At 68.6% G+C, this 57,671-nt stretch carries 48 protein-coding genes, 1 pseudogene and 1 riboswitch (2 of these 50 cut by a window edge); of the genes and pseudogenes, 16 read left to right on the plus strand and 33 right to left on the minus strand.

The features are described from left to right. Positions 1–568, plus strand: the 3' end of a protein-coding gene (otnK, locus tag FE263_RS14715) for a 3-oxo-tetronate kinase (RefSeq protein WP_138326790.1). It extends 731 nt beyond the left edge of the window; only the last 568 of its 1,299 coding nucleotides appear in the window; its start codon lies off the left edge, out of view; its stop codon occupies positions 566–568. 129 nt (positions 569–697) lie between these two features. Here the strand turns inward: otnK and FE263_RS14720 are convergent, their stop codons facing one another. Continuing rightward, positions 698–1,213 (minus strand): GNAT family N-acetyltransferase, encoded by a 516-nt coding sequence (locus FE263_RS14720; RefSeq protein ID WP_138326791.1) that lies wholly within the window; start codon positions 1,211–1,213, stop codon positions 698–700. A gap of 4 nt (positions 1,214–1,217) precedes the next feature. Beyond that, positions 1,218–2,330 carry an alkene reductase gene (locus tag FE263_RS14725; RefSeq protein ID WP_138326792.1) on the minus strand — a complete coding sequence of 371 codons (1,113 nt, stop codon included), beginning with the start codon at positions 2,328–2,330 and terminating at the stop codon, positions 1,218–1,220. Between the two features lie 250 nt (positions 2,331–2,580). Between FE263_RS14725 and FE263_RS14730 the strand changes: the two genes are divergently transcribed. The 5 genes from FE263_RS14730 to holA all read left to right on the plus strand — a co-directional run bounded on the left by FE263_RS14730 (position 2,581) and on the right by holA (position 9,952). Continuing rightward, positions 2,581–4,878 carry a BTAD domain-containing putative transcriptional regulator gene (locus FE263_RS14730; RefSeq protein ID WP_138326793.1) on the plus strand — a complete coding sequence of 766 codons (2,298 nt, stop codon included), beginning with the start codon at positions 2,581–2,583 and terminating at the stop codon, positions 4,876–4,878. Between the two features lie 139 nt (positions 4,879–5,017). Further along, positions 5,018–5,524 carry a DUF3576 domain-containing protein gene (locus FE263_RS14735; RefSeq protein ID WP_408886198.1) on the plus strand — a complete coding sequence of 169 codons (507 nt, stop codon included), beginning with the start codon at positions 5,018–5,020 and terminating at the stop codon, positions 5,522–5,524. 7 nt (positions 5,525–5,531) lie between these two features. After that, a complete protein-coding gene (gene leuS / locus FE263_RS14740; protein WP_138326795.1) occupies positions 5,532–8,156 on the plus strand; it encodes a leucine--tRNA ligase in 2,625 nt (874 codons plus the stop codon). Beyond that, the gene (locus FE263_RS14745; RefSeq protein ID WP_138326796.1) at positions 8,153–8,836 is read left to right on the plus strand and encodes a hypothetical protein; all 684 of its coding nucleotides are present in this window, start codon (positions 8,153–8,155) and stop codon (positions 8,834–8,836) included. Before leuS ends, FE263_RS14745 begins: the two co-directional genes overlap by 4 nt. Positions 8,837–8,893: 57 nt before the next feature. After that, positions 8,894–9,952 (plus strand): DNA polymerase III subunit delta, encoded by a 1,059-nt coding sequence (gene holA, locus FE263_RS14750; protein ID WP_138326797.1) that lies wholly within the window; start codon positions 8,894–8,896, stop codon positions 9,950–9,952. A gap of 397 nt (positions 9,953–10,349) precedes the next feature. Here the strand turns inward: holA and FE263_RS14755 are convergent, their stop codons facing one another. Beyond that, positions 10,350–11,423 carry a HoxN/HupN/NixA family nickel/cobalt transporter gene (locus FE263_RS14755; protein ID WP_138326798.1) on the minus strand — a complete coding sequence of 358 codons (1,074 nt, stop codon included), beginning with the start codon at positions 11,421–11,423 and terminating at the stop codon, positions 10,350–10,352. Positions 11,424–11,462: 39 nt separating this feature from the next. Continuing rightward, positions 11,463–11,728, minus strand: a riboswitch (cobalamin riboswitch). Between the two features lie 109 nt (positions 11,729–11,837). Here FE263_RS14755 and FE263_RS14760 point away from each other — a divergent pair. Then, positions 11,838–12,020 (plus strand): hypothetical protein, encoded by a 183-nt coding sequence (locus tag FE263_RS14760; RefSeq protein WP_138326799.1) that lies wholly within the window; start codon positions 11,838–11,840, stop codon positions 12,018–12,020. A gap of 73 nt (positions 12,021–12,093) precedes the next feature. On the opposite strand, the gene FE263_RS14765 is transcribed toward FE263_RS14760, so the two are convergent. The 6 genes from FE263_RS14765 to FE263_RS14790 form a co-directional block, all read right to left on the minus strand. Then, positions 12,094–13,377, minus strand: a complete 1,284-nt coding sequence (locus FE263_RS14765) for an MFS transporter (protein ID WP_138326800.1) — start codon at positions 13,375–13,377, stop codon at positions 12,094–12,096. A 1-nt stretch (position 13,378) separates the two neighbouring features. Continuing rightward, entirely contained in the window at positions 13,379–13,834 is a 456-nt protein-coding gene (locus FE263_RS14770) for a DMT family transporter (protein ID WP_240759640.1), read from the minus strand. Positions 13,835–13,861: 27 nt separating this feature from the next. After that, on the minus strand, positions 13,862–15,127 hold the full coding sequence (locus FE263_RS14775; RefSeq protein ID WP_240759643.1) for an arsenic transporter: 1,266 nt from the start codon (positions 15,125–15,127) through the stop codon (positions 13,862–13,864). Next, complete coding sequence (locus tag FE263_RS14780) at positions 15,124–16,233, minus strand: metallophosphoesterase family protein (RefSeq protein WP_138326801.1); 1,110 nt, start codon at positions 16,231–16,233, stop codon at positions 15,124–15,126. Before FE263_RS14780 ends, FE263_RS14775 begins: the two co-directional genes overlap by 4 nt. Positions 16,234–16,577: 344 nt before the next feature. Continuing rightward, positions 16,578–16,952 carry a response regulator gene (locus FE263_RS14785; RefSeq protein ID WP_138326802.1) on the minus strand — a complete coding sequence of 125 codons (375 nt, stop codon included), beginning with the start codon at positions 16,950–16,952 and terminating at the stop codon, positions 16,578–16,580. A 90-nt stretch (positions 16,953–17,042) separates the two neighbouring features. Then, positions 17,043–18,890, minus strand: coding sequence for a CYTH and CHAD domain-containing protein (locus FE263_RS14790; RefSeq protein ID WP_171034121.1), 1,848 nt, complete (start codon positions 18,888–18,890; stop codon positions 17,043–17,045). 166 nt (positions 18,891–19,056) lie between these two features. On the opposite strand from FE263_RS14790, the gene FE263_RS14795 reads away from it, so the two are divergent. From FE263_RS14795 to lptG, 4 genes are all read left to right on the plus strand, one after another. Further along, positions 19,057–19,332 carry a hypothetical protein gene (locus FE263_RS14795; protein WP_138326804.1) on the plus strand — a complete coding sequence of 92 codons (276 nt, stop codon included), beginning with the start codon at positions 19,057–19,059 and terminating at the stop codon, positions 19,330–19,332. Between the two features lie 79 nt (positions 19,333–19,411). Further along, on the plus strand, positions 19,412–20,827 hold the full coding sequence (locus FE263_RS14800) for a hypothetical protein (protein ID WP_138326805.1): 1,416 nt from the start codon (positions 19,412–19,414) through the stop codon (positions 20,825–20,827). 63 nt (positions 20,828–20,890) lie between these two features. Next, complete coding sequence (gene lptF, locus FE263_RS14805) at positions 20,891–21,967, plus strand: LPS export ABC transporter permease LptF (RefSeq protein WP_138326806.1); 1,077 nt, start codon at positions 20,891–20,893, stop codon at positions 21,965–21,967. A gap of 26 nt (positions 21,968–21,993) precedes the next feature. Then, positions 21,994–23,058 (plus strand): LPS export ABC transporter permease LptG, encoded by a 1,065-nt coding sequence (gene lptG, locus FE263_RS14810; RefSeq protein ID WP_138326807.1) that lies wholly within the window; start codon positions 21,994–21,996, stop codon positions 23,056–23,058. On the opposite strand, the gene FE263_RS14815 is transcribed toward lptG, so the two are convergent. The 4 genes from FE263_RS14815 to FE263_RS14830 form a co-directional block, all read right to left on the minus strand. After that, a complete protein-coding gene (locus FE263_RS14815; protein ID WP_138326808.1) occupies positions 23,031–23,936 on the minus strand; it encodes a CDP-alcohol phosphatidyltransferase family protein in 906 nt (301 codons plus the stop codon). The genes lptG and FE263_RS14815 overlap by 28 nt on opposite strands. A gap of 4 nt (positions 23,937–23,940) precedes the next feature. Further along, positions 23,941–24,657, minus strand: a complete 717-nt coding sequence (locus FE263_RS14820; protein WP_138326809.1) for a phosphocholine cytidylyltransferase family protein — start codon at positions 24,655–24,657, stop codon at positions 23,941–23,943. Then, the gene (locus FE263_RS14825; RefSeq protein WP_138326993.1) at positions 24,654–25,823 is read right to left on the minus strand and encodes an inositol-3-phosphate synthase; all 1,170 of its coding nucleotides are present in this window, start codon (positions 25,821–25,823) and stop codon (positions 24,654–24,656) included. Before FE263_RS14825 ends, FE263_RS14820 begins: the two co-directional genes overlap by 4 nt. A 112-nt stretch (positions 25,824–25,935) precedes the next feature. Then, the gene (locus tag FE263_RS14830) at positions 25,936–26,901 is read right to left on the minus strand and encodes a glycosyltransferase (protein ID WP_138326810.1); all 966 of its coding nucleotides are present in this window, start codon (positions 26,899–26,901) and stop codon (positions 25,936–25,938) included. 168 nt (positions 26,902–27,069) lie between these two features. Here FE263_RS14830 and FE263_RS14835 point away from each other — a divergent pair, with 168 nt between their 5' ends. Both FE263_RS14835 and FE263_RS14840 read left to right on the plus strand, forming a co-directional pair. Beyond that, the gene (locus FE263_RS14835; protein ID WP_276611210.1) at positions 27,070–28,155 is read left to right on the plus strand and encodes a glycosyltransferase; all 1,086 of its coding nucleotides are present in this window, start codon (positions 27,070–27,072) and stop codon (positions 28,153–28,155) included. A gap of 27 nt (positions 28,156–28,182) precedes the next feature. Next, a complete protein-coding gene (locus tag FE263_RS14840) occupies positions 28,183–29,202 on the plus strand; it encodes a radical SAM protein (protein WP_240759646.1) in 1,020 nt (339 codons plus the stop codon). On the opposite strand, the gene FE263_RS14845 is transcribed toward FE263_RS14840, so the two are convergent. Both FE263_RS14845 and FE263_RS14850 read right to left on the minus strand, forming a co-directional pair. Beyond that, positions 29,195–30,628, minus strand: a complete 1,434-nt coding sequence (locus FE263_RS14845) for an oligosaccharide flippase family protein (protein WP_138326812.1) — start codon at positions 30,626–30,628, stop codon at positions 29,195–29,197. The genes FE263_RS14840 and FE263_RS14845 overlap by 8 nt on opposite strands. Positions 30,629–30,635: 7 nt before the next feature. Continuing rightward, on the minus strand, positions 30,636–31,913 hold the full coding sequence (locus tag FE263_RS14850; protein WP_138326813.1) for a glycosyltransferase: 1,278 nt from the start codon (positions 31,911–31,913) through the stop codon (positions 30,636–30,638). A gap of 209 nt (positions 31,914–32,122) precedes the next feature. Here FE263_RS14850 and FE263_RS14855 point away from each other — a divergent pair, with 209 nt between their 5' ends. The 3 genes from FE263_RS14855 (at position 32,123) to FE263_RS14865 (ending at position 37,198) form a co-directional block, all read left to right on the plus strand. Next, positions 32,123–32,320, plus strand: coding sequence for a DUF1192 domain-containing protein (locus tag FE263_RS14855; RefSeq protein WP_138326814.1), 198 nt, complete (start codon positions 32,123–32,125; stop codon positions 32,318–32,320). Between the two features lie 126 nt (positions 32,321–32,446). After that, the gene (locus tag FE263_RS14860) at positions 32,447–32,629 is read left to right on the plus strand and encodes a Flp family type IVb pilin (RefSeq protein ID WP_138326815.1); all 183 of its coding nucleotides are present in this window, start codon (positions 32,447–32,449) and stop codon (positions 32,627–32,629) included. A 207-nt stretch (positions 32,630–32,836) separates the two neighbouring features. Continuing rightward, a complete protein-coding gene (locus FE263_RS14865; protein ID WP_138326816.1) occupies positions 32,837–37,198 on the plus strand; it encodes a chemotaxis protein CheB in 4,362 nt (1,453 codons plus the stop codon). Here FE263_RS14865 and FE263_RS14870 read toward each other — a convergent pair. From FE263_RS14870 to FE263_RS14955, 18 genes and pseudogenes are all read right to left on the minus strand, one after another. Then, positions 37,180–39,228, minus strand: coding sequence for an AsmA family protein (locus FE263_RS14870; RefSeq protein ID WP_240759739.1), 2,049 nt, complete (start codon positions 39,226–39,228; stop codon positions 37,180–37,182). The two genes, FE263_RS14865 and FE263_RS14870, sit on opposite strands and share 19 nt — an antisense overlap. A gap of 125 nt (positions 39,229–39,353) precedes the next feature. Continuing rightward, a complete protein-coding gene (locus FE263_RS14875) occupies positions 39,354–39,833 on the minus strand; it encodes a CBS domain-containing protein (RefSeq protein WP_171034123.1) in 480 nt (159 codons plus the stop codon). Between the two features lie 260 nt (positions 39,834–40,093). Next, positions 40,094–41,518, minus strand: a pseudogene (locus FE263_RS14880) (NADH-quinone oxidoreductase subunit N); the annotation flags it as partial. Continuing rightward, on the minus strand, positions 41,515–43,029 hold the full coding sequence (locus tag FE263_RS14885) for a complex I subunit 4 family protein (RefSeq protein ID WP_138326820.1): 1,515 nt from the start codon (positions 43,027–43,029) through the stop codon (positions 41,515–41,517). The pseudogene FE263_RS14880 and the gene FE263_RS14885, both read right to left, overlap by 4 nt. After that, positions 43,026–44,888 (minus strand): NADH-quinone oxidoreductase subunit L, encoded by a 1,863-nt coding sequence (gene nuoL, locus FE263_RS14890; protein ID WP_138326821.1) that lies wholly within the window; start codon positions 44,886–44,888, stop codon positions 43,026–43,028. Before nuoL ends, FE263_RS14885 begins: the two co-directional genes overlap by 4 nt. A 6-nt stretch (positions 44,889–44,894) precedes the next feature. Further along, positions 44,895–45,203: an NADH-quinone oxidoreductase subunit NuoK gene (gene nuoK, locus FE263_RS14895; protein WP_138326822.1), complete on the minus strand. Its 309-nt coding sequence runs from the start codon at positions 45,201–45,203 to the stop codon at positions 44,895–44,897. 2 nt (positions 45,204–45,205) lie between these two features. Then, positions 45,206–45,706: an NADH-quinone oxidoreductase subunit J gene (nuoJ, locus tag FE263_RS14900; protein WP_138326823.1), complete on the minus strand. Its 501-nt coding sequence runs from the start codon at positions 45,704–45,706 to the stop codon at positions 45,206–45,208. Next, the gene (gene nuoI, locus FE263_RS14905) at positions 45,703–46,215 is read right to left on the minus strand and encodes an NADH-quinone oxidoreductase subunit NuoI (protein ID WP_138326824.1); all 513 of its coding nucleotides are present in this window, start codon (positions 46,213–46,215) and stop codon (positions 45,703–45,705) included. Before nuoI ends, nuoJ begins: the two co-directional genes overlap by 4 nt. A 9-nt stretch (positions 46,216–46,224) precedes the next feature. Continuing rightward, on the minus strand, positions 46,225–47,187 hold the full coding sequence (gene nuoH, locus FE263_RS14910; protein ID WP_138326825.1) for an NADH-quinone oxidoreductase subunit NuoH: 963 nt from the start codon (positions 47,185–47,187) through the stop codon (positions 46,225–46,227). Further along, positions 47,184–49,871 carry an NADH-quinone oxidoreductase subunit NuoG gene (gene nuoG, locus FE263_RS14915; RefSeq protein ID WP_138326826.1) on the minus strand — a complete coding sequence of 896 codons (2,688 nt, stop codon included), beginning with the start codon at positions 49,869–49,871 and terminating at the stop codon, positions 47,184–47,186. The genes nuoH and nuoG overlap by 4 nt, the downstream gene beginning before the upstream one ends. Continuing rightward, complete coding sequence (gene nuoF, locus FE263_RS14920) at positions 49,871–51,160, minus strand: NADH-quinone oxidoreductase subunit NuoF (RefSeq protein WP_138326827.1); 1,290 nt, start codon at positions 51,158–51,160, stop codon at positions 49,871–49,873. Before nuoF ends, nuoG begins: the two co-directional genes overlap by 1 nt. Next, on the minus strand, positions 51,157–51,660 hold the full coding sequence (gene nuoE, locus FE263_RS14925) for an NADH-quinone oxidoreductase subunit NuoE (protein ID WP_138326828.1): 504 nt from the start codon (positions 51,658–51,660) through the stop codon (positions 51,157–51,159). Before nuoE ends, nuoF begins: the two co-directional genes overlap by 4 nt. Beyond that, on the minus strand, positions 51,647–53,413 hold the full coding sequence (gene nuoC, locus FE263_RS14930) for an NADH-quinone oxidoreductase subunit C/D (RefSeq protein ID WP_138326829.1): 1,767 nt from the start codon (positions 53,411–53,413) through the stop codon (positions 51,647–51,649). The genes nuoE and nuoC overlap by 14 nt, the downstream gene beginning before the upstream one ends. 12 nt (positions 53,414–53,425) lie before the next feature. Next, the gene (locus FE263_RS14935) at positions 53,426–54,082 is read right to left on the minus strand and encodes an NADH-quinone oxidoreductase subunit B (protein WP_138326830.1); all 657 of its coding nucleotides are present in this window, start codon (positions 54,080–54,082) and stop codon (positions 53,426–53,428) included. Positions 54,083–54,086: 4 nt separating this feature from the next. Further along, entirely contained in the window at positions 54,087–54,503 is a 417-nt protein-coding gene (locus FE263_RS14940; protein WP_240759655.1) for an NADH-quinone oxidoreductase subunit A, read from the minus strand. A gap of 141 nt (positions 54,504–54,644) precedes the next feature. After that, positions 54,645–55,625 carry a Gfo/Idh/MocA family protein gene (locus FE263_RS14945; RefSeq protein WP_138326832.1) on the minus strand — a complete coding sequence of 327 codons (981 nt, stop codon included), beginning with the start codon at positions 55,623–55,625 and terminating at the stop codon, positions 54,645–54,647. Further along, a complete protein-coding gene (locus FE263_RS14950) occupies positions 55,622–56,599 on the minus strand; it encodes an MDR/zinc-dependent alcohol dehydrogenase-like family protein (protein WP_205880395.1) in 978 nt (325 codons plus the stop codon). The genes FE263_RS14945 and FE263_RS14950 overlap by 4 nt, the downstream gene beginning before the upstream one ends. Positions 56,600–56,670: 71 nt before the next feature. After that, on the minus strand, positions 56,671–57,671 hold the 3' portion of the coding sequence (locus tag FE263_RS14955; protein WP_138326833.1) for a long-chain-fatty-acid--CoA ligase. It continues 703 nt past the right edge of the window; the window shows 1,001 of its 1,704 coding nt (coding positions 704–1,704); its start codon lies off the right edge, out of view; the stop codon is at positions 56,671–56,673.

A 57,671-nucleotide genomic window follows, 5' to 3' on the forward strand; every position in this document is an offset into this window, starting at 1 on the left:
TGCGGTCAGCGCGGTCGGGTCCACCGACCACCGGGATGCGCACGCGGCGATCCTGGCCGGGTCGTGCTCGGCCGCCACGCTACGGCAGATCGAGGTGGCAGAACGCCGGATGCCCTGCCTGAAGCTCGATATCGATGCCCTTCTGGATGGTCCCGCCGAAGCGCAGCGGGCACTGGACTGGGCGACCCAGCGGCTCGCAAAGGGGCCAATACTGATCGCGAGCAGCACGCCGCCGGAAGCGGTGCGCGCCACCCAGGCACGGCACGGCGGTCCGGCCGCGGGCCATGCGGTCGAGCAGGCTCTGGCCGGACTGGCGGAAGGGCTGCTGGCGGCGGGACTCGGGCAGCTGATCGTGGCTGGTGGCGAGACTTCGGGCGCCGTTGTCGACCGGCTCGGCCTGCAGGCCTTCCTGATCGGGCCTGAGATCGCGCCCGGCGTGCCGGTGCTGCAGGCGGTCGGCGCCCGTTCCTCCGGACTGATGCTGGCACTCAAGTCCGGCAATTTCGGCGGCGACGACTTCTTTCTCGAAGCCCTCGCCAAGCTGCGCGATCCGGACGCGTCGAGCTAGGCGGTCGGCGCGTTCACGCCCCGCAATATATTCCGGCATTCGTGGGCAACCTGAACGCGATCAGACCGCACAGCCGTCCGATGCGAGTGGCATCGCCCGCCTTGATGGCGGCGATCTTGGTTGGCCGGGTCACGGACGGTAAGGAACTTCCTTACCGGTTGCGAGGAGCCGCTCAAGGTAGCGCACCGTCTTGCGCCCGTCGTGGATCGCGGCCTGTCCGACCTCGACGAAGCCAAGCCTGTCATGCAGTGCATCCGAAACCGGGTTCGGCGGATCGATATTCACCTCGCAGACCACGCGGTCATGACCCATCCCGGCAGCACGGTCGAACAGGTCGTCGTAGAGCAGCCGCGCCAATCCGCGTCCGCGCGCCTGAGCCGCCACCACCACCCGGTCGACATACACGAACCGCCGGCGGCGCTCGCGGAACCACCGGAAGTTCGGGCTGACGTAGTCGGCGGCCTGATCGAAGGCCAGCAGGAAAGCATCGGCCTCGCCGATCCGCACGGCGTGGAATGCCTGCCCGAGAAGGCGGCCGAACTCTGCCGCAGAAAGCAGCGAGAGTTCGGCGGCATGAGCGTTGTTCAACGCCAGCAGGCAAGCATGCCGATCCGGTTCAATCGGGATTGGCAGCACCGCTGCCACCGGGCTAGCGCTCGATGGTGATCTGGCCGTTCATGCCCGGCCAGTCCGAGTAGCCGACCGAGCCGCCACCGTACCAGTACGATTTCGGCGCGTCCGCGAGCGGCGCCCCGCTACGCAGGCGCCCGACCAGGTCAGGATTGGCGAGGTAGGACCGTCCGAAGCTGAACAGGTCGGCCTTGTCCTCGGCCAGCATCTGCTCGGCCAGCTCGAGCGTGTACTGGTTGTTGGCGATATAGGCCCCGCTGAACCGCCGCCGCAGCGCCGGGAAGTCGACATCGTCCGGTACGTCGCGGGTCTGCTGGGTGACGCCCTCGATGTCGTGGATGTAGAGCAGCCCGACCTTGGACAGGGCGTCGACATAGGCGCCGTAGGTTGCCATCACGGTGCTGTCGAGCGGGGTGCTGCCCGGCTCGGTGGTGGCGGGCGAGATGCGGATACCAACCCGGCCGCCGCCGCCCCAGACCTCGGTCACTGCCTTCACCACCTCGAGCGGAAAGCGCAGCCGGTTCTCGATCGAGCCGCCATAGCGGTCGGTGCGCTGGTTGGTGCTGTCGCGGACGAACTGCTCGAGGAGGTAGTTGTTGGCCGAATGGACCTCGACACCGTCGAAGCCGGCATCCTTCGCGCACTGCGCCGCGTGCCGGTAATCCTCGACGATGGCCAGGATCTCGTCGGTCTCCAGCGCCCGCGGGGTGACGTGGTCCTGCATGCCGTCGTTGGTGAAGGCCTGCCCCTTCGGCTTGAGGGCCGAGGGCGCCACCGGCAGCGCGCCGCCATGCAGGCTTGGATGCGAGATACGCCCGGTGTGCCAGAGCTGCAGGAACATACGGCCGTCGCGCCGATGCACGGCGCGGGTGATGCGCTGCCAGGCCTCGACCTGCTCCGGCGTAAAGATCCCCGGCGTCATCGCATAGCCGCGCGCCTGTGCCGAGATGTTGGTCGCCTCGCTGATGATCAGCCCGCAATCGGCCCGCTGGGCATAGTAGTCGATGGCGAAATCCGGCGGTACGCCGGCCTCGCTGGAGCGGCTACGGGTCAACGGCGCCATCACCACGCGATTCGGCAGGTGCAGGTCGCCGATGGTAACCGGCTGCAGCACCGGACTGTCGTTTGGCATCAGTGTTCCTTGGGATTGAGTGTATCGATATCTCCCGCGGGGAAGCGATCTTGGCCTCGCAAGTTCCAGTCCAGGAAGCCGGCGTTGCGCCAACAGCGAGGTCGTTTCGATATCAAACTTGCTGAAACCGAAACAACGTGATTTCTTACCCGTTAACTTTCTGACAATATGGCACTGTCTGCGGCCATCTGTCGCCACTCGTTCTAAGCAGCCTTGGTGCCCGGCGTCGGTGCCAATCCCGGGATCGCTCATGTCGGATTACACTCGGCCTCGCCTGCCCAAGCCCGATCCCTCGCTGCTCAGACTGCGGTTGATCGGCCCGATGGCGGCACTCACACTCGACAACGAGAGCGTGCTGCCGCCCGGTCGCAAGACCCGTGGCCTGCTGGCGATCCTGGCGATGGCCGGCCGGCGGCCGGTGCTGCGGTCCAAGCTGGCCGAGCTGCTCTGGAGCCGGCGCTCCGAGGAACAGGCGCGGGCGTCGCTGCGGCAGGAGATCCATCGCCTGCTGGAGGCGCTGAACCCGGTCGGCACCTCGCTCATCAGCGTCGAGCGGCATTCGTTGTCGCTGCGCCCGGCGCTTACCAGCGTCGATGCCGAGCGCCTGCTGAACGCGAACGTCAACAACGTGATCAGCCACGCCGGCAGCGGTGCCAACGGAAGCAACGGGGCCGGGGGCGCCAGCTTCGGGGGCGCGCTGCCGACCCTCGACGGCGTGCTGCTCGAGGAACTCAACGGCACCGACCCCGCGCTCGATGCCTGGCTCGAGGGCGAACGCCGGCGGCTGCACGAGCATGTCCTTGAGCTGTACGAGGCGGCACTGCGGCGTCACCTCGACCCGTCCGCCACGGTCGCGACCTGCAGGCAGCTGCTGCTGCTCGACCCGCTGCACGAGACCGCCTGGCGCGGCCTGATCCAGGCGCAGCTGCAGCTTGGCGAGCGAGGTGCGGCGCTGCAGAGTGTCGATCGCTGCCTCGCCCTTTTCAGCGAGCGCGCTTCCGCGCAGCCCGGGCCGGAGCTGAGCCGGCTGGCGAGCGAACTGCGGCAAGGGCGGGCGTCGCCGGGCGGCATCGCCGAACCAGGCGCCGGCACCAGCGGGGATGCGGCCGATGCCGGGCCGGACGAACCGGCTGTTGGGGCGCACGCCGGCAACCGGCGCGGTGCCGAGGATCCCGGGATCGTCTCGATCGCCAATCGCCGCCTGCACGAGCGCGGCATCGCGATCCTCGCCGTGCTGCCGCTGCTGGTGCTCGACGCCGATCTCGACAACCGCATGGTGCAGAGCCTGACCGACGGCATCATCGTCGGGCTGCACGACCTGCCGGTCATCACCGTCGTCAGCGGAACCGCGCTGGCGCAGGCGCTGGCGCATGGCCGCGACGACGCGCTGCTGCGCCGCAGCCTCGGCCTCGACTACGTGCTGGACGGCACCATCTCGCGCGGCCGCACCGGCCTGCGGGTCATCCTGCGCCTGCTCGACCTGCGCCTGAACGGCCACGTGGTCTGGGCCCGCCGCTACGACTGCCGGGACACCCAGGCCCCGGCGGATCCCGGCGACGCAAGCGCACCCGGCAAGCTGGATCTGATCGACCAGGTGGCGGCGCAGGTGACCGCCCAGCTGCCGTGGGAGCTGCTTGTCATCGAAGGCAACCGGGTTGGATCGCGGCCGGCCGCCGAACTCAACCTGAACCAGCTCGCGCTGCGTGCGCTCTGCCTGATCATGCGGCCCGAGCGGGCGCAGAACGAGGCTGCCGGCGAGCTGCTGCGGCGCCTGGCCGGCATCGAGCCCGAGCATCCGCTGGGCTGGTTCGTCGCGGCACTGCGGCACATCTTCCGGTCGGCGCAGCGCTGGGGCGATGCGGCCTCCGAGGCGGCGGCGGCGGCGGCGGCGATCCAGAGCGCGCTGTCGCTGGGCGACGCCTCGCCCGCCACCATCGCCACCGCCGGCTACATCCGGAGCGAGCTGCAGGGCGACCCGGAGGCCGGGCTGGCGCTGATCGAGCGTGCGCTCGCGATGAACGACGGCGTGGCTCTCAGCCTGGCATTCTCCGCCTTCATCCTGGTGCGGTTCGGCCGGCTGGACGAGGCGGCGGAGCACTTCGACCGCTATGCCAGGATCCATCCGCTGCACCCGCTGCACCACATGCTGGACAGCGTCGGCATCACCATCGCGGTGCTGCAGGACCGGCTCCCCGATGCGGTGCAACTGGGCCGGCAGCTGGTCGAGCTGACGCCGTCTTTGCTCTGCCCGGCGATCCCGTGCCTGGCTGCCTATGGCCTGGCGGGGCTGGAGGGCGACGCCGAGCGACTGCTCGCCCGCATCGAGCTGATGAGCCCCGGTCTCAGCATCGACGCGGTGCTGCAGCATCAGGGCTTCCGGCGCGCCGGCGACGCCGAGCGGTTTGCCGCCGGCCTGCGTGCGGGCGGCATGCGGCAATCGCCGCGCTCCGGGTCGGCGGACGATGGCGGAGCTGCCGGCGCGGCGCCGACCGGCCGCGAGCCGCGGCTTTCGTCGCGCAGCGCGGGTGGCGTCCGCCTGGCTACCTGAAGCAGGCGGGGTCGGCTTGGCGACGTGAAGCGGGCAGGGTAGATACGGGTCCCTCGCCCGTCAGGCATGCGGCCGGGTCAGGCCCATGCCGCTCAACCCCTCCGGCGCCCCCGCATGCGCCAAGCGATACAGAGGCTGCATGACCGCCCGTCTTGGATCCGCTACCGCCGCCTTGCTGCTGGCCGCCACCATGGCCGCCTGCTCCAACAACTCGGGCGGCCGTACCGTCGACACCACCGGCGACACCACGGCTCTGAGCGCACCTCGTAACCACCTGCTGGGCGAGGATCGCAGTGCCACCGGCGGCGACCAGGCGCAGGCCGGCGTCAACGCCTTCCTGTGGCGCGGCGCGATCGACACCCTGTCCTTCATGCCGTTCGCCTCGGCCGACCCGGTCGGCGGCATCATCATCACCGATTGGTACAGCCCTCCGACCACGTCCGGCGAGCGCTTCAAGGCGACCGCCTACATTCTCGGCAAGCAGCTGCGCTCGGACGCCATCCGCGTCGCGATCTTCCGGCAGACGCTGCAGGACGGGGCGTGGGTCGACGCGCTGGTGGCGCCGAACACCGCGCCCGACATCACCAGCAAGATCCTCGCGCGGGCGCGCCAGCTGCGTGCGGATGCCGGCCAGAGCGGCAGCTGAGCCGCCGATGTCGGGACCGTCCTCCGGAATCACGCAGGCCGGGCACGAGCAGGACCCGGGCGCCCAGTATGACTTCAGGGCAAGCGAGCCGCACTGGCAGGCGGAATGGACGCGGCGCGGCTGCTTCGACGTCGAGGACGTGCCGCCGGAGGGCCAGCCTACCTACTACGTGCTGGAGATGTTCCCCTATCCGAGCGGCCAGCTCCACATGGGCCATGTCCGCAACTACACGCTGGGCGACGTGGTGGCGCGCTACAGGCGTGCGCGCGGCTACGCGGTGCTGCATCCGATGGGGTGGGACGCCTTCGGGCTGCCGGCGGAGAACGCGGCGCGCGAGCGCGGCGTGCATCCGGCAGCCTGGACCTTCAGCAACATCGCGACCATGCGCGAGACCCTGCAACGGCTCGGCTTCTCGCTGAACTGGGACCGCGAGTTCGCCACCTGCGAGCCGCGCTACTACGGCCACCAGCAGAAGCTGTTCCTCGACATGATGGCCGCTGGGCTCGCCGAGCGTCGCGAGAGCTGGGTGAACTGGGACCCGGTCGACCAGACCGTGCTCGCCAACGAGCAGGTGGTGGACGGGCGCGGCTGGCGCTCCGGTGCCGTGGTCGAGAAGAAGCAGCTCAGCCAGTGGTTCCTGCGCATCACCAGGGAGGCGCCGGCGCTGCTGGAGGCGCTGGACGGACTGGAGCGCTGGCCGGAGCGGGTGCGCACCATGCAGGCGCGCTGGATCGGTCGTTCCGAGGGCGCGCGGGTGCGGTTCCCGCTGATGGCTCCCGAGGCGGGCATCGACCGGCTGGAGGTCTTCACCACACGCCCGGACACGCTGTTCGGCATGTCGTTCCTGGCGATCGCCCCCGAGCATCCGTTGGCCGCCGCGGTGGCGGCGCGCAACGAGGCGGCGGCGGGGTTCGTGGCCGAGTGCCGCAGCCTGGGCACCAGCGAGGAGGCGATCGAGACCGCCGAGAAGCGCGGCTTCGACACCGGCCTGCGTGTCGGGCATCCCTTCATGCCGGGGATCAGCTTCCCGGTCTGGATCGCCAACTTCGTGCTGATGGAATACGGCACCGGCGCGATCTTCGGCTGCCCGTGCGGCGATGCCCGCGACTACGAGTTCGCCCGCAAGTACGACCTGCCGATCCCGCTGGTGGTGGCGCCGCCCGATGGCGTGCCGCCCGGCGACCGCGCCTATGACGGGCCCGGCACCCTGATCGGCTCCGGCTTCCTCGACGGACTCGACACCGAGGCCGGACGCCGTGCCGCGATCGTGCGTCTCGAGGAGATCGATGCCGGGCACGGGGTGGTGAACTGGCGGCTGCGCGACTGGGGCGTGTCGCGGCAGCGCTACTGGGGCTGTCCGATCCCGGTGATCCACTGCGACACCTGCGGCGCGGTGCCGGTACCGGACGACCAGCTGCCGGTGGTGCTGCCGGAGGATGTCCGCTTCGACCTGCCGGGCAATCCGCTCGACCACCATCCGACCTGGAAGCATGTCGACTGCCCGCGCTGCGGATCGCCCGCCCGGCGCGAGACCGACACCTTCGATACCTTCGTCGACAGCTCCTGGTATTTCGCCCGCTTCACCGCGCCGAACGCCGCCACCCCGACCTCGCGCGCGGCGGCGGACCGCTGGCTGCCGGTGGACCAATATGTCGGCGGCATCGAGCACGCCATCCTGCACCTGCTGTACGCCCGGTTCTTCACCCGGGCGATGCACCGGACCGGCCACCTCGGCCTGGACGAGCCGTTCGCCGGCCTGTTCACCCAGGGCATGGTCAACCACGAGAGCTACCGCGACGCGGATGGCACCTGGCTGTACCCGGAGGAGGTCGAGCGCCGCTCGAACGGCGCGGTCCGGCGCGACACCGGCGGCGCGGTCACCATCGGGCGGGTCGAGAAGATGTCGAAGTCGCGCCGCAATACGGTGGCGCCATCGGCGATCATCGAGCGCTACGGCGCCGACACCGCGCGCTGGTTCGTGCTGTCCGACAGCCCGCCCGAGCGCGACATGGAATGGACGGAGGCGGGCGTCGCCGGTGCAGCGCGCTTCGGCCAGCGGCTGTTCCGGCTGGTCGCCACCGTCGCGGCGTCCGGCGATACGCAGGCGGCGGCGCCGGATATCGTCCCGGACGCCGCCGACCGGATGCGCCGGGCCACCCACCGCACCATCGCCAGCGTGACCGAGGCGCTGGACGGCTTCACCTTCAACGTGGCGGTGGCGCGGCTGCACGAACTCACCAACGCGCTGGCCGACGCGGTTCGGGAGACCGCACCGGGCCTTGGCCATGCGCGTGCCGAGGCGGCGCGTACGCTCTGCCTGCTGAGCGCCCCGATGATGCCGCATCTCGCCGAGACGATGCTCGCCCTGCTCGAGCCGGGCGCCGCACTCGCCGCCGAACGGCCGTGGCCAGAGGCCGATCCGGCCTTGCTGGTGGCCCGCCAGGTGACGATCGCGGTGCAGATCATGGGCAAGCTGCGCGGCACCATCGAGACCGCGCCGGACGAGGCCGCCGACCGCGTGCTGGCCCTGGCGGAGGCGGAACCGAACGTGCAGCGGCTTCTGGAAGGCAGGCGCATCGTCAAGCGCATCCATGTCCCCGGCCGGATCGTGAACTTCGTGGTGGCGGGATGAGCGTTCCGCGCCGCCTGATGCTGCTGGCCCTGGTGCCGCTGCTGGCCGGCTGCGGCTTCCACCCGCTGAACCAGCCGCGCGCGGACGCGCATCTGCCGGATATCTTCGTCTCCACCATTCCGGGCCGCGAAGGGCAGCTGCTGCGCCAGGCGATCCAGCAGCGCCTCGCGGGGTCGGACCAGGCCAGCCCCGAGGGCTACACCCTCACGGTCGGCTACGCGCTGAGCGCCGAGGCGATCGACATCCACGGCGACAACACCAGCGGGCGCACCCGCGTGGTCGGGCGCGCCGAATGGACCCTGGCCAGCGTATCTCCGGCGCCCGCGATCCTGGCGACCGGCAGCGCCCGGTCGGTCGACGGCTACAACGTCTTCGAGGCGCAGTATTTCGCCCAGACCCTGGCGGGGGAGAACACCTCCGGCCGCCTCGCCGGCAATCTTGCCGACACCATCCAGCAGCAGCTGGCGGGCTGGTTCGCCGCCCACCCGACCGCCGCCGACCGGGCGGCAGTTGCGGCCAGCGGCGCTCCCGCTCCGGTGCAGGGCTCGGCACCGGCTCCGAAGTCGCAACGCGGCTTCCTCGGTCCGCAGGATGTGCCGGGCAACAGCGACGAGTCGCCGCTGCAGCAGGTCGGTCCGGACGGCCTGCCATCCGGCGCGATCGGCCGCACCTACCAGTGAGGCGGCGCTGTTGGCGCCCGCCACTCTCCCCGTTACCGGCGTGACGGGAAGGCCCGCGTGAAGGTCGACGCGCGGCAGGCGGGACGTGTGTTGGCGGCCCCAGGCGCGATGCGGGCGATCCTGCTGCACGGCGACGACCACGGGCTGATCCGCGAGCGTGCGGCGGAGGCGGTGCGCGCGGTCGCCGGCAGCCTCGACGATCCGTTCCGCGTCGCCATCCTCGACCGCGAGGCGCACGACCGGCTGGAGGAGGAGGCGACCGCCCTCTCCCTGATCGGCGGCCGGCGGGCGGTCTGGGTACGGGAGGCCACCGACGGGCTGCATGCGGCGCTCGGACGCCTGTTGCCGGGCAAGGCCGGTCGTGGTGCGGCTGGCTCGGCGGGCAGGCCGCCCGAGGAGGAAGCGCTGATCGTGATCGAGGCCGGGGCGCTGCCGTCGCGCGCCAAGCTGCGGGCGCTGGTCGAGGCAGCGCCGGAGGCCGCCGCGATCGCCTGCTACCCGGAAGAGGGTCGCGCGCTGGAGGGCTCGATCGCGCGCATGCTGGAGGCCGAGCGGGTCCGTATCGAGCCGGACGCGCTCGCGTGGCTCGCCAGCCGTCTCGGCGCCGATCGGGCCGCCGGACGCGGCGAGGTCGAGAAGCTGGCGCTGTATGCCGAGCCGGGCGGCCGGCTGACGCTCGAGGACGTGCAGGCGGTCACCGGCGATGCCGCAGGCGCCTCCCTGGAGGATGCGGCGTTCGCCGCCACCGCCGGCGACCGCGCCGCTGCCGACCTGGCGATCGAGCGCGCCCTTGCCGAGGGATCGTCGCCGGTGGCACTGGCCCGTGTCCTGTTGTCCCACCTGCATCGCCTGCGCCAGACACGGTTGCTGGCCGATGCCGGCACGGCGCCGTCCGAGGCGATGGCGCGGCTACGCCCGCCGGTGTTCTTCAAGCGCACCGCGCAGTTCGGCCGCGCCCTCGGCCTGTGGTCCGCCGCCGGGCTGTTCGAGGCAGCGGTCGAGACCAGCCGGCTCGAGCTGGCCTGCAAGCAGACCGGCGCACCCGACCAGGTGCTGGCACGCCGGCACATCGCGATGCTGGCCGGACGTGCGGCTGCCGGCCAACGGCGTGCCTGAAGTCCCGCAGGTCTGACGCCTTGCCGAGGCAGGTTCCGCCCGGCTAGAAGGAGCCTGGTTGTCCGCGTAGCTCAGCCGGATAGAGCACAGGATTCCTTGTCACCAACTGGGCGTCGCGAGGGGAAACCGCGCGGCGGATCCGCTCAAAGTCGGGGAAAGCTGTGGCGCGCAGGCGCCGTGCCGATCCCGAGCCAAGCCCCGTGGCGACACGGGGAAGGTGTAGAGACTGGACGGGCGGCACCTAAGGGTTCCGGCCTAGGGTGAAGGGACAGTCCAGACCACGAACGCCGGTCCGGCTTGCCGGGGCGGCGGCGGCGAAAGTCGAAGTGGGATGAATCCTGGGGCCGTGGGTTCGAATCCCGCCGCGGACACCAGACGACCAGATTGCAGGCACGGGTCAATCCGCTGCCGTCGCAGGCGTTGCGACCTCGACCTCGTCGAGCCGCTTCACGCGGTAGACGATGACCGACACCAGCCAGCTGGTCGCGAAGATGCCGATGATCGCGTAGCCGAGCGTGCTGAAATTGTCGTTCAGGTCGCCCATGCGGTCCCAGAACCAGCCCTTGAGGCTCAGCTCGCTGCCGACCAGGCCGAGCGTCTCGATCCCGCCGATCAGCAGCCCGACGATGGCCGACACCACGGTGATGGTCAGGTTGTAGTAGAGCTTCCTGATCGGCTTGACGAAGGCCCAGCCATAGGCGCCGAGCATCAGGATGCCGTCGGTGGTGTCGATCAGGGACATCCCCGCCGAGAACAGCGCGGGGAAGGCCAGGATCGACCAGACCGGCAGGCCGTGGCCGGCCTCGGTGGCGGCGACCGTGAGCAGGCTCACCTCCGTTGCCGTATCGAAGCCGAGACCGAACAGGAACCCTACCAGCAGCATCTGCCAGGAATGATCCACCAGCCGGAACAGCGGCCGCAGCAGGCGCGCGATGAGCCCCCGGTTGTTCAGCAGGATGTTGAAGCTGTCGTCGTCATAGGCACCGCCGCCGCGGACATGGCGCCACGTCCGGTAGACGCCGCGTGCGATGGCGAGGTTCATGACCGCCATCGCCAGCAGGAAGCAGCCGGAGACCAGCGTGCTGACGGTCCCTGCCACGTCGTTGAACGCGCTGAAGCCCGACTGGATCTTCATCACCGTGAAGGCGATCATGGCCGTGCCGATCACCAGCACCGTGGAGTGCCCGATCGAGAAGAAGAACCCCGTCGTCACCGGGCGCTTGCCATCCTGCATCAGCTTGCGGGTGACGTTGTCGATGGCGGCGATATGGTCGGCATCCACCGCGTGGCGAAGGCCGAAGCTGTAGGCTAGCAGCGCGGTTCCGAGCAGGACGGGATGGTGGCGGAAGGCGATCAGCGCATAGGCGGCGGAACCGGCGTTGAAGGCCAGCAGCAGGCCGTAGATGCCGAGGACCTTGCCCCGGACGTTGGTTCCTTCATCACGGAAGATGCTTCGCAGGACCACGAGCATGCGTCGTCTCCGGCCCCCGGGGCACCCCGCCCGGCGACACTGGCTGATGCGACGATGGCAGGTCTCCTGGCTCACGGTTCCACGCCCCGGGGGGCATCGCCGCAGCAGGCCCTGTCTTCCCGAGCCGAAAATGGCTCAGTGACCCGGAAACGGCCCCTGAGGGGGCCGGTCACGGACGGACCGGCAGCTCACCGCTGACAGTTGCGGGGGCAGCCACCGACTTGCTCCCGGACCAAGATCCCGCCGGAGCGCACGGTGTTCCCTTTTCAACCCGCTCGCGCGGGACCATCGACGCTCCGGTCTAGCCGATCCTCCCGGGGGTTGCCACCGATACGGCGAAATCGCCTATGCCAGCGGATTGCGGAGTCTGTTCCTGATATGTTCTCATGGTCGCGGAAGGGTTGGGAGGGGACGATGGACGGCGATACGGACCGCGAGCCGCTAAGTGTCGAGGCCCTGCATGCGGTCCTCACCGCCGCCCTCGAGCGCCAGCGCGGCCAGCGGCGGGCTGCCCTCGACGCAATGACGGCTCGCCTGCTGGCGCGCGAGCTGGAACGCGACGGGTATTGCCTCGCGCGGATCCCGTCGACGGCGTAGCGCGGGACGACCGTGTTTCCCGCCAGGATCCGGTCTCGGACAGGGCTTCAGGTTCACGTCGCCGGCACCAGCGTTACGCGGTCCTTGCCATCGCCGTGCTTTTACCGGCGCGCTCCGGGGCGGTTTCCGGCATGGCGAAGAACAGTGCCGCGAGGGCGAGGCAGGCTGCGGCGCCGAGACCGAGGAATGCCGCCGAGTAACCCAGATGGTCGACCATCAGGCCCGCCGCGAGACCACTGAGCGATGCCCCTACGCCTTGCGCCGTTGCCACCGCGCCCTGTGCGAGGTTGTAGCGACCGGTGCCGCGCATCAGGTCGGCGATGACCAGCGGCGTGATGGCGCCGAAGATGCCGGCGCCGACGCCATCGAGAAGCTGGACGCCGATCAGCCACGGCGCGCTGTTCGAGAAGGTGTAGAGCACGGCACGAACCGGCAGCACCGCGAAGCCGATCAGCAGGATCGGCTTGCGCCCGATCCGGTCCGCCGTATGGCCAACCGCGAGCGCCACCGGCAGCATGATGAACTGCGCGGCGATGATGCAGGACGACATCATGGCGGTAGCCCATTCCGGATGCGCCTGTGCGAGCTTCTGGCCGACCAGCGGCAGCAAGGGCGCATTGGCTAAGTGGAACAGCATCGCGCAGACGCCGAAGATCAGCAGCGGACGGCAGCGCAACAGATCCAGCAGGCCCGACGGCTTGCTGCCCGTGGAGTCTTGTTGTTGCTCCTCGCCGTCCTCCAGGCCCCGCGCGCGGTTCTCGTCGATGGCATCCTTCGGGATCGACAACATCGCCAGCGCGGCGAGCAACGCGAAGACCGGAACCAGCAGGAACACGGCACGCTGCGTGAACAGGTAGCCGACGCCGCCCGCCGCCGCCGCGATCGCGACGTTGCCGGCATGATCGAATGCCGAATTGCGCCCCATCCGCCTGGCGAGCTGCCCGCGCACGAACAGGCCGAGTGTCACCGCCGCCACCGCCGGGCCGAAGACGTCGCCGACCACCGCAACCAGCGTGTTGGCGAGCAGCACCGGCCAGAAACGTGGCCAGACGAAGATCACCAGGGCGCCACAGGCAAGCAGCGCCAGCGCGAGCACGACGGCGCCGCGCTTGCGGCGCGTCGCATCGATGGCGGCGCCGGCGGGCGTCTGGGCAACAATCCCCAGCAGCCCGCTCGCCGTCGTCACCCAGCCGACCTGGGTCTGGCTCCAATGCTGCTGGGTGACCAGGAACACGTTGAGATAGGGGCCGAGCGCACCGCGTACGTCGGCGAGCAGGAAATTCACCGCGTCGAGCGAGCGCGGACGGAACCCCGCCTGCCTCGCCCGGCTGGTCAGGCCGGCGTCCGCGGCAGTCATCTCAGAACATCGCGATCAGGACGATGCCGCCGGTCATCAGCGCACCGCCGAGCACGCGCCACATGTTCAGGCTGTGCTGCTGGATGCCGAACATGCCGAAATGGTCGACGGCCAGGGACATCAGGATATTGGCGGTGATGGTCAGGCCGGCGAACGGGCCGGCGCCGATCTTGTCGACGAACAGCAGGCCGGTGATCACCGCGAAGGAGCCGACCAGGCCGCCGAGCGGCGCCCACCACCGCATCGTGGTCACACCCTCGACGGTCGGCAACGGTCGCGGCATGCACAGGAACAGCACGATCAGCAGCGCCAGGATCGGCAGGAAGGAGACCGTGCTGGCGAGCCACGGATTGGTCAGCGACTTGCGCAGCGCGCCGTTCATCGGTGGCCCCCACGCCTGCAGCGCCCCGGCAATCAGGATGATGGGGTAGAGCCAGGCCGCACTGATGTTCTGCATGATCGGGGTTTCCTGGAAAGCCTTGGTTCAGAGAGCGAAGGCGCCGGCGATTGCGAGGACGAGCGCCGGCGGCATGACCAGCATGCCGAGCTTGAGGAACTGCCAGGCGCTCACGCTCTGGCCTTCGCGCCGCAACGCCGTCAGCCAGAGGATGGTCGCCAGCGAACCGGTGACGGAAAGGTTCGGTCCCAGATCGACACCGATCAGGACGGCGCTGCGCACATGCTCCGGCACATGCGCAAGCTGCACGACACGGCCGGCGACGAGGCCGGCCGGAAGGTTGTTCACAAGGTTGCAGCCGACCGCCAGCACGATGCCCGCGACCCAGGCCGCTTCCGTCGCCGACGCCTGCACCAAGCCGTGCAGCAGGTTCGCGAGTTCCTTGGTGACACCGGTGATTTCCAGCGCTTTCACCAGCACGAACAGCCCGGCAACCAGCGGCAACACACCCCAGGATATCTTCTTCGCAACGTCGATGACGCTGCTTTCCGACCGGGTCAGCACCAGGACCGCCGTCGCCAGCCCGGCGAGCAGTGTCGGCAGGCCGAGCTGGATATCGAAGGCTGACGACACCAGCAGCACGATCGCGGTGCCGACGATGCCGAACGCCGCCATCTTGCCGCTGGCGGAGAGCTGCGGCACCTCGATGTCGGCGGAGATTTCCTGCTTCAGCGCGCGGCGTTGCGTCAGGCGCAGGACGAAATAGGTGGAGAGGATGCTGAGCAGCGACGGCAGCGCGTATTGCGGCAGCCAGTGCAGCAGCGGCGGCATGTGGCTGCCGTAGATGACGAGGTTGGCGGGATTGGAGATCGGCAGCACGAAGCTCGCGGCATTCGCGATGAAGGCGCAGATGAATAGATACGGCAGCGGGTTTTCGGCATCCGCGGCCTTGACCACCGCGGCGACCGCCGGCGTGAGAACGACCGCGGTGGCGTCGTTCGACAGGAAGGTGGTCACCACCGTGCCGACCGTGAAGACCAGGGTATAGAGGCGTGTGGCCGATCCCTTGGCCAACAGGGCGGCGCGTGCGGCGAGCCAGGCGAACAGACCTTCCTGCTGCGCCAGTTCAGACAGCAGCATCATGCCGATCAGGAACAGGTAGACGTCGGTGCCTTCGGCTACTCCCGCGAGGGCGTCGGCAGGGCTGATCAGTCCGAGCAGCACCAGCAGCACGGCACCGGACGCGGCCCAGACGAATTCCGGCCACGAGAACGGCCGGATGATGACGCCCGCGGTGGCGAGGCCGGCAATGATCCAGGTGGCGTATGGAGAAACCAGCAGAGATGCGATCACCACGGACGTCCGTTGCGGTTCGGGCCGAGCTGGGTGCCGAGAACGCCTTTTTCCGGCCAGGCATCGATACGGTCGGCGTCGCTGCCGTCGGCGCGTCGCACAGGTGGCGGCAAGGCCGGATCCGCAGGTTCGACGCGGTCCTCGTCGGTGGCGCCGTTTGCACCGGTGGCGCGCACGGTGATGCCGCGGCAACGCACCGGGAGGTCGCCCTGCCAGAGCGCGACCTGGCCCTCCACCGGGTGCATCGCCCTCCACTCGCCGTCATCCGGACGCATCTCGACGGCGACGACCGGCGTGTCGGAAAACACCTTCGCCCGGACCACGGTGCCGACACGGCCGCGCTCGGTATCCGGAACCAGACGGCGATCGACCGGATGCGTGACGAGGACGAACGGCCAGGCAGCATCCAGCGTCTTGAAGCGCCAGCTCACGCCGCGACCGTCGACGGCGGCGATCGAGAAACCGGACGGCCCTTCCTCGATCTGTCCGGTAGACCGCGTTGCCATGAATACCGTGCCGCCGTCATTGGCGAGCTCGTTGTAGTGGGTGTGGCCCATGTCCACGCAGACGACATGCGGCCTGGCGAGCAGGGCGGAGATCCGCGCGCGTCCTTCCTGCAGGTCCGCCGGATAGGTGTGCATGAACACCACCACATCCTGTCCGGCAGCTTCGGCCTGCTCCACCTCCCGCTCGGCCCAGTCCAGCTGCCTGTCGCCAAGTCGGAAGTCCAGCCCGCCGCTGCCGGCTGAGACAAGATCGAGGAACAGGCAGCGGCGCCCGGCCATCCATACCGCCTTGGGGAGCGCCTCGTGTCCGGGCACCGCGTAGAAGGCGTCCAGCGTGCGCGGCTTGAAGTCGTGGTCGCCGGTGATGACGTGCAGCGGCATGCGCAGGCGCGCAGCCTCCGTTGCAACCAGCCGGAATTGATCGGGCGTGCCGTCATCCGCATTGTCGCCGGGCAGCAGGGCGAAATCGACGCTGCCCTGCGGCAGGCTGTTCGCCAGATCGACGATGGATCCAAGATCCTTGTAGTTCTGCTCCTCGGCGGCGGTGATGTGCAGATCGCCGATATGCAGCCAGGTCAGGACTTCATGACCGCCGGACATTGTGCCTCCTTCGCTCCGGCTGATCCCATTCGCCGTTTCGAACTTATCTGATCGAAGTATTGATGACACACATAGAAAATTACTTGTCGTTCCGAAGCCAGGAACTACCCAAGAATACTTGCTTCTGACCGCTCCCTACCAGACGAAAGCAGTATCAATCGTAACTCCGGTGTAACTCAGGGCTGGACCGCAACAAGATCCGAGCGAGACGCCAGGCACGGGCGAAAGTTCCTGCGCAGGCAGGCATCGCGTCCGGGCGGATGATGTCGGGATGTGGATTGCGCTGCGTGTGGGTATACGGTGCAACGCCCGGACCGCTCGTGAACGCCGGCGCCGCGCCCGGCTTACGGTGCGGCGCCGCCTGCCACCGCGCGAGCGAGCGTCTCTTCCAGATGCGCCAGCGAGAACGGCTTCGACAGGAACCTGAGTGGCGGCTGCAGCCCCGCGAGCCGTCCGAGCAGGCCCTCGGAAAAGCCCGACATGATGACGATGGGCATTCCCGGGACGCGCAGGCGGGCCATCTCCACGAGATCGCCGCCGTCCAGCCAGCCCTGCAGCATCACGTCCGTCAGCAGCACCTGCACCTGATCCGGCTGGTCGAGCAGGCGTGCGGCTTCGGATCCATCCGCCGCGGTCAGCACGTCGTAGCCAAGGCCCGACAGATACTCCGCAGCATTCTCGCGTATCAGCTGGTCATCGTCGACAATCAGAATACGCATCACGAAACGATCTTATCCCGAGGCACCCGTTACGATGCAAGCGGGATGACACGTTTCCATGAGCAGGTCAGCGGCGCCGAGGGTCCGGGATCAGCCTTGTGTCGCGTCGGACTGGTCGGCCTCCGCGCGGAGCGGCCTGGTGAGCCGGGGCCAGAATGGCTGCAGTGCCCGGAAGCGCCGCCACTGTACCGCCAGCGTCTCGAGGTTGAGGACCTCCTCGCGCGCCTGCCATCCGATCACCGCGCCGATCGCCTGGTGCAGGCCCGGGGCGCGGTTGCGGCGTCCGAGTTCATCGAGCAACGGCTGGGTTTCGGCGGCGTCGTGGTCCAGGCCGAGCGCCTCCTGCAGGCGGCCCAGACGCCGCACGAAGCGGTGGGAGTGGTCGGGGGTTGCGAACACCGGCAGGAAGAACTCGGTCGCGTAGCGCAGCTTCTTGAGGGTGATGCGCAGATCGTGGCGCTCGTCTGCGGAGAGCCGGCGGAACTGGCGGCCCTGCCTGAGCGCCTTCCGGTGCAGCCGGGCCAGCATGCCTGCGGCCGGCAGCGCGGCCGGGTCCGACAGCAGCGCCAGGCCGTCGGCGGCGACCTCGTTGCGCCAGCCTCGCCGCGCGATCCAATGGCCCAGGGTGAGCTGGAAGCGGTTGAATCGAGGGGACGCGAGGAGCGCCCGGACCGTCCGGTAGGCGCTGGCCCGCGGCGCCTCGATGGCCTTGCGCAGAGCCTGGAAATCCGGCCCCGCCTGGCCCGGCCGGACGCGTTCCCCTGGGCGGACGTGCTCTGCCGGGTGTACGCGTTCGATAAAGGCGTCGCCCAGCGTGTCGGCAAGGAAGACGTCCCAGCCGCGCGCCGCGCCGAGCTGGTCCGCGGCCCACTTCGCTTCCCCGCCAAGGCTCTGCATGCCAGCCGAGGGCAGATCGCGGCGCAGCAGCGACAGCATCGAGCGCAACCGGCGCAGCGCCACGCGCATCTGGTGCACGCCCTCGGCGGATCCCTCCCGGGCGACCGCCTGGTTGGACTGCAGATGCAGCCGGCACGCATCCAGCACCCCGGCGATCGCCTCGTCGGTGGTAACCGCCGGCGTCAGGCTGGACGGCGCCGCCTTCTGCGCCCGCAGCGCGGTGCCGGTGGCGAGCGCATAGCCGCGCTGGATCATGCTGCCGGCGCCGACTTGCAGCGGCGCCGCATCGAGCAGGCGCAGGCCGATGTCGTGCAGCGCGGACCTGTCGCCGTCGCGCGAGACCAGGGTGATGCGGTCCACCGCTTCGCTGCGATCCTGCGCCTCGATGGTGCCGTCCTCGAAGACGACGTCGATCAGTGCGTCCGGAAGGTCGAGCCGGCGGGTCAGCCGTCGCAGCCGGGCAACGAAGACCGGTACCAGGGGGCCGCGTGCCAGCGCCTCTCGCACGGGTTGCGGCAGCCAGTCGGCTTGCAGGCGGTCCAGGTCGCGCAGGTCCGGCGTCGCCTCCCGCAACTCGGACATCCAGGCCGAAACCTCCGGCCCGGCCCTGTGGCCGGCGCGCGGCGACAGGGTCTGGACGATGCGACGGCCGATCGTCTGGATACGCAACGACACTCCGGCGCGGGAAAGCCGATGCCCGGGAGTATCGAAATAGATCGTCTCGACCCGGCGCGTGGTGCCGGCGTTGCGCGCGAACTGGCTGATCACCGGGGCGGCGCGCAGCGCGGGACCGGCATCGGTTCCGGGTTGCAGCCGCAGGCTGGGCAGCGACGGGCGCGTGGTCGTCGGAATGGGAGGCGGTACGATCTGGCAGGGCAAGGTCGGGCCAGGGGCGACCCCGTCGTCCTGCGCCCGCTCCGGGTTGCCGGCGTCGTCCCCCTCCGCGACGGCAGTTCCGGGCAGCGGACGTGCCGGGACGATCGACAGCCCGGCTGGCTCGGATCGCTCCGCCTGCTCAGCCTTATCGAGGTTGCGCTGCATCGACCGAGTATGCCGCAGGGATCGACGCGCAACAATTCTGTCATTGTCATCGGTCGCCCAATTCCTTCCGACCCGGGTGATTGACACCGGGAGGGACAGGCGGGACATAGCCTGCACGACAGCGATCGCGCATCAGACGGCCCAGCGCCGGGCCCTTAGGAGATCAATGGCCTGGACGCTCCACGTACGCGAGCTGTCGCAACCGGACGATCCCGCCCGCCGCGAGCCGGCTGCACCGCTGACCTGTCGCACCTACGCCGACCTGTTGCTGCAGCTGCGCGTCGAGTGCCAGGCGTCGCCTGACGCGGTCGTCGAGGTCGTGATCCCGGCGAGCGCAGATCCGGATGACATCCGTGCGCTCCGCCGGCGTGGCTATGTGCTGCATTATCGCCGCAACCTGCCGGACCGTGGCAAGGTCGAACGGCGGATCGCCGCCGGTTAGGCGCGAGCGCCCGCAGCCATTGCCGGACCCCGTGGTTCGGCACTCGAGATCCTTCGACAGGGCGCTGCTCGGCGGCCTCGTGCTGACTGGCCTGCTGCTGCTCGCACCGATCCTGACGATCCCGCTCCACATCCCGGTCAACTACAACGAGGGCTGGAACGCCGCCTTCGACCTGCGCGCCATCCACCCCTCGGCTGGCCCGCTCTATCCCGGCCCCGGCAGCTTCGTGTTCAACAACTATCCGCCGCTCGGCTTCTACCTGGTCGGCGCAGCCGGCTGGCTGGCTGGAGACATGATCGCCGCCGGGCGCCTGGTGGCGCTGGCTGCCTTGTTCTGCTGCGCCGGCCTGCTCGGGCTGTGCGTGCGGCGGCTCGGCGCGTCCGCACAGGCGGCGATGGCGGCTACCGTGCTGTTCCTGCTGGTGAACGCGACCTACTACCAGAGCTACGTCGCGATGGACGACCCGCAATGGCTGGCGCATGCCTTCATGCTCGCGGGCCTTGCGGTGCTGCTGCGGGAGGGCCCCCCATCGGTGCCGCTGCTGCCCGTCGTGCTGGCTGCGCTGCTCGTGACGGCGGGCGGCTTCGTCAAGCACAACCTGGTGGCGCTGCCGCTGGCCGCCACGCTATGGCTGCTCTGGCATGACCGTCGCCAGGCGGCCGCCTGGATTGCCACCGCGGTCGTGGCGACCGGAGCCGGAGTGGTCGCGATCCAGGCGCGTTACGGCGCCATCGCTTTCGCAGACATCCTGCACCATGCGCGAACCCTCGATGCCGACCGGCTGATCCTGGCGACCGGGGCACTGGCGCCGCTGCTGCCGATGGCCCTCGCCGTTGTGCTGCTGCTTCGCCGGGGCGGGATGCTGGTCGCGCTGTTCGGCGGTCTCGCGCTGGCGGCCGGCATCCTGCAGCGGCTCGGCGACGGCGTGAACTACAACGCGCACTTCGAGACCCTGATCGCCGCCTGCCTCGGCTTCGGCCTGGTGCTGGACCCGCTGGTCCGCTCCCCGCTCCGGCTCGGCCGCGTCTCGATCGGACCGGCGGCGCTGCTGGTGTTCGCCGCCCTGCCGATGCTGTGCGCGATGCCCATCCATCTGCCGGCGGCCTGGAACGCGATTGCCAGCCGTGAGCGCCGGCAGGCGGCCTGGCAGCCGGTGATCGCACGACTGGCCGCCGCACCCGGGCCGGTGGGCTGCGAGATGCCGTCGCTGTGCATCTGGGCCGGCAAGCCGTTCAGCGTCGACATCTTCAACCTGACCCAGAGCATCCTGAGCGGCCGCCCGGAACATCCATTCCAGGCGATGGTCCGGCGCGGGGGCTTCGGGATGTTCGAGTACGACCCTGCCGCATCCACCCACGCCGACGCGATCCGCCGGATGGGCCATGACCCCATCATGGCTCCATTCGCCGGACGCTACCGGGAAGTCGCGACCGGGCCAGGCGGCGCGGTCCTGCTGTCGCCGATCCCCGGCCGGAGTTTGTTCACGTCGCCATGATCTGTTATCGCTGCCGTCGATGAAGTTCGAGATTTCCCGCCCCGGTGCGGCGCCCGGCTCCCATTGATCATCAGCAACTACCTGCTGCGCGAGCTGATGAAGCCGCTGCTCGCCATCCTCGGCGTACTGGTTGCGCTGTTCGCCAGCTACAGCACCGCGAACTTCCTCTCGGACGCCGTCAACGGCCTGCTGCCGGGTAGCGCGATCGCCGAACTCACCATCCTCAAGGTCCTGATCGCGCTCGAGGTCCTGATCCCGGCGGCGCTCTACGTGTCGGTCATCCTCACCTTCACCCGCCTGCAGGGCGACAGCGAGGTGGCCGCCATGTATGCCCTGCGGCTGACGCCGGGCGTCATGCGGCGCGCCGTTCTGACCCTCGCCGTCGGCCTGGCGCTGCTGGTCGGCGGCTTGTCGCTGTTCGTCCGGCCCTGGGCCTATCGCCACCTGCATGAGCTGTCGGACCGTGCCGCGACGCTGCTGGATGTCGATGCGATGCAGGCGGGATCGTTCTACGTCAGCCAGCACGGCACCCGGGTGGTGTTCCTGACCCACCGCGACGGCCCTGGCTCGCCAGCCCGCGACGTGTTCGTCAAGCTCGACTATCCCGACCACACCGAGATCATTTCCGGCCGGCTCGCCAGCGCGGTGCCGGACGGCATTGCCGACGGCGGCTCCGACGTGAACCTGAACGACGCCGACATCTACGAGCTCAGCCATGACCCGGCGAAGGCGGACCAGGTGCTGCACGTGCAGGCGATGACCGTCGATCCGAACAGCCACGCCGCCGGGCCCGCCGGCTACAGCTCGGTCGCCGCCAGCACGGCGCGGATCGCGACGTCCGGATCGAGTGCCGACATCGCCGAACTGCAATGGCGGCTTTCGACGCCGATCTCCACGCTCCTGCTTGCCCTGCTCGGCATTCCGCTCAGCCGGACCAGGCCGCGGCAGGGACGGCACCTGATCTTCGCCAAGGCATTCGCGATGTATTTCGGTTATTACATCCTGTGTACATCCGCGCGGACCTGGGTCCAGCACGGCATGATCGCCGAATTTCCCGGTATCTGGTGGGCGCCGGCCATTCTTGGCCTGCTGCTGACCACGATGTCCCGATACCGCCCCTCCCTCGCCGCCGGCCGCTGACCGGAACGCCGGCGCGGACGCCCCCGATGCTTCGCCGCTACGTCAGCCTTGCCACCCTGAAGGCGTTCGCCCTCGCCGCCGCGGCGTTGACCGGACTGCTCAGCCTGCTCGAACTGGTCGAACAGCTCGCCTCCGTCGGCCAGGGGCGCTACCGCCTCGCTGACGCGTTCGTCTACGTGCTGCTCACCGCACCGGGCCGCTTCCTGCAGGTGACGCCGATGGCCATGCTGCTGGGTGCGCTGCTGGCGCTCGGCGCGCTGGCTCGCAACTCCGAGCTCGTCGCCATGCTGGGCCTGGGCATCTCCGCCCGGCGCATCGTGGGCTCGGTCCTGCTGCCGATCGTGCCGATCGTCGTCCTCCTGCTGGCGCTGGCCGAGTTCGTGATCCCGCCGGCGCAGCGCTATGCCCAGGACGACCGCGCGGCCGCCCTGGACGCGGCCTCCTCGGCATCCGGCGACAACAGCCTGTGGGCGCAGAACAATCGCCAGTACCTGAACATCCAGCGCTTCAGGAACGACCGAACGCCGGTCGGCATCGACATCTACCGGTTCGCACCGGATGGCCGGTTGATCAGCATCGTCCATGCCGACCACGCCACCATCCGCCCCGATGGCGAGTGGCTGCTCGCCGACGTGTCGCGCAAGATCAACACTGCGGCCGACCTGACCACCGAGCATCTCGCAACCCTGTCCTGGCATGCGTTCGTGACACCGCGGGAGATGCAGGTGCTCACCCTGCCGCTGACCAGCATCCCGCCCACCGCGCTGTATCGCCAGGTGCACAGCCTGGAGGCGCGCAACGAGGGGGCCAGCCACTACGAGCACCAGCTGTGGGAGCGGATCTGCCTGCCGGTGACGCTCGCCGCCATGGTGATGATCGCGTCGGCCTTCATGTTCGGCGCCGGGCGAACGCAGAGCACCGGGCGGAGCCTGCTGTTCGGCGCCGGCTTCGGGATCGTGTTCTCGCTGGGGCAGCTGATCTTCAGCCGGCTTGGCGTGTTGCTCGATCTCGATGCCGCGGTCACCGCGCTGACCCCGGCCCTGCTGACGATCTGGCTGTCTCTCTACCTGTTCCGCACGGCGAGCCGTTGACCAGCAACAGCCAGGCTTGCGGCGAAGCGGCGATAGCGGCGCTGCTGGCCGACCAGGAGCAGGACGAGGATCGCGCTTAGCCCGGCGATCTCGGCATAGAAGTAGAACAGCGGGACGCCGCAGAGGGCGAACGCGAAGATCCCCATCGTGCGGGTGTTGGCGGACAGCACCGACCAGCGGCGCACGGATGGTGCGAAGGTCTCGCGGTAGCGCTGCCGGAACTGCTCGACAGGCAACCTGGCTTCACCGGCGGCAAGCTCGCGCCGGACGTTGGCATCCGGCACGCTGGCAAACGACTGCACCCCGGCATAGAGGCGCCAGGCCGTCCGGAAAAGCGCGGCAACCGGCGAGGCGGGCACGGCAGCGGCTCCCGGCCCCGCCGGGCCGCCCTTGTTCCGTCCCAGGCCCCAGCGCTCGTACTCCTCGCGCTGCCGCTCATAGACGGCCGACTGCACCGCGTGGCATGCCCCGGCCAGCACGATGACGACCCAGGCCCAGCCGCCGTCGCGAGCGCCGAGCCGGAGCGCCAGTGCCGCGTAGACGCCGATGAAGGTGACGTAGTCGCAGATGCCGTCGAGGACGCGGCCGATCTCGGATTGCGCGTTGGTCAGGCGCGCGAGCTGGCCGTCGGCGCCATCCATGACGTGCCACAGGATCATCAGGCCGAAGCCGGCGATCACGAAGCCGGTGCGGTCGTAGCGAAAATACGCGAATGACGCCGCGATCCCGCACGCCATGCCGAACAGCGAGACCGCGTTGGGGGTGATGCCGATGCTGGCGAACCGCCGCGCAAGCCAGCCCGCCAGCGGATGGATGCAGATCCGGTTGGTGAACTCCTCGATCTCCAGCGTCCGCCGGACCGGCTCGGCAAGCTGCATCCGGCTACAGCCGCCCGGAGGCCAGCAGTGCCTCGGCCTTGCCGAGCGCCACCGGGTCGTCGACGTCGATCCAGACCCGGTCGCCGATATCGAACACCAGGGCGCGTCCGTGCCGCGCCAGGGCGTTCATCGCGCCCGAGATGCTGTCGTCGCCGTTCGCCTGGCTTTCCTCGAGGGCATCGAACATCGCCGGCCCGCACAGGAACACGCCGGTATCGTAGCAGTCGAACTCCGCGATCAGCTTGCCGATCGCGGTGATGCGTCCGGACGACGAGGCGACCCGGGTGACATCCTCCGGATCGTTGATCGGATCCGTGATGTTGTAGTCGACGCCCAGCACGACGCTATCCTGCGCGTGCGGCGCCGTCATCATGTCGCGCAGGATCGCCGGATCGACCAGGTGATCGCACATCGTAAGCAGGAACGGTCCCTCGAAATGCCCCTTCGCCTTGAGCAGCGACACGCCGTTGGCGCGCTGCCACTCGGTGTTGACGATATGGCTGATCCGGGTGCCGTTCCGCGCCGAGAGGCCGTCGAGGAAGCTGCGTAGTTCCTCGCCACGATAGCCGCTGACGACGAAGAACTCGTCGATGCCGGCCGCAACCGCCCGGTCGATGACCTGCTCGATCAGCGGTATGCCGGCAACCGGCACAAGTGGCTTCAGGTCATCGCCGACCCGCAGCCGGGCGCCCTGCCCGGCTGCCACGATCAGGCACTTCATTGCGCGGCGGCAACCTCCAGGTCGGCCGGCGCCGTGCGGCCCTTAAACACCCGGTCCTTCTGGCCATAGGCCCGGATGAAGGCCTCCGTCATCTCGTAGGCGGTGTCGTCGGTGTACTGCACGATCGGATGCTTGCAGAAATAGGCGCTCGGGCCTTCCAGCACGCCAGAAATGCCGTTCTCCAGCGCGAGCTTGGTGCAGCGGACCATGTCGATCACCACGCCGGCGGAATTCGGGCTGTCCTCGACCGACAGCCGCAGCTCCACCTCCATCGGCATGTCGCCGAACAGATGACCCTCGATGCGCAGGAAGCAGATCTTGTTGTCGTTCTGCCATGGCACGTAGTCGCTCGGCCCGACATGGATGTTCTCATCCTCGATGCGCTTCTTGGCGACCGACTGCACCGCCTCGGTCTTGGATTCCTTCTTCGACTTCAGCCGGTCCTGGTTCTTCATGTTCAGGAAGTCGGTGTTGCCGCCGGTGTTGAGCTGGTAGGTGCGCAGCAGCTTCACGCCGCGCTTGGCGAACAGGTCGGTCAGCACCCGGTGCACGATGGTGGCGCCGAGCTGCGACTTGATGTCGTCGCCGATGATCGGCAGGCCGGCCGCCTTGAAGCGCTCGGCATAGAGCGGCTCGCTGGCGATGAAGGCCGGCATGTTGTTGACGAAGGCGATGCCGGCTTCCAGCGCGCAGTCGGCATAGAAGCGCGCCGCCTTCTCGGACCCGACCGGCATGTAGTTCAGCAGCATGTCGGCGCCACTGCGGCGCAGCTCGGCGACGATCTCGGCCTTGCTGAGTTCGGTGGCGGTCGAGCGCATCACGGTGCGGTCGTCGGAATAGTCGCTCATGTGCTCGGAGATGCCGTCCAGCACCTGGCCCATGCGAACGATCACGCCCGCCTCGGGAATGTCGGCCTGGAACACCTTGGTGCAATTAGGCTTGCAGAAGATCGCCTTGTGCACATCGGTGCCGACCTTGCGGGCGTCTACGTCGAACGCCGCCACGACCTTGATGTCCGACGGCAGGTAGCCGCCGATCTCGGTATGCATCAGGCCAACCACGCCCTCGCGGCAACGCTCGGGCGTGTAGTAATGCAGACCCTGGATGAGGGAACTGGCGCAATTGCCGATCCCCGCGATGGCGATCCGGATGCTGCTTGGGTTCATCATGCTATGCCTTGACTTCCAGAAGGACGGATTTGCTGGTCTATCCGGCCAGTCATACACCGTTCACGGTTGACGTCGATTCCACACGGCCGCCTCCGTCCGTCCGGACGGGTCAGGCCGCTTGTCTAAGCCGGGCGATATTCGCGCACACCATGGCGCTGTAGAGTTGCCGGTGCCGGTTCCTCTGCACATAGGACGGAGAGATGCGCTCGACCATCGCCCGGGTGCGCACCGAGGCATACCAGTGTGCGACACGTGTCTCCGGCGTCAAGACCTCGCCCAGCCGGACGCGCGGCACGATCCGGAACCAGTGCTCCGATATCTCCGGCGCCAGCGGATAAAAGACCGGCGGGCGATGGATCACGATCCCGTCGCCTTGGAAGCCAGCAGCCACGTCACGCAGGAGATGCGGACCCAGCCCGTAACGCTGCAGCTGTCGCTCGCGGCTGAGCCGGACCATCGCCACCAGATAACTGGTCATCAACTGCGAGCCCGCCGCCGCACCCATCACGGCATTGTTCACGCTGCGGTGATAATACCGCTCCACCCGCCGGAACAGGCTCCAGCCATGCGGCAGTCGCCGGCAGGCCTTGCGGACCAGGTCCAGTGCGAGATGCCGCGACAGCACCAGCGGGGACTTCGACGTCCGTGCGGCGCGCGGCCAGACGATCAGTTCGGAGCCGAGGAACTGGCTGCCCGTGATGAGCGGCCGCAGCGACGCCACGGTCACCGTGTCCAGGTCCAGGTAGATGCCGCCTTGGGCATGCAGGATCGCCGCCCGCAGCACGTCCGAGCGCGCTACCGGCGTGGCAAGTCGTTGATAAAGTTCGACCAGCTCAGTCCCGAGGCCAAGCCGGGCGCCAGTCCCGGACAACAGCTGCACCACGTCGACGCGATCCATGCGCAGCTGCTTCTGTGCCAGCAGCGCGTCGCGTTGTGGGCCATCCTCGAGGGCGTCGGTGTGGTGGAGGATGATTTCCGGCAGGTCGCTGCGCTCGATCGCCGACAGGATCGCGAACACGTAGGCCCACGGGAGCTGGCCGCCAATCCAGCAGAAATGCAGTCGAGGGGGTATCATCGGCGGAGGTCTGTTGCGGTGCGGCACACGGCGGGGAAGCTATAGAAGGGTCCGGAGCGAGTCCAACCGCCACCGACGTCGTAGGATGCCACCCTGACTTCACCGCATACCGCACCGCCCGGGATCGCGATCTTCCGGCAGAACCTGTTCCGTCCGTCCGAGCCGTTCATCACCCAGCAGGCACGGCTCCTGCGGCGCCACGCGCCGTTCTATGTCGGGCGGCTGCGCTTCGGCGACGCGCCTGCGGGCGCGACCTCGGTCGCGCTGCAGGATCGCGGGCTGCCCGGCGCCTGGCCGCTGATCGGCTGGCAGATGCTGACCCGCGACCCGGCGCCCTACCTGCGGCTGATCGGCGACCGGCGACCGGCCCTCATCCATGCCCATTTCGGCATCGACGGCGTCTACGCGCTGCCGATCGCGCAACGCCTGCACGTCCCCCTGGTGACCACCTTCCACGGCTACGATGCCACCCTTTCGACCGCGGCCCTGCTCACCTCGCCGGCCTGGGCGAACTACCCGCTGTTCCGGCGCAGGCTGGCGGCGCGGGGGGACCTGTTCCTCTGCGTGTCGCACTTCATCCGCGATCGCGTGCTGGCGATGGGCTTCCCGGCCGAGCGCACCCTGCTGCACTATACCGGTGTCGATTGCCGGGCGTTTCCGCTGCGCGATCCGGCGGAGGCAACCCCGGTCATCCTGCACGTCGCCCGACTGGTCGAGATGAAGGGCACCCGATACCTCATCGAGGCCTTCGCCGGTCTCGCGGCGCGTCATCCGGAGCTGCGCCTGGTGATCGTGGGGGACGGTCCGTTGCGGCCCGCACTCACCGCCATGTCGGTCCGGCTCGGCCTCGCGGACCGGATCAGCTTCCTGGGCGCGCGGCCGCACGCGGAGATCGCCGGCTGGATGCGCCGCGCCATGATGCTGGTGCTGCCCAGCATCAATACCGGCACCGGCCGGGTCGAAGGGCTCGGCATGGTCCTGCTCGAAGCCGCAGCGACCGGCGTGCCGGTGGTCGCCACCGATGTCGGTGGCATCCCGGAAGGCGCCGAGGACGGCGTCACCGGAATCCTGACGCCGGAGCGCGACCCTGCCGCCCTGTTCCGCGCCATGCTGGCCCTGGCGGGCGATGCGGCGATGCGGGCACGCATGGGGCAGGCAGGCCGGAATCTCGTAGAGCGACGGTTCGACATCGTCCGCCAGAACCACGCGCTCGAACTGCATTACGACCGGGTGCGGCTGGCACGAACTTCCTAGCCGGAAGCTGGAGTGGTATTGGGCCGAATGAACCAGATCACGCCCATGCGCGACAGCGACGGCCCCGCGCAGACCGGCCGCGCGACATCGCTGCGTCGCAAGGTCGCCGGCGCCGCCTCCGGAGCCCGCTTCCTGGGGCGCGTCATCGGCTCGCGTTACAATCCGTTGCTCGCCCAGGTCGTGGTGACGCGGCGTTGCAACCTCGCTTGCGGCTACTGCAACGAATACGATAATTTTTCGCCTCCGGTGCCTCTGCAGGATCTGCTGGCCTGGGTCGACCACCTCGCCAAGCTTAAGACGGCGTCGATCACCTTAACCGGCGGCGAGCCGCTGCTGCATCCCGACCTGGACGTGGTGATCAAGGCGGCGCGCGACCGCAAGATGATCGTCACCATGATCACCAACGGCTTCAGGCTGAGCCGCGGCTGGATCGACCGCCTCAACAGGGCCGGTCTGCAGGGAATGCAGATCAGCATCGACAATATCGAGCCCGACGACATCTCGATGAAGAGCCTGTCCTCGGTCGAGGGGAAACTCGGCCTGCTGGCAAAGCACGCCCAGTTCAAGGTGAACGTGAACTCGGTGCTCGGCGTCACCACCGACCGCACGCAGGACGTCATCGCGGTCGCCGAAGCCGCCGCCCGTCACGGCCTGCAGCATTCGGTCGGCGTGCTGCACGACCATACCGGAACGCTGAAGGCGCTGAGCGCGGCACAGATGCAGGCCTACGAGCAGGTCACCAAGCTGTCGCCGTCGATCGTGCACGGGCTGAACTTCTGGCTGTTCCAGAAGAACCTCATGCACGGGCGGTCGAACGACTGGAAATGCCGCGCCGGCGCCCGCTACCTCTATGTCGCCGAGGACGGCAAGGTGCACTGGTGCTCGCAGCAGCGCGGCACGCCGGGCATTCCGCTGCTCGAATACGGATTGGCGGACATCAAGCGCGAATACGCCACCCCGAAGGGCTGCAGCCCGACCTGCACCCTGAGTTGCGTCCACCAGATGAGCATGTTCGACCGCTACCGCGGCGCGCAGACCGCTAGCTAGGCACCTGTCGCCTGGCGTATCGCGAGAGGCCCAGGTAGGTCAGCGCGGTCGCGGCGATGACCACGGCAAGCTGCGAGGCCGGGTGCTGCAGGCCGGGCACCAGGCCGCCACCCGCGACCACGAGCACCATCGCCGCACTCCCCGCGACGGGCATCGCAAATACGGCCAGTAGCGGTCCGGGCCTGACCCGCCACTCCCTGCGAAGCCTGGCCGCAAGCCACAGCAGCACCGGCGGATAGATCGCCAGCCAGATCGCCGATGCCGCGATGATGCCGGGACCCGCCGGCACGGTGCAGCCCACCGCCAGGATCGAGCAGGCCAGCAGCCCCAGCGTCGTCAGCGCCAGCCTGGCGGCGAGTCCCGGGCGGCCGATGCCGATCATCATGGTCGAGAACAGCTGCGTGACGATGCGCAGCAGGGCCGCCGCCGCCAGCAGGCGCAGCGGCATTGCCGCCGCGGCGTAGGAGGCGCCGTGGCTGTCATGCAGCAGCGCGGTCAGCGGTCCGGCGGCCAGCATCAGCGCCACCATCAGGGGCGTCACCAGGAAGGCGATCTTGCCGAGCGACCACAGCAGGATCGAGCCCAGCTCGGCAGGCGCCCCGGCCGCACGCGCGAACACCGGCAGCGCAGTGCGGTTGACCAGCGTGCCGACCGCCATCGCCGGCTCCATGGCGATGTCGAAGGCGACCCGATACACCGCCAGCAGGGCCGGCCCGTAGAACCAGCCGATCAGCATGTAGTCGATGTTCTTGAACATCTGCTCGGAGATGTTGGACGCCGCGGAGCGCACCCCGAACCGTGCCAGCGGCCGGATCGACGCCGGCTGCACGCCCAGGCGCGGACGGAACGGGTGCGCGATCCAGGCGCCGATCATGATGAACAGGCCGCTTGCGACATAGCCCGCGACCAGCGCCCACACGCCGGCGCCGCTCGCCCCGAGCACCAGCCGTGTCAGCGCCGCCCCGAAGGTCGCGCATACATTGACGATCGCGATCCGCTCGAACTGCAGCGACCGGTTCATCAGCGCCAGCGGCACCAGGGCAGCGCCGACCAGCGGCTGCTTGATGGCGATCGCCACGAAATACTGCGCCATCGCCGGCATGCCATAGAGCCAGGCGACCGCCGGCGCCGTGGCCAGGGTCAGGCCGGCGACCAGCGTCGCGGCGCCGACCACGTACCAGAACAGCGTGTCGAGCTGCGGCCGGGACACCGACTTCGCCTGGATCAGCGCCTCGGCGGTTCCGAGGCCGTTGAGCGCCTCGACCACCATGCCGATCGAGATCACCAGCGACGCGATGCCGACCTGCTGCTTGCTCAGGAACAGCAGCATGGCGAGGATGGTCGCGAAGTCGATGATCTTGGCGGCGATGGTGGCGCCACCGAGCCAGTTGAACCCGCGCCCCAGGGCGCGCCGATGGTCCTGCACGAGCGGGCTACGTCGCAGTCGGCGGCAGCACCCAGGACCGCCGCCGCACCAGATGCAGCAGCCAGCGCCAGGATTGCAGCAGCCAGCTCCGGGTCTGCCTGCCGCTCCAGCTGCCGCCGGATACCGGTGCGGCCTGCATCCGCTCCGCCATCAGGGCCGCAATCCTTCCGGCCCGCGCCTCCCAGGTCAGGCCCAGGCTCTCCTCGCCGGCCCGGGCTGCAAGCCGCCCGCCCAGCGCCTCGTCGGCAAGCAGCGCCTCGACCGCCGCCGCAAGCGCCGCCGGGCGATCCGGTTCGCAGAGCACCGCATTACGGCCATGCGTCAGCACCTCCCGGATATCGGGCGTGTCACCGGCCAGGATCGGCCGTCCGGAGGCCATGTACAGGTAGAGCTTGAGCGGCAGCACGGTCGAGCCGTAGGTCGCCAGCGGGTGCCGCGACGGCGGGATCAGCAGGATGTCCGCGGCGTTCATGAACCAGGCGAGCCGGTCGTCCGGCTGCCATGGCACGATGCGCACGTTGGCGACGTCGGCCGCCAGCGCCTCGATGCTGCCGTGCCCGGTGGAGCCGACCAGGATGAACAGCACCTCCGGCAGCAGCCGCGCCGCCTCGACGACCAGCTCAAGGCCCTTCTTGTGGTTCAGCCGGCCGGTATAGACCACCGTCCTGCGTCTTGCCGGCACCTCGATGCGCTGCTTCGCCGCCGCCAGCTCCATCGGCTCCGGCAGGCGCTCCGGCTCGAAGCCGTTGCGGATGCAATGCAGCCGGTCTTCAGGAACGCCCAGGGCCAGATAGGCCCGCCTGGTGTAGTCCGAGTGGCAGATGACAGCCAAAAATCGCTCCCGGCAGAACAGCCGGTAGATCCAGCGCCGTAGCGGCGGGATCTGGTCGCCCCACGGCCGGTAGTGGTCGAACACCACGCGCTGCCCGGCCAGGATCGACATCCGGGCCACCCACAGGTTGCGGGTATAGACCAGGTCGGCGTGCCGGAACTCGCGGCGGAGCACGATCGTGAGGCCGCAGAGCAGGTGGCGGAGGGCCGCCGGCCGCACCGGCGCCCAGGCGCGAACCACCGCCATGCCGGTCAGCGCCGCCGCCGCCGAGGCCGCCGCGCGCGAGGCAGCCGGAAGATGCATCCGCGCCTGAGCCACATGGCCGGCCAGGTAGCGCGCCGTGGTGGTGAACACCTCGGCATCGGCCTGCCGGCTCGGCAGCTCGTTCTCGAAGGCGAACAGCACCCGCAGGTGCCGCGGCGAGACAGGCGCTCGGCCCGGTCGGCTCGGCATGGCGGATGTCAGGAAGTGGGCGGGAGCATCGCCCGGACTTGTCGACCAGCCGGCACCGGCTGGCAAGGCGTCCCCCCGCGACCCTGGCGATGCCTGTCATCCTGGTCTGGATCGCCTGCTCCGGTCTCCCTTGGCCGGAGCAGGCGGCGGGCCCAATGTCGACAGGCCCAGCCCGGCAGCAGCGGGCGAGCCTCAAGGAGACACCGCACATGGAAGATGACCGACCGGCGGGCCCGCGGCCTCGCCTCGCGATCCTGCCGCTCGACGATCTCGGCGTCGCCGAGTTGCGTGCCTACATCGGCGAGCTGCGGGGAGAGATCGCGCGCGCCGAGGCAATGATCGACCGCAAGCAGGCCCATCTGGGTGCAGCCGCAAAACTGTTCGGCTCGCCCGGGACGCCAGGCTGAGAGCGCTGACAGATACGGCGGCGGAACAGAAACCGCTTGAGTCCCGGAGTCCTGCGTCTTATCAATAATAACTCATCAACGGGCGTGCGGGATCAGCCTTAAGCGGCCTCACCTTAGGAGACCATGATGCTGGCCCACTGGATGGCGGTTCTTGTCCGCCTCAAGCAGGATCGGCGTGCCGTGACCGCGCTCGAATACGCGCTCATCGCCGGCCTCATCGCCCTGGTGATCGTATCGGCGGTCACATCGGTGGGCACCAAGGTGGGAGGCGTGTTCCTCAAGGCCGCCAGCTCGGTCGCCTCCGCCTGACGGCCAGGCGGCGTTATTCCGCCGCTATTCCTTGATTGTCGCGCGATCGTAAAGGTCGATAGTTCCTGATACGGTGTTCCAGCGCGAACGCCGCGTGCGGGAATTGTCACCATGGCGACAGGGCATAGGCCTCGGCTCGGCGAAAGACAGATCGATCCGGCTGAACCGGCCCAGGACCGCCCGGCACCTGGCGGCAAGGCCCCCGGAATGACGGTGATCGGCATCGGCGCCTCGGCCGGTGGACTGGACGCCTGCCGCAAGCTGGTAGCCAGCCTCGGTGACGGGCACCAGTTCGCCGCCATCCTGGTCCAGCATCTGGACCCCGCGCACGAGAGCATGATGGTCGAGCTGCTGGCGCCGCACACCGGCATGACGGTGCGGCTCGCGGCCAGCGGCATGCCGATCGAGCCCGGCACGCTCTACGTCATCCCGCCGGGGACTTATCTTACCGTCGCGAACGGCGCCCTGCGGGTGGCGCAGCCGCAGGCGCTGCAGAAGGCGAGGCTGCCGTTCGATGTCCTGCTGCTTTCGCTGGCGCAGGAGTTCGGCCGCCGCGCCGCCTGCATCGTGCTGTCCGGTTCCGGCGCCGACGGCACCATCGGGCTCAAGGCGATCCGCCAGCATGACGGCCTCGTGCTGGTGCAGGATCCCAAGCAGGCCGACTACGACGGCATGCCGCGCAGCGCGATCGCCACCGGCCAGGTCGATGCCGTGCTGCCCGTGGAACGCATGGCTGCGGCGCTGCGGATGCCGCACGGCGATGCGGTGTCGGACGATCCCGAACCCGAGTCCGAGGCAGCCCCGGCGGCCGGGACCGCGGACGCGGGCGCGCTGGCCGGCATCATCGAGACGCTGCGCACGACGACCTCGCACGACTTCAGGATGTACAAGCGTGGGACGCTGCTCCGCCGCATCCAGCGCCGCATGGCGATGGCCGCCATCGAGCCGGGCGATATCGAGAATTACAATTCCCTGCTCGATCGCAGCCGCGAGGAGCGCGACCTGCTTGCACGCGACCTGCTGATCAACGTGACCGGCTTCTTCCGGGATCCCGCGGTGTTCGAGTTCCTGGGCGGCCAGGTACTGCCCGACATGGTGCGCGCCCATCCGCCGGCGCTGCCGTTGCGCATCTGGGTTGCGGGATGCAGCACCGGCGAGGAGACGTACTCGCTGGCGATCCTGTTCAGCGAAGCGATGGCGGCAGCCGGGCTCGAGCTGAAGCTGCAGCTGTTCGCCTCCGACGTCGATGCGGACGCGATCGCAACCGCGCGCGAAGGCCTCTATTCAGACAGCATCGAGGCCGCGGTTTCGCCGCAGCGGCTCGAAGCCTTCTTTATTCGCGAAGAGCATAGCTACCGGATCAAGCCGGAACTACGCGCGGTCGTGGTGTTCACCGTGCAGGATCTGCTGGCGGACCCGCCCTTCTCGCGGCTGGATTTCATCTCCTGCCGCAACCTGCTCATCTATCTGGTGCCGGAAGCGCAGGCGAAGGTGCTGCGGCTGTTCCATTTCGCGCTGCGGCCCGGCGGCCTGCTGCTGCTCGGCAGCTCTGAGAATGCCGGCATGATCAGCGGCCGGTTCGAGCCCATCTCGCAGGCGCAACGGATCTATCGCCATATCGGTCGCAGTCCGCCCGGCGAGCTGGTGTCCGCCCTGCGCGGCGGCGATCCCCCCCGGGCGCTTGCGTTCGGCAGGCCGGGACCGGCGCTGTCACGGCAGGCCGCCTTTGCCGAACTGTGCCGCCAGCTGGTCACCGAGAACTACGCGCCGGCTGCCGTGCTGATCAACAACCGCAACGAATGCCTGCATTTCCTCGGGCCCACCGATCACTACCTGCAGGTGGCGCCGGGCCGGCCGACGCACGACCTGCTGGCGATGGCGCGGGTGTCGATGCGTGGGCGGCTGCGTACCGCCATCCACCAGGCCACCGACCGCAACACCAACGTCGTCGTGCGCGGCGGCAAGGTGACGCGCGACGGGCAGGATTTCGCCTTCAACATCGCGGTCCGGCCGGTCGAGCAGGATGGCGAGAAGCTGCTGCTGGTCTGCTTCGTCAACGATCCGGCCACCGGCCGCAAACCCGAGCATCCGGACCTGGCGACTGTGGCGCCGCGTATCGCCGAACTCGAACTCGAGCTGGAGGCAACCCGCAACGAGTTGCAGACGGCGCTCGAGAGCCTGGAGGCGTCGAGCGACGAACAGAAGGCGATCAACGACGAGGCGTTGTCGTTCAACGAGGAATACCAGTCCACCAACGAGGAGCTGGTCACTTCGAAGGAGGAGCTGCAGGCGCTCAACGAGGAGCTGGTGGCGCTCAACGGACAGCTGCAGGACACGCTGGAGAAGCAGCGCACCACGTCGAACGACCTGCAGAACATCCTCTACAGCACCGACATGGCGACGCTGTTCCTCGATACCGACCTCAACATCCGGTTCTTCACGCCGGCGACGCGGGCCTTGTTCAAGCTGATCCCCGGCGACGTCGGGCGTCCGCTCGCCGACCTCACCTCGCTATCGCTGGATGGCGACCTGCTGGCCGATGCCCGGACCATGCTGACCCGGCCGACACCGGTCGAACGCGAGATCGAGGCGCAGAACGGGACCTGGTACTTGCGGCGCATCCTGCCGTACTACACCCATGACAGCCTGGTCGGCGGCGTGGTGGTGACCTTCGTCGATGTCTCCGACCGCAAGCGCGCCAAGCATGCGCTGGAGCTTGCCAAGCAGGTCGCAGAGAACGCCAACGCCGCCAAGTCGCGCTTCCTCACCGCCGTCACCCACGATCTGCGCCAGCCGCTGCAGACGCTGACCCTGGTCCAGGGCCTGCTGGCGAAGCGCGTGCACGATGCGGCGGCGGGCAAGCTGGTGGCGATGCTGGAGCCCACCATCGGCGCGATGTCCGGGATGCTGAACAGCCTGCTGGATATCAACCAGATCGACACCGGAATTGTCCAGCCGGCTGTATCCGATTTTCCGATCGCCGCCCTGCTCGGCAGTCTCGACGAAGAGTTCCAGTACCACGCCGAGGCCAAGGGACTGACGCTGCGGGTGATCCCGTGCAGCCTGCGGATCCGTTCGGATCGACGCATGCTGGAGCAGATGATCCGCAACCTGATGACCAATGCCATCAAGTATACGCGCCACGGCAAGATCCTGGTTGGTTGCCGCCGCCATGGCGAGACCCTTAGCATCGAGGTTCGCGATACCGGCATCGGCATACCGGAGGACCAGATCGGGGCCATCTTCGCCGAATATCACCAGGTCGATAATCCGGCGCGAGAGCGTAGCCGCGGCCTGGGCCTGGGGCTTTCCATCGTCCAGCGCCTCGGCGACCTGCTGGGCCACGGCATACGGGTGCGCTCCACCCCGGGAGCCGGATCGATGTTCTCGATCGATGTGGCGCTGGCCCCGCCCTCGGCGGATGCGCCCGACGGCGGAACGACGCCGCACCTGCCAGCCGGCGGCGATCCGGCGCCCGACACGGCCGTGACCGCCGATCCCGCAACCGGCTCGATCCTCATCGTCGAGGACGATCCGGAGCTGCGCCATCTGCTCGAGATGCTGCTCGCGGAGGACGCCCATCGGGTCATGAGTGCCGCGGACGGCGTGCTGGCCCTGGACCTGATCAGGCGTGGCAGGATCGACCCGGACCTGGTCCTGGCCGACTACAACCTCCCGAACGGCGTGGATGGCCTGACCGTGACGGCACAGTTGCGCGAGCGGCTGCACCGCCGGATCCCGGCCATCATCCTCACCGGCGACATCTCGCCTCGAACCCTGGAGGACATCGCGGCGGCCGGCTGCCTGCCGCTCAGCAAGCCGATCAAGGCGCGCGACCTGACCGAGGCGATCGCGCGGATGCTGCGCCAGGCCCCGAATGCGCCCCCTGCTCCGCAGGCCCCGATGGCAAAACCCGCGGTCGTGGCCAGGCAAGCGCAGGCGGATCCGGTATTCATCATCGATGACGACCGCAACGTGAGGGATGCGATCGTGCGCGTGCTGAGCACGCAGGGGTATGCGGTCGCCGCCTACGCGACCAGCGAAGCGTTCCTCGACGAGTACAGGGCCGGCACCGGCGCCTGTCTGCTGGTGGATGCCGTCCTGCCCGGCATGCAGGGGCTCGACCTGCTGCACCAGCTGGCGCGAGACGGAAACCTGATGCCCTCGATCATGATCACCGGCAACGGCGACGTGCCGATGGCTGTCGAGGCCATGAAGGCTGGCGCCAGCGACTTCATCGAGAAGCCGATCAGCGAGGCGGAGCTGCTCGCCAGCGTGGCGCGCGCACTGGAGAACTCGCAGGATGACGGCAAGCTGCGCGGCTGGCAGCGCGACGCTGCCAGCCTGCTGGCCAGCCTGACGCGCCGCGAACGCGAGGTGATGGAGATGGTGCTTGCCGGTCACCCGAGCAAGAATATCGCCGCCGATCTCGCCATCAGCCAGCGCACTGTGGAGAACCATCGCGCGTCCATCATGAAGAAGACCTCGTCGAAATCGGTGCCGGCACTGGCGCGGCTGGCGATGACGGCCGGTATCCGCACCCGGACCGGTCAACCCGCCTTGCGTTGAGGTCCGTGGCGGCGGTGGACCGGCACCGCTGCCGGTGGCGGGGCGGCCGGGGCAGCCTCGGTCTTCTGCAGGGCGTCGGTGCAGGCACCCTCGCCGACCCCGAGCTGTATCGTCGGAAGAATCGCCAGGGGCACCAGCAGCACGCCTAGCCCGACAGCGGCACCGGCCCGCGCCACAACCTCGGCGCCAGGCCTGATGCTCGGACTGCCGAGCTTTCCGGTGACGTTGATCGGTCCGGGCAGCGATCCGATGCTGAAATGGGAGGATCGGGTGGTCAGCGAGTAGTCCAGCGTCTGGTTCTTGAGGTCGATGGTGCCGCGGCCGATGCTGCGTGCCTCACTGGTCTGCAGCAGGAACGTCTTCATCGACAGGATGCCGTCGTGGAGAGGCATGTCGGCGATGAAGCAGCGCAGGCTGGCGCGGTTCGGCAGGCCGAGTGCGGAGAGAATGGCGTTGCCCACCTCCAGGCCGGCGATGTCGTGCAGCAGCGCGCTGATATCGCCATTGCCGGAAATGACCATGGTCACGCCGCCGTTGCCGTTGCCGAGCATGCTGGCGACCGACGATCCGGTGGTGGTGATATCCGCCTGGCCGCCGAGCACTCCGTCACCATGGAAGGCGTGCGTCGCCTGCAGGATCCGCGACAGGTCGACATGACGGAACTTCACATCGGCCTTGGTGCGCAGATCCTCGCCGCTCGGCTGCAGGTCGAGATTGGAATCGATGCTGCCGGTGCCGACCTTGAAGTCGAGCGGATGCAGCGTGATGTGGCCGTCGACGATGTCCATCGCGACGACGATGTTATCGAGCGGAACATACTTGTTCTCGATATGCTCGCCCCGGTAGGTCAGGTGCACGTTGGCGGCACGCAGCTTCGGGACGCTGAACTTCTGGTCCGGCAGGATATTGCCGCTGGTCTTCGAGGCGGCGATTTCCTGCTTCTGCTGGACATTCCCGGTCTTCGCGGTACCCGGCGTGCCGCCGATGAAGCCGGCGAGGTCGTTGAGATCTACCCGCTGCGAGGACAGGTCGGCCTTGATGTCGGGCACCTTGCTCTGCGCGTCGCCGGCAATGCGCCCTTCGAGATCGCTTGACCCGACGGTGCCGTGGAACTTGTCGAACACGATGCGGCGGTTCTGGTAGTCGAGGTTGCCGGTCACCTTGAAGGGCGGCGTGTGCGGGATCGGCACGCCGGTCAGCGGCAGCAGCAGCGCCATGTCCGGGCCTGTGAAGACCAGCTTGAGGCGCGCGCCACCGAAGGTGAGCGGCTGGTCGATCTCGCCCTCCAGGCTGACGTGCGTCGGGCCATTGGCGACGTGCAGGTCGACCGGATACGGCCGGCCGCGGTCCTGCAGGGTGAGCAGCGCGCCACCGATGAATCGTCCGGTGATCGGCTGGTGCGCGTAGGTGCCGTCCGCGGTCACCACGATGTGGCCACCATCGGGATCGCGATATCCGGCGGTGTGCACCTGCAGGTTCATGTCGGTGCGCAGCTTCGGATCGACCACATGCACGTGGCCGTCGTGGATGCGCAGCAGGCCCAGCCTGGGCGGCTTGCTGGCGCTGGACGAGGACGAACCCGACTGGCTCTTCATCGTCCAGTTCGCGCTGCCGTCCTGATGCGCCAGCGCATCGATGACCGGGTGGTCGACATTGATCAGCGGGATGTCGATCACCTGGTTGCGGATATAGCTCATCACCGCGACGCTGATGCCGAGATGGTCGATCTGCGCCAGCGGCTGGTCGGCGGGGAAACCCTCCGGGTTGTCGACGCGCACGCCGTCCGCGGTCACCACGGTGGTGCGCCCGAGGCGGACATGCAGATGCTGCATGGTGACCTTGTGGCCGAGCGCCGAGGAAGCGCGGCTGTCGACCAGGGGAATGAACCAGTCCCAATCCCATAGGGCGACCAGCAGGATGATGGCGACCGCGAAGACGCCCAGGATCCATGGCCAGATCCGTCGGCGGCGTGGCCTGCCAGCGCCGGACGAGCCTGACGCGCGGTTGTTCCCGGAAGCCGTCTGATCCACTGCCAAGCCACCTGATCCCTGGGAACCTCAGCCCTGCATAACGGACCGCAACACGGACGGTTCCGGCGGCAGGCTGCGGAGGGCAGGTCGAGGCAAGGCGCGGCGGCGGGAGGCGGCGGGCGTGCTCAGTCCAGGGCGTGGCGGGGCAGGCCCGGCTCCTCGGTCGGATCCGACTGCATGACGTAGGCCCGCATCGCCTCGACGGCGGACTCGCTCTCCTCGATGCGGTACTTCACCACGTCGCCGATGCTGACCATGCCGACCAGGGCCTCGTCCTCCAGGACCGGGATGTGGCGGTGCCGATGGATCGTCATGAGTTGCACGGCCTTCAGCGAGCTGTCGTCCGGCGACAGGCTGGGAACGTTCCTGGCCATGACGTCACCCACCTTGACGTCGACCACGTCGTCATGATGTTCCGACACCCCGCGCACGATGTCCCGCTCGGAGACGAGGCCGATCGGCCTGCCGTCCCGGTCGACCACCACGGCGGCCCCGATATGGTGCAGCACCAGCGTGTCGGCGACGGTCAGCAGAGACGCGTCGGCGGTCACGGTAACCGCACCCCAGCCCTTGCGGCTGAGAATGTTGCGAAGCGGAATAGACATGTTGCCTCCTTTGTTGCGAGACTTTGCCATGGCCAGTCTGCATTAAGGCGGCCGGCGCATGGGCGGCTCGATTTCTTGCCATCATAGTTCATCAGCAAGTAGAACGTTACGGTTTTTATTTGCCGCCTAGCAGCATGCGCACGGTGGCGATTTGCGCATGCTTACGCCTGGCAAGCCTGATGTCAGCGCAACCCCGCCACCGAGACGGGTGCCGCCGGAGATGCGGCAACCATCGGCGGCGATGGCGCACGCGGATTGGCGAGCCGGATCGGTGCGATCAGCGAGGCCGGCTGCAGTCCGAGCACCACCACGAGTATGGCAAGTGCGCCGATGGTGATGGCGCCGCTCGCCCGCACGCGTGGGAACCTCGCCTGCACGCCCGCCGCCACCGGCTGCGCCATCACCACCACGACGCGCAGATAGTAGAACAGGCCGATGATGCTGCCGATCACCAGCGCCGCCAGCGGCAGCGTGAGCGCGCTGCCGACGCCGGCGGTCATCACATACGCCTTGGCGATGAAGCCCATGGTCGGCGGGATGCCGGCCAGCGACACCAGCATCAGGGTGAGGATGCCGGCGAGCCATGGGCGTCGCCAGAACAGGCCGCGGTAGGATTCCAGCTCCGCGCAATCGGCACCGGCAGCCGGGTCGGACAGCAGGCCGATGACGCCGAAGGCGCCCAGCGTGGTGACGGCGTAGGCGGCCAGATAGTAGCTCGACGCCTCGATACCGAAGGTCTCCGGCGCCAGGAACGCGACCAGCAGGTAGCCGAGATGCGCGATCGACGAGTACGCGAGCAGGCGCTTGAGGTTGTTCTGGCCCAGCGCGAGGAGGTTGCCGAGCAGCATGGACAGGATGGCGAACAGCGCGATGGCCTGGAATGCGGCGTGATCCGCATGTCCGGGACCGGCGACGAAATAGCGCATCAGCACGGTGAAGACTGAAAGTTTCGAGACCACGGCGACGAAGGCGCCGACCGGCGCCGGCGCGCCGTCATAGACATCGGGCGCCCACATGTGGAACGGCACGATCGAGAGCTTGTAGCCGATGCCGGTGAGGATCAGCGCCGATGCCGCCATCCGGTAGATGCCGATGCCCTGCGTCGAACTTGCCTTGGCTGCGGCCAGGGAGAAGGACAGGGTGCCCTGGTCCGCGTACAGCAGCGCGATGCCGAACAGCAGGAACGCCGACGAGGTGCCGGCGAGCACGAGGTACTTCATCGCCGCCTCGGTCGCGTCCGGGCGGTGGCGCGAATAGGCGATCAGGCCGAGCAGCGCGACGCTGAGCGTCTCCAGGCCAAGGAAGAAGGTCACGAAGTGGTCGCTCGCCAGCATCGCCACCGCGCCGAGCGTCGCCACCAGCAGGAGGAGATAATATTCGTCCGCCGGGCTGCTGCGTATCGCGGAGACATAGCCGTACGACAGCAGCAGCACGGCGAGCGCAGAGAGCAGCACCAGGGCGGCGGCGAACACGAAATAGCCGTCGATCAGGAACAATGGCGCCACCCGCATCGGCACCACGCGCGCCGCCGGCAGCAGGGCGAGCAGCGCCGCCACCATGACGGCGCCGGTGGTCAGCGCCGCGAGGAAATTCGAGCGCCGGATCGCGATCCCGGTCATCACCACGACGGTCCCCGCCGACAGCACCAGCAGCGGCAGCAGGGCGACGACGCCGAACGGGTTCATGGCTGGTCCTGACGGCTGGCCAGATGCAGGAGTGGGGCGGCCCTGGCGGAGAGCGGTCCGAGATGCAGCAGCGAGGGTGACGCCATGTCGATCACCGGTTGCGGATAGACGCCGAGCGCCACGATGGCGACGATCATTGCCGCCATCGTGACCCGGTGGCGGCCGGACAGCTCGCCCATCACCGCCTGCGGGTTGGCCGGGCCGAGCAGGGCGCGGGCGACCAGCAGCAGGGCGTAGACCGCCGCCATCACCAGCCCGACCGCACCAAGCACCGCGGCCGGCGGGCTGACCCGCCAGGTGCCGAGCAGGGTGAGGAACTCGCCGACGAAATTGCCGAGGCCGGGCAGCCCGAGCGAAGCGATGGCGAAGAACAGGAACACCGCCGAGAAACGCGGCGCGCCGTGCCACAGGCCGCCAAGGTGGCGCAGGTCGCGGGTGTGCAGCCGGTCCTGCACGGAACCCACCAGGATGAACAGCGCGCCGGTGCTGATACCGTGCGCGATCATCTGGATCACCGCGCCCTGCAGGGCGAGCGTGTTCCAGGCGAAGATGCCGAGCAGCACGAAGCCGAGATGGCTGACGCTGCTGTACGCGACCAGGCGCTTCATGTCGGTCTGGCCGATCGCCAGCACCGCGCCGTACAGGATGCCGAGCACGCCGAGGGCGAGTGCGATCGGCGTGAAGCGGTGGGCGGCGTCGGGGAACAGCGGAATGGTGAAGCGAATCAGCCCGTACGCGCCGGTCTTGAGCAGGATGCCGGCGAGCAGCACGCTGCCGGCGGTCGGCGCCTGGGTGTGGGTGTCGGGCAGCCAGCTATGGAACGGCACCACCGGCAGCTTGACCGCGAAGGCGATGAAGAAGCCGAGCATCAGCAGCATGCCGGTGCCGGACGACATCGGGGTGTGCAGCAGCTTGAAGTAGTCGAAGGTGAATTCGCCGGTCGATTGCCGGTGCACGAAGGCGAGGGCGAAGATCGCCAGCAGCATCAGCAGGCCGCTGCCCTGGGTGAACAGGAAGAACTTGATCGCCGCATGCACCCGGCGCTCGTGCCCCCAGATCGCCACCAGGAAATACATCGGGACCAGCATGATCTCCCAGAAGAAGAAGAACAGGAACAGGTCGGTCGCCAGGAACACGCCGATGATGCCGGCGGTGGTCGCCAGCAGGCAGACATGGAAGAAGCCGACATGCGCCGTCACCTCGCGCCAGGAGATCGCCACGCTGGCGAGTGTGAGGGCCAATGTCAGCCAGAGCAGCAGCAGGCTGAGCCCGTCCATGTCGAGGCGCAGCGAGATGCCGAGCTGCGGGATCCACGGCGCGTCGAAATGCGCCAGCCAGCCGGGTGCGAGGCCGATGGCAGGCACCGGGCGGGTCAGCTCGGCGAGGATCAGGGCGTCGAGCAACAGGGCTCCGACAGTCACCCGGCGCGGCCAGTTGGCGCGCGTGCGGCCGCCGAGGCAGGCGACCAGTGCCGCCAGCAGCGGGATGACGATCAGCGCCGGCAGCATCATGACAGCACCGCGATCGCAAGTGCGGCGACCGAGCCGGCGGCGAGCCAGCCGGCATACCAGCGCACGCGTCCGTTCTCGCTGAGGCTGAGGCCGGCATGGGTCCGCTGCGCGAGCTTGCCGAGGCCCTCGTAGAAGCTGTCGACGATGTCGTGATGGTTCACGCGCACCAGCCACATCAGCGGCTGCACGATCATGCGGTCATAGGCGCGGTCGAAATCCCAGCCGCGTAGCAGCAGCCCGGTGAACTGGGTCTCGAAGCGGCTGGCGAGGCCGCCGCCATACCAGCGCCAGGCCAACGCGATCCCCGCCAGCGGCACAAGGGACGCCAGCACAAGCGGCAACAACGCCAGCGCGCCCTCGTGCGATGCGGACCCGAAAACGCCGCCGAGGATGCCCGGCATTATGGCAATACCCCCGAGCAGTGCCGGGGTCTGCAACCCGCCGCCGACGACCGCGAGGATTGCCAGCACACCGAGCGGCACGCCGATGCGCCAGCCGGTGACGCCGTGCGGATGGCGATGCTGCTCGCCGAGGAAGACGATGAACAGCAGCCGAAAGATATACAGCGCGGTCAGGAATGCGCCGACCACGCCGGCACACCATAGCAGGCGCCCGGACGGCCCGGAATCCCAGGCACCACCGAGGATCGCCTCCTTGCTGTAGAACCCGGCGGTGACCAGCGGCAACGCAGCCAGCGACGCGCTGCCGATTGCGAAGACCACGAAAACCCCGGGCATAGCGGTGCGCAGGCCGCCCATGCGGGTGATGTCCTGCTCGTGGTGCATGCGCAGGATCACGGCGCCGGCAGCCAGGAACAGCAGCGCCTTGAAGAAGGCGTGCGTGACCAGGTGGAAGATAGCGGCATCCCACGCGCCGACGCCGAGGGCCAGGAACATATAGCCGATCTGGCTGATGGTGGAATACGCCAGCACCCGCTTGATATCGGTCTGCACCAGCGCGCTTGCGCCCGACAGCAGCAACGTGGCGGCGCCGATCAGCCCGGTCACCAGCAAGGCGTCGGGCGCCAGTGCAAACAGCACGTGCGTGCGCGCGATCAGGTAGACGCCGGCGGTCACCATGGTGGCGGCATGGATCAATGCCGACACCGGCGTCGGACCCGCCATCGCGTCCACCAGCCAGGTCTGCAGCGGCAACTGCGCCGATTTGCCGAGCGCGCCGCCGAGCAGCAGGAACGCGGCGAGCGTCGGCATCGCTGTCCCGATCGGCCAGCTTGTCGTGGCGTGCTGCATCAGCGACGGGATGCTCAGCGTGCCGAAGCTGGTCGCCAGCAGGAACAATCCGCTGATCAGCGCGGTGTCGCCAACGCGGGTGACGATGAACGCCTTGCGCGCGGCGCGGCCATTGGCGGGATCGTCGTACCAGAAGCCGATCAGCAGATAGCTGCACAGGCCGACCCCTTCCCAGCCGACATAGAGCAGCAGGAGGTCGTTCGCGAGCACCAGCGTCAGCATCGCGGCGACGAACAAATTCATGCAGGCGAAGAAGCGCGCGTAGCCGGGATCGCCGTCGAGATAGGCCGATGCATAGAGGTGGATCAGGAACCCGATGACGGTGATGACCAGCATCATCACCAGCGAGAGCCCATCGAGATGCAGCGTGACGTCGGGCGCGAAGTCGCCGATGCGCATCCAGTGCCAGAGCGTCACGTCGAACGGCTGCACCGCCCATCCGGCACCGATCTGCGCAACTGCGATCCGGCACGCGAGCAAGGCGGACAACGCCACCGACCCGACGCCAAGGATGCGCACGCCGTTGGTGCCGATGCGCGTCGCGGCCAGCATGAGCAGCACCGCCGCCAGCAAGGGCAGCGCGGGCACCAGGGCGAGAAGCTGCTGCATGGCGGGCTATCCCTTCAGCCGGTTGCCGACATCGGAATCCAGCGTCGGCCGCCTGGTCTGCAGCAGCAGGATCAGCGCCAGCCCGACCGAGATCTCGGCCGCCGCCAGGGTCAGCACGAGGAGGAACATCACCTGCCCGTCCGCCTGGCCCCAGCGCGCGCCGCCGGCGACGAAGGCGAGGCCGGTGGCGTTCAGCATGACCTCGATCGACATCAGCATGAAGATCAGGTTGCGGCGTATCAGCACGCCGGCGAGGCCAAGGCCGAACAGGATGGCGGCGAGCAGGATGGCGTTGGCGGGTGCGACGGCGCCCATGCTCAGCCTCCCCGCCCGCTGTCGCGGCCAAGATGGTAGGCACTGATCAGCCCGGCCAGCAGCAGCAGCGAGGCGAGCTCGACTGCCAGCAGATACGGGCCGAACAGGGCGAGCCCGACCTGCACCGGACCCACCTCCCGGGCCGCCACGATGGTGCCGTGCCCGGCGATGCCGGCATACAGCAGTTCGCCGGCCAGTACGGCGGAGAGCAGCGCCGGGCCGGCCCAGACGCGCGGCGTCAGCCACGTGTTCTCGCGGTCGGCGTCGTCGCGGTCGAGATTGAGCATCATCACCACGAACACGAACAGGATCATGATGGCGCCGGCATAGATGATGACTTCCAGTGCGGCGGCGAACGCGGCACCCAGCGTGAAGAACACCGTCGCCACCGCCAGCAGCGACACCACGAGATAAAGCAGCGCGTGCACGGCGACGGTGCGCGTCACCACCATGGTGGTGGAGATCACCGCGACGATGGCGGCCAGCGTGAACAGCGCGTTCATGGCAGCAGGCCGTGGATGTCGACCGGCGGATCCTCGCGCTCAGCCTCGCCCTTGTCCTTGCCGGGCACCGCCATGCCGGCGACGCGATAGAAGTTATAGTCCGGGTATTTCCCGGTGCCGCTGATCAGCAGATCCTCTTTCTCGTAGACGAGGTTCGGGCGCTCGTACTCGCTCATCTCGTAGTCGGGCGTGAGCTGGATGGCGTAGGTCGGGCACGCCTCCTCGCACAGGCCGCAGAAGATGCAGCGGGAGAAGTTGATGCGGAAATATTCCGGATACCAGCGACCCTGGTCCTCGGTCTTCTGCAGGCTGATACAATCGACCGGGCAAACCGCCGCGCATAGATTGCACGAGACGCAGCGCTCGGCGCCGTCCGGATCGCGCGACAGGATGATGCGGGCGCGATACCGCGGCGCCATGTACGGCTTGGTCTCGGGATAGCCCACCGTCTCGCTGCGGTGGAACAGGTGCAGGAACGTCAGCCAGAGCGTGCGCACGTTGCTGAGCATGGGAAATACCTAGCCGGTCGGGGAGAACAGCAGGATCGCCGCCCCGGTGACGGCGACATTGAGCAGGCAGACGGGGAGCAGCACCTTCCAGCCGAACATCATCAGCTGGTCGTAGCGCGGACGTGGGAGTGCGGCGCGCAGCAGGATGAAGAAGCAGATGGTGAGGCCGGTCTTGAGCAGGAACCACACCACCGGCGGCAGCACCGGGCCGAGCCAGCCGCCGAGGAACAGCGTGGTGATCATCGAGGCGATCAGCACGATGCCGGCATATTCCGCGATGAAGAACATGCCGAACTTCATGCCGGAATATTCCGTGTGGAAACCGGCGCCCAGTTCGTTCTCGCCTTCCGGCAGATCGAACGGCAGCCGGTGCGTCTCGGCGATGCCGGCCAGCAGGAATGTCACGAAGCCCAGGAACTGCGGCACGATGAACCACATCCGGCCCTGCGCCATGACGATGTCGACCAGGCTGAAGGAGTGCGCCAGCATCACCGTGCCGAGCAGCGACAGGCCCATGAAGACCTCGTAGCTGACCATCTGCGCCGCCGCCCGCATGCCGCCGAGCAGCGCGAACTTGTTGTTCGACGCCCAGCCGCCGAGCACCACGCTGTAGACGCCCAGCGAGGTCATCGCCAGGAAGAACAGGATGCCGACATTGAGATGGCCGGCGACGCTCCAGCCCGCTGTGACCGGGATCACCGCGAAGCCGAGCAGCACCGTTGCCATGCCGGCGGCGGGGGCCAGGATGAACACGCCACGATCGGCGAACGGCGGGATCCAGTCCTGCTTGAACAGCAGCTTCACCCCGTCGGCCACCGCCTGCAGCGTGCCGAACGGCCCGACACGGTTGGGGCCGGCGCGATCCTGCCAGAATCCGAGCAGCCGGCGCTCGACCCAGGTCAGCCCGGCCGCGGCGCTCAGCATGGCGGCGAGGCTGACGACGATCTCCAGGATGCCGAAGCCGAGGGTCATGGCGCGGCCGTTTCGGCCCATTGCGGGTCGGCGAAGCCCGGGAACGGATGCGCGTGCGCCGGGAATAGTGCGACCCCCTCAGGAATGGCCGGGTCCGCCACCACCGCGACCGCATGCACGGCGCCGGTCAGGCTGAGCATCGTCGTGGCGCCAAGCGCCTGACGCATGGCGGGCGACACCGACAGCGCCGCCGGCTCGATACGCGGCTTCGCGGCGGGCGCGCGGTCGCTCAGCTCCTCGGAGCCGATCAGCCGCCCCTTCGGCAGCACCATCAGCGCATCGACACGCGGCTGGAAGGCGCCGGGGATGGCGTCGTGGTAGCGCCACGGCACCGGGTCGCCATCGAGCAGCCGTATCCCGGGATCGCCGCCGCGCAACGGGCCCCCGACCTCGTCCTGGAACTTGTTGAGCGACTGGCCGGAGTTCCATGACGGCGCCCAGAAATAAGGCCGCAGCGCCGCCGGCATCTCGCCGTAATAGCCCTCCATGGTGGTGCTGAGCGGCCCGTCGATATTGGCTTCCGGCTTGGCGTCGCGCACGCTGACATTGGCGTGGATCGCGGTGCGGCCGCTGAACCGGTGCGTCTCGCTGCGGATCGGCGAGCCGGCGATGCGGAACCCGGCATCGGGCGCCGCGCCGCGCATGGCCGTCAGCGCCGGGTGCGCCGCGCAGAGATCGGCGATGACCTCGTCCAGGTGCTGCCAATCCAGGTCATGACGGTGTGCAGCCTTTGCGCCGTCGCGCAGCCAGCGCCAGGCATCCTGCACGGGTGCTACCGGGAAACTCACCTGGAAGAAGCGCTGCGCCCGTCCCTCGTGGCTGACCAGGGTGCCGTCGGTCTCGGCGAAGGTTGCCGTCGGCAGCACCAGTTCGGCCACCTGGGTGGTGGCGCTGGCCAGATGGTCGAGTGCCACGACGTGACGGGCCCGCGCCAGGGCATGCAGCAGCCGCGCCTGCGGCACCCGCCGGAACAGGTCGTTCTCCAGCACCACCACGGTCGCGACCATCCCGGCCTCGAGTGCCTCCATCGCCGCATCGAGCGGCTCGCCGCCGAGCAGCGCCAGCCCCATGCTGTTGCACTCGGCGACGGTCAGCATCAGCCTTGTTTCCGGCCGGGTCCGGTGCAGTGCCGCCGCGATGTTTGCCGCCGCCTGCAGCACCGGGGCCGAGCCGCACTGGCCACCGCTGACCACCAGTGGCCGCGTCGCCGCCAGCAGCGCATCGGCGATCGCCCTGGCCTGCCCCGCCATCGCCTCGGCCAGGTCGACCACCTGAGGCGAGGCCGGATCGATGCAATGCGCGACCGCGAAGCCCAGGCGCGCGATATCCTCGGGCGCCAGGCGCAGGTTGGCGACGGCGATGGGATCGAGGTCGGTCGCCGCCGGCGTCGCCTGGAACAGGGGCGAGCGCGCATCGGTGCCGAGGCTGCGCACCGCGGCATCCAGCCAGAGCGGAATGCGTGCCTGCGCCGCCGCCTCGAACGAGGCCTGCCGCACCGACTGGCGCAGCGCGAGCCCGATGCGTGGCGCCGTCTTGCTGACATCCTCGCCGAGCACCAGCACGGCGTCGGCCTGCTCCGCCTGGTGCAGGGTGGCGATGCGTGCCGGCGACACACGCAGGATGTCGCGTGTCAGCGTGAGCAGGTCGTGCTCGATGCCGGATACCCCGAGGTGGAAGTTCTGCGCTCCCACCAGGGTGCGCAGGGCGAAGTTGGCCTCCAGCGAGGCGCGCGGCGAGCCGATGCCGATCACCGGGCCGGTCGACAACGCTTCGCCGAACAGGGCCAACGCCGCCGCCATGCTGGTCGCCTGCAGGCTGCCGTCGGAAGCCCGCAGCAGCGGCGCGCGCAGGCGGCTCGCGGCGTTGACGAAGCCGGTGCCGAACCGGCCACGGTCGCACAGGAAGTAGCGGTTGACCTCGCCGTTGTAGCGGTTCAGCACCCGGCGCAGGCTGCCGTCGCGCTCGTTCAGGATGGTGTTGCAGCCGACCGCGCAATGCACGCACACCGACGGTGCGCCGCGCATGTCCCACTTACGGACGTAGCGGCTGGAGAACGGCTTGTCGGTGAACACGCCGGTCGGGCAGACCTCGACCAGGTTGCCGCTGAAGTCGCTCTCCAGCGTGCCGCTCTCGGCGCGGCCAAAATAGACGCTGTTGTGCGAGGCGAATGCGGCCAGGTCCTCGCCGCCGGCATAATCGCGATAGAACCGCACGCAGCGATAGCAGGCGATGCAGCGATTCATCTCGTGCTTCACGAATGGCCCGAGATCCTGGTTGCGATGGGTGCGCTTCCTGAAGCGGTAGCGGCGCGCGTGATGCCCGGTCATCACCGTCATGTCCTGCAGGTGGCACTCGCCGCCTTCCTCGCAGACCGGACAATCGTGCGGGTGGTTGGTCATCAGCCACTCCACCACGCTGGAGCGGAAATCGAGCGACTCCGCATCCCTGGTCGAGAGGATCGCACCGTCCGTCACCGGCGTCATGCACGCCATGACGATGCGGCCGCGCGTGTCGTCCGGGCCGCTATACTGCTTGACGGCGCATTGCCGGCATGCGCCGACCGAGCCCAGGTCCGGGTGCCAGCAGAAATACGGCAGGTCGGTTCCCGCCGACAGGCAGGCCTGCAGCAGGTTGGTGTCGGCCCGTGCCGCGAACGGCTGACCGTCGATATGGATGGTCGCCATCAGTGCAATCCCCCCGCCGGCCACGGACAGCGATGCTGGTGCACGTGCTGCGCGAACTCCTCGCGGAATTTCTGCAACCCGCTGCCGAGCGGCGCCATCGCCCCCGGCGCATGCGCGCAAAACGTCTTGCCCATGCCGAGCAGTCCGACATGGCGCTGGAGCTGCGCCAGATCCTCGTCCTCGCCGTCACCCTCCTCGAGCGCCTGCAGCATGCGCTCGACCCAGGGCAAACCGTCGCGGCAAGGCGTGCACCAGCCGCAGGATTCCTGCGCAAAGAAATGTTCGAGGTTGCGTATCATGCCGACCGGGCAGGCGCGGTCGTCGAGAACGATCGCGGTTCCGGTGCCGAGCCGGCTGCCGGCCTTCTCGACCGAGCCGTAATCCATCGGGATATCGAGCTGGTCGGCGCCGAGGAACGCCGTCGAGGCGCCGCCCGGCAGCAGGGCACGCAGCCGGTATCCCTCCTGCATGCCGCCCGCATGCTCCTCGAGGATTTCCCGGAGTGGCGTGCCGATCGGTAATTCCCAGGCGCCGGGCCGGCGTACCCGGCCACTCATGCCGTACAGCTTGGTACCGCCATCCGGACCGATGCCAAGGCCCTTGAACCACTCGGGACCGTTGTTCACGATGTGCGGCACGTTGCACAGCGTCTCGACGTTGTTCACTACGCTGGGCGCGCCCCACAATCCGCTCACCTGCGGGAATGGCGGCTTGCTGCGCGGCAGCGCACGCCGGCCTTCCAGCGCGGTCAGCAGGGCGGTCTCCTCGCCGCATATATAGCGGCCGGCACTGGCATGCAGGTGCAAAGACAGCGCATAACCGGCGCCGAGGATATCGGTGCCGAGATAGCCCGCCGCCGTCGCCTCGCCGATCGCCTGTGTCAGCCGCGCGATGGCGAGCTTGTACTCGCCGCGTACGAAGATGTAGGCATCCGTCGCCTGCAGCGCATAGGCGCTGACGACCACCGCCTCGACCAGCTGGTGCGGATCGCCCTCCAGCAGCAGCCGGTCCTTGAAGGTGCCCGGCTCCATCTCGTCGGCATTGGCGACCAGATAGCGGCGCTGACCGGGCTTCGGCTTCGGCACGAAGCTCCATTTCTGGCCGGTGCCGAAGCCGGCGCCGCCACGCCCGCGCAGCCCCGACTTCGTCACGTCGCCGACCACCTCCTCCGGCGTCATGTGCAGCAGCGCCCGGCGCATCGCCTGGTAGCCGCCCGCCCGCTCGTAGGCCTCGCGATCCGGCGGAGGTGCGCCGGGCCGGATCCTGCCGGTGAGCGGGCGCTCGGTCATCCTGCCGCCTCCAGGATCGCGTCGAGTTTCTGCGTGTCGACATCGCCATGCAGCGCGTCGCCCAGCATCAGCGCCGGCGCGTGGTCGCAATGTCCCAGGCACACCGTCGGCAGCAGGGTCACGTCGCCGTCCGGCGTAGTCTGGCCCGGCCGGATGCCGAGGCGGGCGCTTAGATGCGCCTCCAGCCGCTCGCGTCCCATCAGCCAGCACGACACGCTGTCGCAGAGCAGCAGCACCCGCCGCCCCACCGGCCGCCGGAAGATCAGGTTGAAATAGGTGGCGACCCCGTCCAGGTCGGCCGCCGACATGCCGAGCAGGCCGGCCACCTCGCGCAAATGGGCGTCGCTGACCCAGCGGAACTCACGCTGCACGCGTTGCAGCGCCTCGATGCAGGCCGCACGCGGATGCGCCTCGTGCTGGCCGAGGAGGCGGATCTCCTCGCGCAGCGCGTCCGGCAGCGTCTCGCTCGCGCTGTCGGCCAGGGTTTCAGCGGTCGACATCGGCCATCACGAAATCGATGCTGCCGATGATGGCGATCAGGTCGGCGATATAGGTCCCCCGGCTGATCAGCGGGATCATCTGCAGGTGCGCGAACGACGGCGTGCGGATGCGGGTTCGATACGACATCGTGCCGCCGTCGCTGACCAGGTAGTAGCTGTTCAGCCCCTTGGTCGCCTCCACGCAGGCGCGCGCCTCGCCGGCCGGGATCACCGGACCCCAGCTTACATTGAGGAAATGGGTGATCAGCGTCTCGATGTCGTGCATCGTTTTTGCACGCGGTGGCGGCGTGGTGAGCGGATGGTCGGCCTTGACCGGGCCACCCGGCATCTGGTCCAGGCATTGCCGGATGATACGCAGGCTCTGGCGCATTTCGGCGATATGAACCACCACGCGGTCGTAGCAGTCGCCCTTCTGTGCCACCGGGATGTCGAACTCGAGCTGGTCGTAGCAGGAATACGGATGCCGGCGGCGATAGTCCCAGTCCAGCCCGCAGGCACGCAGGCCGGGACCGGTAATGCCCCACTCGATTGCCTCGTCCAGCGAGTAGGCGCCGACGCCGACCGTGCGCGCCTTGAACAGCCGGTTGCGCATGACGAGCTTCTCGTATTCGTCGAGCCGCTTCGGCAGATAGTCGAGGAAGCTGCGGATCAGCGTGTCCCAGCCCTGCGGCAGGTCGGCGGCGACCCCACCGATGCGAAACCAGGCCGGATGCATGCGAAAGCCGCAGATCGCCTCGATGATCTCGAAAACCCGCTCGCGATCGGTGAACATGTAGAACACCGGCGAGAGCTGCCCGACGTCCTGCGACATGGTGCCGTAGAACACCAGGTGGCTGGCGAGCCGGAACAATTCCGCCAGCATCACCCTAATCATCTCGGCGCGCGGCGGCACGGTGATGCCGGCGAGCTGCTCGACCGCCATGACGTACGGGAAGTTGTTCATCACCCCGCCGAGATAGTCGATGCGGTCGGTGTACGGGATGTAGCTGTGCCAGGACTGCCGCTCGCCCATCTTCTCGGCGCCGCGATGATGGAAGCCGATATCCGGCACCGCCTCGACGATCTCCTCGCCCTCGAGCTGCAGCACGATGCGGAACACGCCGTGCACGCTGGGATGGTTCGGACCCAGGTTGAGGAACATGAAGTCGCTGTTGGCGCTGCGACGCTGCATCCCCCAGGCCTCGGGGTTGAAGCGCAACGCCTCCTGCTCGGCGAACTCGCGATCCTCGGTGAGGTCGTACGGCTTCATCTCGGTGGCGCGCGCGTAATGGTCCTTGCGCAACGGATGCGTGGTCCAGGTCGGCGGCGTCAGGATGCGGCGCAGGTCCGGATGGCCGCTGAAATGGATGCCGAACAGGTCGAAGATCTCGCGCTCGTACCAGTTCGCGTTCGGCCAGATATCCACCATGCTCGGCATCGTCAGCGACGCCATCAGCAGCGCCACCTTGATACGCACCTCGCGATGTGGCGCCTTCGAGGCACGGTCGAACTGCATCAGGTGGTAGACGATGGTGAAGTCGGAGTCCGGCTGGCCCGCCCGGTGCGTGCGCTGCCGCTCGTCGATGGCGGTGATGTCGAACAGCATCATGCGCGTCGGCGCCGAACGCTTGAGCCTGGTCAGCACGTCGCCCGCGGTCTCCCGCGAGACCCATAGCGTCTCGACATCGTCCCGCACCTCCTGGACCGGTGCCGGGGCAGATCCTGCCGGCCTGACCTTCGGGATGCTCTCGGAGCGCACGACGGTCTGGTCCATCGTCGCGATCCCTCAGATGGTGTCGGGTGAACGCAGAGTGCGCATGGCCTGGCGTTCCGGCCGCTTCAGGTCGCGCTGGCTGGGACGCGGGACACGCTCGACACCCTGGTCGCCCACGGTCCAGCTCAGCGGCCGCCTCTCCTTGCCGATCTGGCTCTGCAGCAGCATCAGGCCTTCCAGCAGTGCGTCCGGTCGCGGCGGACAGCCGGGCACGTAGACATCGACCGGCAGGAAGCTGTCGGCGCCCTGCACCACGCTGTAGATATCGTACATGCCGCCCGAATTGGCGCACGCACCCATCGAGATCACCCAGCGCGGCTCCAGCATCTGGTCGTAGAGATGCCTGATCACCGGTGCCATCTTCACGAAGCAGGTGCCGGAGATGACGATCAGGTCGGCCTCGCGCGGCGTCGCCCGCAGCACTTCCGAGCCGAAGCGCGCGATGTCGTACTTGCTGGTGAAGGCGGTCGCCATCTCCACGTAGCAGCAGGACAGGCCGAAATTGAACGGCCACACCGAATTGGCACGCCCCCAGGAGACGAAATCCTGCAGCTTGCCCATCACCAGGTTCTTCTGCAGCGTCTCGGTAAAGCTCGCCGATCGCGGGGCCGCCCGCTCCAGGGTATTCGGGCGGGAAGTGGAATCCGGTGTGGTCAGTGACCAGCGCATGCGCTCAGCTCCGTCCCATGTCGATGCGTCCGGTGTCGGTTCGTTCGCGCCGCTGCATGCCGGCACGGTAGGGTCGTGGTCCCCATTCCAGCGCGCCGACGCGCCAGAGATACGCGAATGCCACCAACAGCACGGCCAGGAACACCATCATGCAGCCATAGCCGGCCCAGCCGGCCTGCCGCACCACCAGCGCCCAGGCGAAAATGAAGACCGCTTCCATGTCGAAGATCACGAAGAACATCGCGATCACGTAGTACTGCACCGGTAGTCGCAGCCGTGCGCCGGTCACCGGCAACACACCAGACTCGAACGGCAGCCGCATCGAGCGGCCGTCGCGCACGCCGCCCAGCACGGACGACAGACCAATCATGAGCGCGACCAGGGCGATCGTGGCGCAGATGTAGAGACCCAGGACGAGCATGTCGGATTGACCCAACATGACGAAACCCCGCTTACTCCGGACTATGCCGGTAGGCTCGAATACTTTCCGCCTAAACAACCATAATCAGTATTCGCCGGTAATAAAAGACTCTGTTTTGTGGTGCGTTGCAATAAAACGATTTCAACGTTCGTAGATGTGGTCCAGCACGTCGGCGACCGCCACCAGCTCCGCCGATGCGGGATCGTACCGGTCGCCGGCGGCGAGACGCACCGCCCAGGTCGCGGCAGCCCGGCCGCCCCATGCATCCGGCGGCGCCGACAGCGTCTCGCGGGACGTGCCGCGATAGCGCTCGGCGACGAAGTCGTAGAACGAGCCATCGACGTTGCGCAGAGCGACGCCACCCTCGGTGCCGTAGAAGGCGGCCGCGATCACCGCGTCCTGGCCGGCCTGCAGGCGCCAGGAGCACGCCAGCCGCACCGACGCCCCGTTCGCGAGGCGCAGCGTGGCGGTGGCGAAATCCTCCACCTCCGACGGTGCACGCTGCAGCCTGCGGCCGCATGCGAACAGTTCGCTGGCGACCTCGGCGACCTCCGGAAAATCCAGCGCCCAAAGCGCCAGGTCCACCAGGTGCACGCCGAGGTCCATCACGCAGCCGCCGCCCGACAGCGCCGGATCGTAGAACCACGGCTTGTCCGGCCCGTAGGCGTTATGGAAGGTGAGGTCGACGCAGTAGATCGTCCCGAGCGACGCGGACCGCACGATGTCGCGTATCTGCCGCATGCCGTCGGTGTGCCGGTAGGACAGGTCGACGCCGAGCAGCCGGTCGGCCTCCTGCGCCGCCTGCACCACCGCCCGCACTTCCGCGCCCGTGCGTCCGAGCGGCTTCTGGCAGAACACGGCGACGCCGCACTCCAGGGCCTGGATCGACTGCATCGCGTGCAGCGCGCTCGGGGTTGCGATCACCACCCCGTCGATGCCGGCCGCGATCAGCCCATCCAGGTCGGCCACCAGGGCAGCACCCGGGGCCAGCGCCAGTGCCCCCGCGGCCATCTCCGGCGACGGCTCGGCGATGGCGACCGCCTCGGCGCAACCGGTCTGCAGGATCGCCTGCATGCGATGGCGGCCGATCCAGCCGGTGCCGAGGAAGCCGAGCCGGATCATCGGAACAGCACCAGCGCCTTGAGGAACCCGTCCGGCCGGTCGCGGGTGGCGTCCAGCGCCTCGCCCAGCCGTTCCAGCGTGTAGCGGTGGGTGTAGAGCGGCGACGGGTCGAGCCGGCCGCTGGCGACCAGCTCGACCGCCTCCCGCACGCCGCGCCGGTAGATCGCCGGATCGCGCTCGTGGGCGTTGATCACGTCCAGCCCCCGCCAGTTCCAGAGCTGCATGTTGACCTGGCGCGGGCCATCCTGGTGGTAGCCGGCGACCACCAGCCGGCCACGCTCCCGGGTCAGCTCGCCGGCGAGGTCGAGCGGCCACTGCTTGCCGACCGCCTCGATGACGCGATCGCAGTGTCGGCCGCCGGTGAGCGCCGACACACGCGCGATGATGGCGTGGTGGTCGTCCATCGCGATGGTCTCGGCGGCGCCCATCGCGCGCGCCAGATCGAGCGAGAATGCCCGGCGCGAGATGGCGATCACCCGGGCGCCGGCGTCGGTGGCGAGCCGGGTCAGGATGGCGCCGAGAAAGCCGATCCCGATGATGGCGACGGTCTGCCCGGCGGCGATCTCCGCCCGTCCGAGGATGTTCATCGCGCAGCCGAGCGGCTCGCCCGGGAACGGCATGCCGTCCAGCGCCGGTGGCAACCGGACGATCTCGTCCGCCCCTGCCACGTCGAATTCGGCATAGCTGTGCTGGGAGAGGGTCGCCACGCGGTCGCCGGCCGCGATCCCGATCACGCCCTCGCCCAGCGCCTCGACGACGCCCCAGCCCTCGTGGCCGAGCGCGCCGGGTGCGGTCGGGAACTGCATCCAGTCCGGTCCGGACCACGGCCCGAGGTTGGAGGCGCATACGCCGCAGCCTTCCAGCCGTATGGCCACCTGGCCCGGCCCCGGCGACGGCGGCGGCACGCGGTCGATGCGCAGGGCGCCCGCACCGGTCAGGACGGCCGCACGCATCGTGGTCGCATGATCCGCCATCGCCGTTCCAGCCATTCCCAAACCGCCCGATGTTGTAGGCCGGGTGAGATATCCCGGCGGGACGGCGGCGACTAGGCGACGCGCTCCCCGGAGACGGCTTGCGGCGAAACGCGCGCGGCCTCCTCGGCGACCAGCTCCTTCTTGGACAGCTTGCCCACCATGGTATGCGGCAGTTCGTCGCGGATCTCGATCTCGCGCGGCATCTCGATCCTAGAGAGCAGCGGCCCGAGATGCGCGAACAGAAGCTGCACGTTCGCGTCCGCGTCCGGCCGCAGCACCACGAACGCTTTCGGCGCCTCGCCACGATGCGCGTCCGGCACGCCGATCACGGTCGTTTCCAGCACATCGGGATGGGAGTAGAGTGCTTCCTCGATGGCGCGCGGATACACGTTGTAGCCGCTGCACAGGATCAGGTCCTTGATGCGGTCGACCAGGAACAGGTAGCCGTCCTCGTCGAGATAGCCGACATCGCCGGTGCGCAGTGCGCCGTCGATCATGGTCGAGGCGGTCTCCTCCGGACGTTGCCAGTAGCCCTGCATCACCTGTGGGCCGCGCGCGCACACCTCGCCCCGCTCGCCGGCGCCTAGAATGCGCGTGGGGTCCTCGAGGTCGCGGATCTCGATGACGGTATTCTCGAGCGGCAGCCCGGCGGAGCCCGGCTTGCCGGCGCCGAGCGGGTTGCAGGTCAGCACCGGGGAGGCCTCGCTGAGGCCGTAGCCCTCCACCACGTGGCAGCCGGTCAGCGCCTCGAAGCGCTGCTTCACCTCGGCCGGCAGCGGCGCGCCACCGGAGACGCAGGTCCGGATCGACTGCATGGCGCGTTTCTGCTTGCGCGGACCTCCCTCGACCGCGTTGCTGATCGCGCCGTACAGCGTCGGCACTGCCGGGAACATGGTCGGGTGGGTGCGCCGGATGGTGCGCAGCAGCGACTTCATCTCGAAACGCGGCAGCAGGATCATCTCGGCGCCGGTCGCCACGGCGAAATTCAGCACCGAGGTCAGCGCGAAGACATGGAACAGCGGCAGCACGCCGAGTACCCGCACATCCCCCGCGCGCAATTCGTCGCAGCCGA

The sequence above is a fragment of the Lichenicoccus roseus genome, from assembly GCF_005844085.1.
Classification (GTDB): Bacteria; Pseudomonadota; Alphaproteobacteria; order Acetobacterales; family Acetobacteraceae; genus Lichenicoccus; species Lichenicoccus roseus.

Excerpts from the sequence above, each read along its gene's own strand:
- FE263_RS14725 (WP_138326792.1), bottom strand. The coding sequence starts at position 2,330 with ATGCCAAACGACAGTCCGGTGCTGCAGCCGGTTACCATCGGCGACCTG.
- FE263_RS14730 (WP_138326793.1), top strand. The coding sequence starts at position 2,581 with ATGTCGGATTACACTCGGCCTCGCCTGCCCAAGCCCGATCCCTCGCTG.
- FE263_RS14735 (WP_408886198.1), top strand. The coding sequence starts at position 5,018 with ATGACCGCCCGTCTTGGATCCGCTACCGCCGCCTTGCTGCTGGCCGCC.
- leuS (WP_138326795.1), top strand. The coding sequence starts at position 5,532 with ATGTCGGGACCGTCCTCCGGAATCACGCAGGCCGGGCACGAGCAGGAC.
- FE263_RS14745 (WP_138326796.1), top strand. The coding sequence starts at position 8,153 with ATGAGCGTTCCGCGCCGCCTGATGCTGCTGGCCCTGGTGCCGCTGCTG.
- FE263_RS14755 (WP_138326798.1), bottom strand. The coding sequence starts at position 11,423 with ATGCTCGTGGTCCTGCGAAGCATCTTCCGTGATGAAGGAACCAACGTC.
- FE263_RS14760 (WP_138326799.1), top strand. The coding sequence starts at position 11,838 with ATGGACGGCGATACGGACCGCGAGCCGCTAAGTGTCGAGGCCCTGCAT.
- FE263_RS14765 (WP_138326800.1), bottom strand. The coding sequence starts at position 13,377 with ATGACTGCCGCGGACGCCGGCCTGACCAGCCGGGCGAGGCAGGCGGGG.
- FE263_RS14770 (WP_240759640.1), bottom strand. The coding sequence starts at position 13,834 with ATGCAGAACATCAGTGCGGCCTGGCTCTACCCCATCATCCTGATTGCC.
- FE263_RS14780 (WP_138326801.1), bottom strand. The coding sequence starts at position 16,233 with ATGTCCGGCGGTCATGAAGTCCTGACCTGGCTGCATATCGGCGATCTG.
- FE263_RS14785 (WP_138326802.1), bottom strand. The coding sequence starts at position 16,952 with ATGCGTATTCTGATTGTCGACGATGACCAGCTGATACGCGAGAATGCT.
- FE263_RS14790 (WP_171034121.1), bottom strand. The coding sequence starts at position 18,890 with ATGCAGCGCAACCTCGATAAGGCTGAGCAGGCGGAGCGATCCGAGCCA.
- FE263_RS14795 (WP_138326804.1), top strand. The coding sequence starts at position 19,057 with ATGGCCTGGACGCTCCACGTACGCGAGCTGTCGCAACCGGACGATCCC.
- lptG (WP_138326807.1), top strand. The coding sequence starts at position 21,994 with ATGCTTCGCCGCTACGTCAGCCTTGCCACCCTGAAGGCGTTCGCCCTC.
- FE263_RS14815 (WP_138326808.1), bottom strand. The coding sequence starts at position 23,936 with ATGCAGCTTGCCGAGCCGGTCCGGCGGACGCTGGAGATCGAGGAGTTC.
- FE263_RS14820 (WP_138326809.1), bottom strand. The coding sequence starts at position 24,657 with ATGAAGTGCCTGATCGTGGCAGCCGGGCAGGGCGCCCGGCTGCGGGTC.
- FE263_RS14825 (WP_138326993.1), bottom strand. The coding sequence starts at position 25,823 with ATGAACCCAAGCAGCATCCGGATCGCCATCGCGGGGATCGGCAATTGC.
- FE263_RS14830 (WP_138326810.1), bottom strand. The coding sequence starts at position 26,901 with ATGATACCCCCTCGACTGCATTTCTGCTGGATTGGCGGCCAGCTCCCG.
- FE263_RS14840 (WP_240759646.1), top strand. The coding sequence starts at position 28,183 with ATGAACCAGATCACGCCCATGCGCGACAGCGACGGCCCCGCGCAGACC.
- FE263_RS14850 (WP_138326813.1), bottom strand. The coding sequence starts at position 31,913 with ATGCCGAGCCGACCGGGCCGAGCGCCTGTCTCGCCGCGGCACCTGCGG.
- FE263_RS14855 (WP_138326814.1), top strand. The coding sequence starts at position 32,123 with ATGGAAGATGACCGACCGGCGGGCCCGCGGCCTCGCCTCGCGATCCTG.
- FE263_RS14860 (WP_138326815.1), top strand. The coding sequence starts at position 32,447 with ATGCTGGCCCACTGGATGGCGGTTCTTGTCCGCCTCAAGCAGGATCGG.
- FE263_RS14865 (WP_138326816.1), top strand. The coding sequence starts at position 32,837 with ATGACGGTGATCGGCATCGGCGCCTCGGCCGGTGGACTGGACGCCTGC.
- FE263_RS14875 (WP_171034123.1), bottom strand. The coding sequence starts at position 39,833 with ATGTCTATTCCGCTTCGCAACATTCTCAGCCGCAAGGGCTGGGGTGCG.
- FE263_RS14885 (WP_138326820.1), bottom strand. The coding sequence starts at position 43,029 with ATGATGCTGCCGGCGCTGATCGTCATCCCGCTGCTGGCGGCACTGGTC.
- nuoL (WP_138326821.1), bottom strand. The coding sequence starts at position 44,888 with ATGCAGCAGCTTCTCGCCCTGGTGCCCGCGCTGCCCTTGCTGGCGGCG.
- nuoK (WP_138326822.1), bottom strand. The coding sequence starts at position 45,203 with ATGGGCGCCGTCGCACCCGCCAACGCCATCCTGCTCGCCGCCATCCTG.
- nuoJ (WP_138326823.1), bottom strand. The coding sequence starts at position 45,706 with ATGAACGCGCTGTTCACGCTGGCCGCCATCGTCGCGGTGATCTCCACC.
- nuoI (WP_138326824.1), bottom strand. The coding sequence starts at position 46,215 with ATGCTCAGCAACGTGCGCACGCTCTGGCTGACGTTCCTGCACCTGTTC.
- nuoH (WP_138326825.1), bottom strand. The coding sequence starts at position 47,187 with ATGACCCTCGGCTTCGGCATCCTGGAGATCGTCGTCAGCCTCGCCGCC.
- nuoG (WP_138326826.1), bottom strand. The coding sequence starts at position 49,871 with ATGGCGACCATCCATATCGACGGTCAGCCGTTCGCGGCACGGGCCGAC.
- nuoF (WP_138326827.1), bottom strand. The coding sequence starts at position 51,160 with ATGACCGAGCGCCCGCTCACCGGCAGGATCCGGCCCGGCGCACCTCCG.
- nuoE (WP_138326828.1), bottom strand. The coding sequence starts at position 51,660 with ATGTCGACCGCTGAAACCCTGGCCGACAGCGCGAGCGAGACGCTGCCG.
- nuoC (WP_138326829.1), bottom strand. The coding sequence starts at position 53,413 with ATGGACCAGACCGTCGTGCGCTCCGAGAGCATCCCGAAGGTCAGGCCG.
- FE263_RS14935 (WP_138326830.1), bottom strand. The coding sequence starts at position 54,082 with ATGCGCTGGTCACTGACCACACCGGATTCCACTTCCCGCCCGAATACC.
- FE263_RS14940 (WP_240759655.1), bottom strand. The coding sequence starts at position 54,503 with ATGCTCGTCCTGGGTCTCTACATCTGCGCCACGATCGCCCTGGTCGCG.
- FE263_RS14945 (WP_138326832.1), bottom strand. The coding sequence starts at position 55,625 with ATGATCCGGCTCGGCTTCCTCGGCACCGGCTGGATCGGCCGCCATCGC.
- FE263_RS14950 (WP_205880395.1), bottom strand. The coding sequence starts at position 56,599 with ATGGCGGATCATGCGACCACGATGCGTGCGGCCGTCCTGACCGGTGCG.